Here is a 57,671-nt window from a genome sequence, read left to right on the forward strand (position 1 = left end):
CCATCGAACACCTCCGTGATCACGGGGTGTTGCGACGACCGGTTGAGTCCGCCCTGCGACCCGGCGTCGGTGTGGCACACGAGCCCGGACAGGTCGTCCACTCCTTCTCGGCTGCGGGTCCAGATCGCCTGCTCGAGCGCGTCGAGCACCAGTTCGGTCTTCATCGACCTGGCCGCCCGCCAGCCCAGGATGCGGCGGGAGTGGGCGTCGAGGACGAAGGCGACGTAGACGGTGCCCGACCAAGTGGCGACGTAGGTGAAGTCGGCAACCCAGACGGCATCGGGACGGGCCTGGGAGAAGCGGCGTTGCACCAGGTCGGCCGGGCGGGCCGCGGCCGGATCGGCGACTGTGGTGCGTCGTCGGGTGCCCCGGCGGGCGCCTTCCAGGCCGAGTTCGCGCATCAGCCGCTCCACGGTGCACCGGGCAACGCCGATGCCGTCACGGTTGAGCGCCAGCCAGACCTTGCGGGCGCCGTAGACGCCGTAGTTCGCCTGGTGCACTCGGATGATCTCGGCCTTGAGCTGCTCGTCCCGATCCGTCCTCGATGAGGGCCGGTCGCGGGCGTCGTAGTAGGTGCTGGGGGCGATCGGCGTTCCGTGCTCGGTGAGCACCCGGCAGATCGGCTCGACACCCCAGCGCAGCCGATCGTCGGTGCGCCGATCGGCGTGGGCTTCGATGAAGCTCACGAGGTCCGCTGTGGCCGGTCGAGCTCGGCCGCGAAGAAACCCGCCGCCGCCTTGAGGATCTCGTTCGCCCGGCGCAGCTCCCGGTTCTCCGCCCGCAGCCGGCGCAGTTCGGCGGACTCCTCGCTGGTCACCCCGGGGCGGACGCCGTCGTCGACCTCTGCCTTGCGGACCCACTTGCGCACCGTCTCGGTCGAGCCGATGCCCAGCTTCTGCGCCACCGAGCGCATCGCCTCCCACTCGGTGGCGTGGTCCGGCCGGGACTCGGCGACCAGGCGCACCGCCCGCTCCCGCAGCTCCTGCGGATACCGGACACTTCGATCTGCCACGACTCCATCCTCCTCAAGGACTGGAGTCTCCGGACTCGCCGGGGCGGTTCAGCGGCAGCCTCCTCGAGCAGCGCGACAGCCTTCACCGGCTCGCCTCGCGCTGCGTGCACGAGCGCCAAGTTGTGCTTCGCACGGATGGCTTCGAGGTGACCGGCCCCGAGACGCCTCTCGGCCTCGGCGATCGTGAGCTCGGACAGCCGAATGGCCTCCGCCGGAAAGGTGACCGGTTCCTGAAGTGGGGTCATGGCCGTTCGGATGCCGGTCATCCGGTCGCTCGAAGCCCACGCGAGCCTTCCACCCGAGACGGCCAGGCACTCCCACGCCCCGACGACGCACATCCTCGCCCCGATGCCCGGGCGGCCGTAGCGATCGCGGCGGTCCTATCCGCCCAGGGGGAGCCCGTCCCCGAACGGGCGGCCGCCCAATTGCTCACGGTCGTGCGCCGAGCGCCAGTTCGAGGTGTCCGGACCGGCCGGGACTGTGCCTGACGGGTTGAGTTTGCGGTGGACGACGTAGAAGTGCGTCTTGATGTGGGTGAAGTCGATCGTGTCGCCGAAGCCGGGGGTCTGGAACAGGTCGCGGGCGTAGGCCCACAGCACCGGCAGCTCGGTCAGCTTCTGCCGGTTGCACTTGAAGTGGCCGTGGTAGACGGCGTCGAAGCGGACCAGCGTGGTGAACAGCCGGACGTCGGCCTCGGTGATCGTCCCCCCCATCAGGTACCGCCGGTCGCTCAACCGCTCGGAGAGCCAGTCGAGCGCAGTGAACAGCCGCCGGTACGCCTCGTCGTAGGCGCTCTGGGTCGGTGCGAAGCCGCAGCGGTACACCCCGTTGTTGACGTCGGTGTAGACGCGCTGCATGACCTCGTCCATCTCGTCCCGGAGCTTCTCCGGGTACAGGTCGGGCGCGCCGTCGCGGTGGTGGGCGGTCCACTCGGTGGAGAAGTCGAGCGTGATCTGCGCGAAGTCGTTGGTGACCAGCGCCCGGGTCGGGACGTCGACGATGGCCGGCACCGTGATCCCCCGGGAGTACGCCGGGTCGCGGGCGAAGTAGGCCTCCTGCAGCCGCTCGTAGCCCAGCACCGGGTCCCGCCCGCCGGGGTCGAGGTCGAAGGTCCAGCTGCGCTCGTCGTGCACCGGGCCGCACGACGCCAGGGAGATGGCCTGCTCCAGGCCGAGCAGCCGGCGGACGATGACCGCCCGGTTGGCCCAGGGGCAGGCCGGGGCCACCACCAGCCGGTACCGGCCGGGCTCGACCGGCCAGCCGCCGGATCCGTCGGCAGTGATCCGGTCGGTCACGTAGTTCCGGTCCCGCTCGTACCCCTTCGGCCTCGTCACCGTGCCGAGAACAGGCGCCGCCACCGCTCCCCCTCTCCTCCGTCGCTGGCCCGCATCATGCGTACTGCCCGCGTCCCAACCGTCGGTCGTCCAGCACCCGGAAGTCGGCCCGCTGTCGGCTGACGGCGTCGAGGTCCAGCTCCACGGACAAGACCTCGTCCCCGTCGTCCATCGCCCGCGCGAGGACGTCACCCGTGGGTCCGACCACCTGGCTGCGGCCGCCCATGGCCACGCCGCTGTGGGTACCAGCGGTGTTGACCTGCACGACGACGCACTGGTTCTCGATGGCCCGCGCCTGGCCGAGGACCTGCCAGTGCTGCACTCGGGCCGCCGGCCACGCGGCCGGGATGAGGAGGACCTCGCACGACCGGTCGACGAGCCGCCGGAACAGCTCCGGGAACCTCAGGTCGTAGCAGGTGGCCAGTCCCGCGGTCGCCACCTGCCGACCGGCCAACCGCAGCGGGACGGTGACGATCTGCGTGCCGGCCTCCAGCAGGGACCGCTCCCCCTCGCCGAACCGGTGGATCTTCCGGTAGGTGCTCAGGACCGCACCGGCGGGGCCGACCACCACCGACGTGTTCCACATCCCGCCGGCTCCCCGCTCGATGAACGACCCGGCGTGCACGGTCGCGCCGGCCGCCCGGGCCGCCTCTCGCATGATCCCGACGAAGGGACCGTCCAAGGGCTCGGCGCGCTGGGTCCACCGGTCGGACGCGAATCCGCCGTGGGCCCACAGCTCCGGCAGGACGACCAGGTCGGCGTCCCGCTGCTGCGCCACCAGGCCGGCCACGCGCTGCACGCGCTGCTCGGGGGTCTCCTCGTCGCCGTACGCGACCTGCACGACCCGCAGCCGGAGGCGGCGCGCTGCGCCGCCTCCGGCCAGGGCCTCGAGCCACGTCTCGTGCATCAGGGACGCAGCGGGATGGCCAGCGGGCGCAGCGGTGCACCCGACGCCCCGCGCAGCCGGATCGGCGCGGCGATGAGGCAGAACTCGTGCACCCCGTCGCGGGCGAGCGCCTCGAGGTCGAGCAGCTCGATCATCGGCACGCCTGCCTCCGCGAGGAAGTGGCAGTGCCCCGGCAGCCAGTTGTCGTCGTGGTCCGAGGGCCCCACCTCGACGCACTCCTGGTCCGCGCCGATCGCGATGATGCCCTGGTCGGTCAGCCAGCGGCCGGCCTCCAGGCCCAGCCCGGGCGGGTCGCCCAGCACCTTGGACCCGTCCGGCCAGTACCGCATCCGTCCGGTGCGCACGACCACGACGTCCCCGGTCTGGATCTCCAGGCCGGCGCGCTCGAGGGCGTCACGGCAGTCCTCGATGGTGATGGCGTAGGAGGGCGGCAGGCACTCCACGCCCTTGAGCCCGGCGATGTCGAGCAGGACGCCGCGGGCGACGATCGGCGGGATGGTCTCGGCCCCGCCCTTCGTCCAGTGCCGGCTGCCGAGGTGCTCCTCGGGGGTGAACCCGTTGTAGATCTTCCCGTCGACGCCGAAGTGGTTCAGCGCGTCGATGTGGGTGCCGGTGTGCGTGTACATGAACACGACGTCGCCCGAGTAGCAGACGTGCCGGTTCCCCTGCGAGCCGACGCCGTTGAGGTTGTCGACGACGGTGCCGCCGGGCGTGTGGCTCATGAAGATCTGGTAGCTCGGGTCACCGGCCGCCTGGAAGCTCGGCATGCCGACGAAGTAGTCGATGCTCAGGTCGTAGACGACGGAGGCGTCGGCGCGGGCGAGAACCGCTGCCTGCGACAGCGGGCTCATCAGGTTCAGTGCACCCCGCTCGTCCTCCGGGCCGTAGGGGCTGGTCCCGACGCGGATGCCGGCGAGGGTCATGCCGTCACCTCGAAGTCGACGACCGCCCGGGCGGACACCATCGGCAGCAACTCCTCGACGACCTCCATGTGGAAGGGCGCGGTCGAGTACTGCTCCAGGTCCTCCCAGCTGCGGAAGTCGGTGATGAGGGCGCCGTCCCACGGGTCGCCGTTCTCGTTGGGCTCGCCGACGTGCTTGCCCACGCTCCACGCCGCGATGTTGAACTCGGACGAGGAGGACAGACGGTCGAGCAGCGCCAGCACCTTGTCGTTGTCGTAGCCCTCGGCCACGCGCCAGACGAAGACGTGTCGGATCACGGTGTTACTCCTTTGCTGTTGCCGCGACGTAGGTCGCGGAGGTCGGTGGGGGATGTCAGACGTCGAGGACGATGCGGTCGCAGAGCGCTCTCGAGACGCAGGGGAGGACAACGGACATCGAGGCGTGCTCGGCAGCGGTGTAGACCGAGTCCCGGTGCGCGACCTCGCCGTCGAGGACGTCGAGCTCGCAGCTGCCGCACGTGCCCTCGCGGCAGTCGTAGTTCACGTCCACACCTGCGGCGATCAGCGCGTCGAGGATCGACTCCTGCTCCGCGACCGTGACCGTGAGGTCGGAGTCGGCGCACTGCACCTGGAAGCGATCCAGCCCCAGGTCGGGTCCGACTTGCCGGGCGGTGAACCGCTCGAGGTGCAACTCGGTGCCCCGCCGACCGCAGACGGCCTCCAGGGCCGCGATGAGCGGCTCGGGGCCGCAGCAGTAGACCACCGCATCCCCGGCCTCAGCGCAGACGGCGTCGAGGTCCAGCAGGCCGAACTCGTCCTGCGGACGGAGCTGCACCCGGTCGCCGTAGGTTGCCAGCTCCGGCAGGAACGCCATCGAGGACCGGCAGCGCCCGCCGTAGACGAGGGTCCAGTCGGCTCCCCGCCCGGCCACCTCGGCGATCATGGGCAGGAGCGGGGTGATCCCGATGCCGCCGGCGACGAACACGTACCGGGGCGCCTTGACCAGCGGGAACCGGTTGCGCGGACCCCGCACCTCGACCGCGTCGCCGACCGCCAGCTGCTCGTGCACGTGCGCCGAGCCGCCGCGACTGTTCGGCTCGCGCAGCACACCCAGCCGGTAACGCTGCCGGTCGTCGGGACTCCCGCACAACGAGTACTGGCGGACCATGCCCGGCAGGACCAGGTCCACGTGTGAGCCGGGCTGCCAGGTGGGCAGCTCGCCGCCGTCCGGCAGCTCCAGCACGATCGACACCACTCCCTCCGCCTCCCGGCGGAGCTCGCGTACCACCAGCGTCAGTTGACCGTCAGGACGGTCGAGCAGCGCGGGGACTGGTTGCACCACGTCGCACCTCCTCTCCAGATCCGTTCCGGCGGCAGAGCCGGTCACCCGACGACGAAGCCGCCATCGACCGGAACCGCGGCGCCGGTGACGAAGGACGCCGCGTCGCCGCACAGCCACGCGATGACCTCGCCGACCTCGTCCGCCTGGCCGACGCGGCCCATGGGGACGCTGTCCTCGACCTCCTGGCGCATTGCCGCACCGGCCGCCCCCATCGCCGTCTCGATGCCGCTCAGCAGCGGGGTGTCGATGGGGCCCGGGCAGACGGCGTTGATCCGGATGCCGCTCTTGGCGTAGTCGAGCGCGGCGGACTTGGTGAGTCCGATGACACCGTGCTTGCTGGCGCAGTAGGCGGGGATCCGCTCCTTGCCGACGAGCCCGAAGTTGGACGCCAGGTTCACCACGGACCCGCCGTTGCCGGCCTCGAGCATCGCCCGGACCTCGGCCCGCATCGACAGGAAGGTGCCGGTGAGGTTGACGGCCAGGGTCCGCTGCCAGTTGTCGAGGCTGCACTCGTCGACCGGGGCGAGCTGCCCCTGCACGCCCGCGCTGTTCACGGCCGCGTCGAGGCGGCCGAAGGTGCGCACCGCGAAGTCGACCGCCTCGCCGACCTGCGCCTCGTCGGCGACGTCGACGAGGGTGGCGACGCCGGCGGCGCCGAGCTCCTCCACGGCCGCGACCGTTTCCTTCGCCCTGTCGAGGTCAGCGTCGGCCACCACGACGGCCAGGCCGGCCCGGGCCAGTGCGAGCGCACTGGCCCGGCCGATGCCGGACCCGCCGCCGGTGACGAAGCCGACCCGGGCCTCAGGCACGTCCACCGTCCAGCACCGAGACGAACAGGCGGAGGTTGGCGCCGTCGGGGACCTCGGGCTCGCCGTAGAGCTCCACCGCGTTGGCGATCTCGACGAAGGCGTACGCGAGGTCCGCCAGCGCCAGGTCCTCCTCAGAGGCCGAGTCCACCGGCACCTGCTTCAGGTAGCCCATGATGTCGGGGAGCTCGGGCAGGATCGCCTGGTAGAAGGCGACGGACTCCTCGTACGGCGTGGCCAGCCGCGCCTCGATCCGGGCCTTCTCGTTGGGCAGGATCCACCGGCTGAACTCGCTGAGGCTCGCGAAGGCCTCGGGGAGCTGCCGGGTCGTTGTCGGGGTCATGTTCCTCACCGGGCCAGGCAGTCGTCGAGGGTCTTGTGGAAGGCGCGGATCTGGACCTCCTGCTCACCGAGCACGAAGAGGTCGCGCGCACGGGAGGTGAGGCCGGCCTGCAGAGCCTCGTGTCCGGCCTGGTCCTCGCACAGGAGGTCGCGGAACCGACACTTGGCCTGCTCGTTGATCACCTTCTCGGCCAGGTTGGTCGGCTCGAGGTAGTGCAGCCGGATCTCCCACACGGTCTGGTCCACCGCGATGGGCCAGATGTTGTAGGTGAACATCGAGTTGTTGAAGAAGGCCAGCACCATGTTCGGGAAGACGACGTGGAAGGAGAACGGCGTCTCCAGCGGCAGCTGCAGTGCGCCGTAGTTCGGGTGCGCCGAGGTGTTGGTCTTGCCGCTGGCGGTGTCCTCGAAGTCGTCGTCGGACTCGGACGTGTAGACCGAGTGCAGGCCCAGCCGCTGGAAGTCGTGGATCCGGGTGTAGCCGTCATCGTTGGTGTGGAAGGCGCCGCCGGCGAGGAACCGGTGCACCGGGGCCAGCATCGGCACGTGGTAGATCTCGTTCTGGGCGTCCAGGGCCACCTTCCAGTTGGCCTTCTCCGGCACGTCGTACCGGTACTGGAGCTTCAGCTTCTCGAACGGGAAGTCCGCGAGCCGTTCGCCCAGCGGCCCCAGGTGCTCCTGCAGGCTGACCGGGCTCTCGCCGTCCGGGTTGATGAAGATGAACCCGTTCCAGGTCTCGGTGCGGACGGGCACGAGGCCGAGCTCGCCGGCGTCCTTCTGGAAGTAGAACTGGTCCTCGTCGGGGACGTTGGTGAGCGCTCCGTCGGTGGAGCGGTAGCCCCAGCCGTGGAACCGGCAGGCGAACAGCTTCGGGCAGGCGCCGTTCTTCTCCCAGATCAGCTTGTTGCCCCGGTGCGAGCAGACGTTGTGGTAGGCCTGCACCTTCCCCTCGGCGTCCTGCACCACCAGCAGGGAGACGCCCAGGAGCGGGATGTCTCGGACGAAGAAGGAGTTCAATCCGGAGAAGTCGTGCCGCGAGCCGATGTTCACCCAGGTCTTGCGGAACAGCTCGTTGCGCTCGCGCTCGAAGTGCTCCGGGGAGATGAACCGCTCGGTGGAGATGGCGCCGGTCCCCAACTCGGGGTGAGCCGTCGCCCAGCGGCGGGTGGTGGTGTCGTAGTCCAGGTCTTCTTCGAGGAGCGGGCGCTCCTGCAGTTCGGTCATCAGAGTTCCTCCGATCGTTCCTGGTACTGGTGGAAGGGGGTCAGCTGGCGCAGGCCTGCAGCAACGAGTCGTCCTGCTCGTCCGGCACGGGGTCTGCCAGGTACACGAAGCCGTCCTGGACGGTGCATCCGTACGTGGCGACCGGCTTCTTGGCCGGCCGGCGCGTGGCCTTGCCAGTGGTGACGTCGAAGCGGCCCTTGTGCAGGACGCACTCGATCTCGCAGCCGATCAACTGGCCCTCGGACAGGCTCGAGGCCCCATGGCTGCACAGGTCGTCAACGGCGTAGAACGTCCCATCGACGTTGCAGACGGCGATCGGGGTGCTGTTGCCACGGTCGACCGAGATGACGGTGCCAGGGGCAACCTCGTCGCTGCGGCAGAGTGGTTCCTGCACGGTTTCTCTCCTTCCGGTGGTGAGGCAACGGCCGTCGGTTCCCGGGCCGGCCGCGGTTGTCCACGGCCGGCCCGGCACCGGGTCAGGTCCGGCTGTCCGCGCGGGCGGCGCCGTAGAAGGTCGGGCTGGCCGAGGCGCAGCCGGAGCAGATCGCGGCCCCGTCGGCGGCGGGGTCGCGGTCCATCTCGACCGCGATGTAGGACTTGTGGCAGGCGTGGCACTGCACGCGGGCCTCCCACGCGTCCTCGACCTCGTCACGGGGGTCGTCACCCCGGGCGAGCAGCGCGTCGTACCGGGCGACCGCGAGGTAGCCGACCGCGCTGAGCACGAAGGTGATCGGTGCCGACCAGGTGGTGCCGAAGGTCCCGGCCCCCTCGACCAGGTAGATGCCGATTCCCGAGGCCACGACCCACACCGCCACCGCCGGCGTGAGGGCCTTCAGCCGCCCCGGTCGGAACTCCGGGACACCGGACTCCTTGCGATGGATGGCGATGTGAACCAGCGCGATGGCGACCCACGCGACCACGAACACGCCCTGCCAGGCGAGCGCGCGCAGGAGGTAGGACAGGACGTCGGTGAGCATGAGGGCGTAGACGAGGCCGCCCGCCACGACGGCCCACGCCATTCGAGGGAGCTTGATCTTCAGCGCACGCGAGACGAAGGCCTCGAGGTTGGTGGACGCGAGGTACAGGTTCGCGCTGTTGATCCGGGTCTGGCTGACGACGATGAGCACCAGGCCGGCGAACCCGAGGGTCTCGATGATCGCGACCACGATCCCGGTCTCGGTGATGCCGGCCTCGCCGATGACGCCGGGGACCGTGGCGGCCAGGAAGATCCCGACGAGCCCGGTGCCGAGGTAGGTGGCGAGGTAGAAGACCGGCCCGAAGGTGACGACACCGTGGAACGTCTCGTCCTTCTGCTTGCCGAAGCGGGCGAAGTCGACGGTGTACATCATGAGGATGTAGACGCCCATGTAGACGGTGAAGGCCCAGAGCCAGCCAGGCGCCGTGAACGGGATGTGCGGGTCCGGCAGGCTGATCGACGGCGAGTGGTTCAGGCTCGCCGCGACGACGAGCGCCACGAGGCCGACGACGTAGAAGGGGAGCAGGAAGCCGTTCAGCTTGTCGAGCCACGTGCGAACGCCGCCGAGGACGAGCGGAACGCTCCAGAGGACGACGACGAGATACCAGAGGCGGATGTTCCCGCCGCCGACGAACTCCTGGAGGGCGACCGCGATGATCGAGCCCTCGAAGACGGCGTAGTAGAGCGCGGTGGCCGCAAAGATCAGTGGTGCGAGCACCGACCCGAAGTAGCCGAAGATCCTCCGGGAAAGGAGAGCGACGGTGAGGCCGGTGCGACTGGCGTAGCGGGCGAAGACGTAGTTCATCGCGCCCTTGGTGAGGCAGGTCAGAACGATCCCGATCACCGCGTTCACCGTGCCCACCGCGGCGGCCACCGTCGCCGCGACGTACAGCCAGAACATCGCGCTGAACATGCCGCTCCATGCCATGAGCAGCGACATGCGACCGCTCCGCCAGCTGCGCGGCATGATGTGGACGGAGTAGTCCTCGGTGGCCGCGTCCTTGACCACCTTCGGGTCGTCCTGGAACGAGACCTGCAGAGGAACGAGTTGCCTACCGGGTACCGCCGGCCGGTCCTGAGGCGGGTCGTAGACGAGTTCGGCCATGCGCTTCTCCCTCATGAGGACGGCGTCGGTCCACCGTCATCTGGAAATGCGCTCCCAAGTCGGGCCGATCTCGGTCGTCGGCCGGCGGGCGCAGTGCGACAAGAGTCACAGGGCGTGGATGCCGTAACCATCCTTCAGTCGGATGATCCGATCGGAGGATGCGGTGCCCGGCCGCCGGAGGAGGGGTGTCGCTGCAACCGCGGCGTCGCCTGGCCGCGGTGGGTGCGAGCGTGCGCTGCCGCGTCACGCGTTGCGGGTGACCGTCCGGCGGAGTGGCCGCGGAGCGGGGAGCGCGCTACCGGAGGATGCCGCGCCGGTGTGCCTGGGCGACGGCGGCCGCGCGGTCGGAGACCCCGAACTTCTCGTAGATGTGCTGCAGGTGCGTCTTCACCGTGGTCACCCCGAGGAAGAGGCGCTCGGCGATCTCGGGGGCCGAGAGCCCCTCGGCGATGAGCTGAAGCACCTCCAGCTCGCGCGCGCTCAGTGCCTGGTCGCCGGTGCGGTCGCGCCGGGAGCGGATCTCCTCGGCCAGCCCCGAGTGCAGGGCCGGCGGGATGACCGTCTCACCCCGGGCCACCGCCACCACCGTGTCGCACAGGGTTGACACCGACGCCAGCTTCGTGAGGTACGCCTTGGCGCCCGCGGCCAGAGCACGGTAGACCGTGGCGCTGTCCTCGTAGGCGGACACGATGACGACCCGCGTGGGCAGCCCCTCCTGACCAACGGCCTCGATGACGGCGATGCCGTCCATGGAGGGCAGCTGCAGGTCCACCAGCGCCACCGTCGGGATCAGCCGCCGGATCTCGGCCACTGCCTCCGCACCGTCGCCGACCTCGGCGACGAGCTGCATCCCGGGGCGGTCCGAGAGCGCGCGGGCGATCCCCTCGCGGTAGAGCGGGTGATCGTCGGCGACGAGCACGCGGACGACGTCGTCCGACGGCACTCCGGAGGCCGCCTGACTGCCCTCATCCACGGACGCCATGGTCACCTCTTCCCCATGGCTCGCTGGACGGCGGGCAGGAACACGTCGATCTCGATGGGCTTGGTGACGTAGTCGGCGGCACCCTGCTCGAGCAACCGCTCCCGCTGGGACGGCGTCGCATCCGCCGACAGGACCACCACCGGGATCGCGCGGGTGCGCGGGTCGCCCTTGAGACGCCGCAGGACCTCCTCGCCGTTCATGTCCGGCAGGTGGAGGTCCAGGAGGATCACGTCCGGGACGTGGAGCTTCGCCAGCTCGACGCCGAGCTGTCCCTGGATGGCGGGCAGCAGGGCCGGCTCTCCGGCGTGGGAGAACACGCCCCGGATCACCTCGAGGTTGGCCAGGTTGTCCTCGACGCAGAGCACGGTCCGACCGGCCAGGCTGGTGGGACCGCTCCGGCCGACGGCCAGCGATACGGGAGCCACGGGCTCGACCGCCGATGGCGGATCGGTCAGCGGCAGCTCGACGTAGAAGATGCTCCCCCGGTCGACGACGCTGCGCTGGAGGCCGATCGTCCCGCCCATCGCCTCCATCAGGCTCTTCGACAGTGCGAGGCCGAGGCCGGTGCCCTCGGCCTGGAGGCGGTCGGTGTGCAGGCGCTCGAAGGGCTGGAACACCTTGGGGACGTCTTCCGGTTCGATCCCGATACCGGTGTCGGTGACCAGTACGCGCAGCTTGTCGCCGTGCACCTCGCCGGAGACGGTGACCATGCCGTCGGGGCGGTTGTACTTCACGGCGTTCATCAGCATGTTCAGCAGCACCTGCTTGAGCCGCTGGTAGTCGGCCGCGACGTAGCGGTAGAGGCAGTTGTGCAGGTCGCGGGCCAGCTCCACGCCGTGCTCGGCGGCCAGCGGGCGCACGAGCTCGCACGCCTCGCTGATCGGGTCGCAGACGTGGACCGGCTCGACCGAGATCGCCTGCGCACCCGCCTCGATCCTGGAGATGTCCAGCACCTCGTTGATCAGGGCGAGCAGGTGCCGGCCGGCGCTGAGGATGCGATCGACGCCTTCTGCGGCACTCGGCGGAAGCTCCTCGAACTGCAGCAGCTGGCCGAACCCGAGGATGGAGTTGAGCGGAGTGCGGAGCTCATGGCTCATCCTCGAGAGGAACTCGCTCTTGGCCCGGTTGGCCCTCTCGGCCTCGTCCCTGGCCTCGCGGATGGCGGCTTCCGCGCGGTTCCTCTCACTGATGTCGGTCGAGATCCCACCAACGCCGTACAGCTCGCCGCCCTCGTCGAAGAGGGGGAACTTGAGCGACAGCCACATGCCGAATCGGTCGTCTTTGGTGGGGATGGGCTCCTCGAGCTCCAGCGGCTGCCGGGCGGACACGACGGCGCGGTCGGCACTGGTGTAGGCGGCGGCGATCTCGGGCGGCCAGAGGTCGAAGTCGGTCCTGCCCACGGCGTCGTCGCGGGTGACCCCGAGCATCGTCTCGTACCGGCGGTTGATGAACAGATACCGACCGTCGGTGCGCTTGAGGTAGATGAGCGCCGTGGCGTTGTCGGCGATCTCCTGCAGGCGCTTCTCGCTCTCCCGCAGCGCCCGCTCGACGTCGCCGTGCCCCGGCTCGTGGAACTGGACGATCGCGGTCCCCGACGGGTCGTCGAGGGCCGCCCCGTCGAGCAGGATCGGGATGTGTCGGCCACGGCCGTCCACGCACCAGGTCTCGAGCCGGTGAGCGACGCTCTTGGTGACGAGCAGGTTCCGCAGATCGTCGGCGCCGACCGTGATGGCGGACAGCGAGGTGCCGACCAACTGATCGGAAGGCCGGCCGAGCAGCGCGCAGAGAGCGTCGTTGGCCGAGACGATCACCAGGGACGGGTCAGTACTGTCCAACACCGCCGTCGGGGTGGGGAGCTTCGCGAGCGCAGCACCCAAAGTCCCCATGTGGTCGCTCCGTCTCCCTCGTACCGCAGCCCGAGGGTCCACCGATGTTGATCTCCCAGACTATCGCCCGCGTCGAGCGCCGCGATGCGGCCGGGTCAGAAGTAACCCCAAGGGGCGACGCCTCCATGGGTACAGCGGCCGAGTCACCAACCGGCGATCCGGAGCAGCTGACGTCTCAGCCGCAAGGGACGCCGGTGGGTAACATGTGGGTCACGCCGACGCGTTCCGCGGACGAAACGGCCGGTTGACCAGCGCGGACGTCTTGCGGCGCCCCGCCTTGCGAGCTGGCCATGCCGGTTCGATCCCGGTCACCCGCTCCACGCACAACCGCAGGTCAACTGGGCTGTCAGCCCTACTGGAGAAGATCTGGAGAAGCCTCCGGACCGCCCCTGTGAACCCTTTCATGACCCCTGTTCTCCGATGGACAGGTCATGAAAACGTCACGGCGCGAGCCTGGATCCGGGCAGGTGGCAACCGCTGATCGGCTCCGTGGCAGGGTCCGCCGTGACCACGGATGGGTCACGTCGCCTGCTCATCGGCTGGTCGAGGCGCCCGCCGGCGCGGACAGGTGAAAGGTGATGCCGCACCGTCCCGGGACTCCTCTCCCGAGTCGGTGTTGCCGGACATCCTCCTCTCACGGGGCAGGCACTCTGGCGCCATAGCCCTACGTCGGCGCGGCCGACCTCTCCTGCGCGACTTCGAGGCGCCTCGGGTCCTCGTGGGCGGCGGCGCGAGACACCGCTCAGATATCCCGCGAGTCGGGCCATCGACGTCTCCGGGCCCGCGCCCGTGATCCTTGTTGGGGTCCAGCCCGACGCAAGCGAGCGGCCCACGGTCTGCGGGATGCCCCTACGGTGGGACCGGTGACGGGCCACGTCGCGTGGTGGTCGGTCCAGAGGCCGTCGTCCCGGTCGCTGGCGCTGGACGTCGCGTTCGCGGCCGTCTGTGCCTACGCGGGCTTCGTGCTGGCGACCGAGGCGGTCAGGCTGGTCGGGAACACCGACATGCTGCTGTCGGCAAGGCTCGTCGCGGTGCTTCACGGCGGTTCAGTGGCTTGGCGGCGGGTCAACCCGTGGGCGGCGCTGATCCAGCTGCTTCTCACCGCGGCGGTCTTCGTCGGCGTGCTGGGCCTGCCCGGGCACCTGCTCGGGCCGGCCGTGCTCTTCGTCGTCTACGGCAGCGCGGCGACGCTGAGCCGCCGCTGGGCGCTGCTGCACCTGGCCGTGGTGGTCACGGGGACCGTCGTTCTGCTTCGGTTGGAGCCGCTGTTTCCCGGCTGGCCGTCGACCGTCCTCTACCTCCTGACCATCACCGCTGCCTGGTGCCTGGGCGCCGTCGTCCGGACACTGCAGGTGCTGGCGCGCGAGAACGGGCGACGGGCTGCCGAACTCGAGCAGGCACGCCTGGAACTGGCCCGCTCCGCCGTCGCTGCCGAGCGGCTGCGCATGGCTCGCGAGCTGCACGACGTGCTCGCGCACAGCATGAGCGTCATCGCGATGCAGGCCGGCGGCGCTCGGCTGGCGGTGGGCACCAATCCGGACCGGGAACGCGCGATGCTCGCCCAGATCGAGGGGCTGACCCGGGCGGCGCTCGCAGAGATGCGACGTCTGGTCGCCATCCTGCGGGACCAGGATGAGGAGGCGGCCGTCCTCGATCCCGCGCCGAGCCTCGGGCGGCTGCACGAGCTCGTGTCGCGGGTGGTCGACGCCGGGCTGACCGTCGACGTGCGGACGGAGGGCCCGCTCGACGACATCCCTCCAGGGGTGTCGCTCACCGCCTACCGGGTGGTGCAGGAGGCGTTGACCAATGTGCTCCGGCACGCCGCGCCCACGACGGCTCGGCTGGCGGTGCGCGCCAGGGCGGGCCTGCTCACCGTCTGCGTCGAGGACGAGGGTCCCGGCGGCGGGCCGCGCCCGGCGGAGCGGGACGGCTCCGGAGGTCCGACCGGTCACGGCACGGTGGGCATGCGGGAACGCGTGGCGCTCTACGGCGGGACGGTCACCAGCGGCCCAGCTCCCGTGCATGGCTGGCGGGTGGAAGCCCGGATTCCCTACGTGGAGGTGACCCGGTGATCGCTGCCCTCATCGTCGACGACCAGCCGCTGGTCCGAGCCGGGCTACGGGCGCTCTTCGAGCACGCTCCCGACATCCATGTCGTCGGTGAGGCCGGCGACGGGCTGGCCGCGCTCGAGCAGGCGCATGCCACCCGGCCCGACGTCGTCCTGATGGACATCCGGATGCCGCGGATGGACGGCATCGAGGCGATCCGCCGACTGGCCGCCGACCCGGGCACACGTGACGTCGCCGTGCTGGTGCTCACCACCTTCGACCTCGACGAGTACCTGTATGCGGCGATCCAGGCGGGGGCGCGCGGCTTCCTGCTCAAGGACGCGCCGCCGGAGCGGGTGTTCGACGCGGTGCGGATCGTGGCCGCCGGCGACGCGCTCATCGACCCGGCCGCCACCCGCCGCCTCGTGGAGACCACCATCCGCCGGCGCGGAGCGGTACCGGCCGCCGAGGCGAGGCGGCTGGACGGTCTCACCGAGCGGGAGCGGGAGGTCCTCGGCTTGGTCGGCCAGGGCCTGTCCAACACCGAGATCGCCTCGCGGCTGCTCGTCAGCGAGGCCACGGCGAAGACGCACGTCTCGCGGCTGCTCGCCAAGCTCCAGGTGCGCGACCGCCCGCAGCTGGTCGTCACGGCCTACGAGACCGGGGTGGTCCGCCCCGGGGATACGGCGTCTCATCCCGCCGGCTGAGCCGGTTCTGGACCGCGGGCCGACGAGCGTGCAGGCCCCGCCGCCCTAGCGTCGGCAGCGCTCGAGGTTGCGCGGGAGGACGCCATGGACGCAATCGCCGTATCCGGACTCACCAAGCGCTTTCGGTCGGTCCGGGCGGTCGACGACCTGAGCTTCGTCGTCCGCGAGGGCACCATCACCGGCTTTGTGGGACCCAACGGCGCCGGGAAGACGACGACGTTGCGGGCCATCCTCGGCCTGACGCGACCGACGTCGGGCACCGCCCTGGTCGGCGGTCGGCCCTACGCCGAGCTGGACCGGCCACCGTACGTGGTGGGCGCGGCGCTGGAAGCCGACGGGTTCCACCCGCGGAGGACCGCCCGCGACCACCTGCGCGTCGTCGCACGGCCCTATCGGATACCCCCGGAACGCGTGGACGAGGTCCTCGACCAGGTGGACCTCACCGGAGCCGCGCGGCGGCGGGTGGGGGGCTTCTCCCTCGGCATGCGCCGGCGCCTGGCGCTGGCTGGGGCGCTGCTCGGGAACCCTCCGCTCCTCGTACTGGACGAGCCGGCCAATGGGCTGGACCCGGCCGGCGTCCACTGGCTCCGGGGGCTGCTCCGGGCGCGGGTCGAGCAGGGCGGCACGGTGCTGCTCTCCAGCCACCAGTTGGCCGAGCTCGCGCTATCGGCCGACCACGTCGTGATCATTCGGAACGGCCGGCTGATCACCCAGGGCAGCCTCGCCGACATCACCGGCTCGCAAGCGGCGGTCGTCCGCGTGCGCACCCCGCAGGCGTCGGCGCTGTACGAGGTACTGGCAGCCCGGGGCATCGCCGCGCAGCTGCGTGAACCGGACGAGGTCATCGCCACCGGCGCGAGCACCGAGCAGGTCGGCCAGGCCGTCGCCGCCGCCGGCCTCGTCGTCTACGAGATGCAGGCCGAACGGCCCGACCTCGAGCACGTCTTCCTCCAGCTCACCGAACAGGAGGTGCGCCGATCATGACCGGGCTCCTCGCGACCGAGACCCTCAAGCTCCGCACGCTCGTGCTGCCACTCGCCGTCTTGGTAATCGGCGCGGTCGGCTCCGCCACCATCGGCTACGCGGGCGTCCAGATCGCCGCCGGCAACGGCGAGACCCCGACGCTGGCCGAGCTCGCCGTCGCACCCAGCCAGCCGCTGTGGTTCCTCGCCGTGATCGTCGCCGTGCTGGCCACGGCCGGGGAGTTCCAGCACGGCACCGTCGTCGTCACGTTGCTGCAGGTGCCGCGGCGCGGACGCGTCCTGGTCGCCAAGGCCACCGTCGCCGCCGGCTACGGAGCCGTCCTGGCCGCACTGGGCGCCGCGGTCGCGATGCTCACGGGAGCCGTGGCGGTCCTGGTCTCGGGAGGCCAGGTCACCGCCGGGTCCGGGCTGGTCCAAGGCATCGCCGGATGCGTGGTACTGGCGGGCCTGTGGGCCGTACTGGCCGTCGGGCTGGGCGCCCTGGTGCGTAGCAGCACGGTCGCCCTGGTGGCCGTGCTGCTCTGGAAGTTCGTCGTCGAGGAGCTCATCCCGATCGTCACACGCACCCAGGAGGTGCAGCCCTGGCTGCCGAGCGGGGCTGCCAACGCGGTGCTCAAGGGCGACGAGGCGTCGGTCTTGTCCCCGGCCGCCGGTGGCCTGCTCTTCGCCGGATACACCGCGGCCATCGTGCTGGCCGGGGCAATGACGTTCATCCGTCGCGACCCCGCCTGAATCTCCGACGTGCCGCCGGCGGTGCCGACCGACCCACGGACCGGACCGACCCAGAGACCCACCCGATCAAGGAGGTCCCGACATGCGGATCGACGCCGCAGTCGCAGCCTGCGCGGTGGTGGTCACCGCGCTCACCGGAGCCTGCGCCGACTCGGAGGCATCCGGCCCGGAACAGGAAGCGGCTCGCTACTGCTCCGCCTTCGACGCCTACGAGCTGCACGGCTGCCGCCCGCAACACCGGCTGCCGGACGGCCCGCTGGGCGACCAGCTGACCTGGGTCTTCGAGCAGCTCGGCGGCGGCGCCGCCGATCTCACCGTCGAACAGGTCCGGGACCATCTCACGCCCGAGCTGCAGGCCGTGCAGCCACCGGAACAGCTCCTCGAGGCGTTCCGGACCGCGCTGTCCGACGTCGGCCCGGCCACTTTCGCCGGCTTCGCGTACCCACCCCGAGCCGACCAGGCCATGGCGCTCGGCGACGCGGAGTCGGGGCAGCGGATAGCCGTGGCGCTCGGCGTCTCGGACGGTCTGATCGACCAGATCTCGGCCAGCCCGGCACCACCCACCCTCGTACCGGAGGGCGACTACGACGGCTGGCACGAGGTCGACGGCCGGCAACTCTTCCTTCACTGCACCGGCGGCGGCAGCCCCACCGTCGTGTTCGACAACGGGCTGACCCACTTCTGGCACCCGCTCCAGCAGCAGCTGTCCGACCTCACCCGGGTCTGCAGCTACGACCCGGCCGGCCAGGCCGGGGCGGAAGGCCGCAGCGATCCGGCGCCGACGCCGCGCACGGCGGAAGACCGCATGAACGACCTGCGGGCGCTGCTCGCGGCCGCCGACGTGCCCGGGCCGTACGTGCTCGCCGGCGCGTCCAACGGCGGGCTGTTCGACCTGCTCTACGCCAGCCGCCACCCGGACGACGTCGCCGGCCTGGTACTCATCGACGGCGTCCACCCCGCTACCCACGAGCGCACGACAGAGATCGTCAAGCCATTCGTCCCGCCCGAGGAGTGGCCAGGACTGCGGGCCGCGCTCTGCCAGATGGAGCCACGAGCGGCCGATCCCGAGCAGATCGACATCTGCACCGCCGAGAACCAGACTGCGACGGCCCTCGCGGAGCGGCCGCTGCAGCCGATGCCGCTCTCGGTGCTCAGCCGGCGCCCGACCGAGTTCCCACCGGGAAGCCTCGACGAAGCGCGCGAACAGCTCTGGAGCGAGCAACAGGCAGAGCTGGCCGCGCTGGTGCCCGGCACCCACCACGTCGTCTCCCCCACCAGCGACCACGACATCGCCGGCAGCCAGCCGCAACTGGTCGTGGACGAGGTCACCGCCGTGGTGACCGCCGTCCGCGCCGGCCGCACGACGACGGACCCAACGTGACCACCTGACCTGTTCAGACAGAGGCACGCCGGAGACACGGTGTAGGGCAGACAACGCTCTGACCAGCCGAGAGGGACGCTGGGAAGCCTGGCCTTCCGAGCTGGCCATGCCGGTTCGATCCCGGTCACACGCTCCAGCCCGGGCAGCTGAACGAGTACGTGGTCACCGTTGACTCGGTCACGCTCAACGGCAACGACATCGTGGCCGAGGAGAACCAGTTCAACTCCCCACCGCCGGGCAGTACGTCCTCGTGCCGCTCACGGTGACCTACAGCGGGGCGGACGAGGCGATCCGTGGCTCGACCGCTACACCGAGATCGGCACCGACGCGCGGAAGTACGACACCGGCAGCCGCACCGCGGTGATCCCCAACGAGGCGTCCGACGTGCCCACCCTCCTCGCCGGCGGCACGGCGTCCTACCAGGTGTGCATGGACGTGCCGCCGACCGCCATCGAGAGTGATCGGGTGGAGGTGTCGGAGAGCTTCTCATTCGACGACGTCTCCGCAGTCTGGGCCATCCAGTAGTCCAGCTTGTGAAGCGGCCCGCGTCCCACCGGGGACGCGGGCCGCGAGTCATTCCGGACCAGCTCACCTGTTCGGGCTGTCGTGATCGACTGCGCCTGGACCGCTCTGCGAGCTGGAGTGAAGTGACGCCCGCGGAGCCCGTCCCGCGGTTCGGCCTGAGCTCACCGGGCGGGTAGCGGGAGCCGCAGGACTATCTCGCCGTCGTCGATCTCCCCGGTGGGCCGGAAGCCGAACCGCTGGTAGAAGGGCCACGGTTCTCCCTTGCCGGGCTCGTAGCTCGTCAGCAGTTCGGTGCCGCCATCGGCTCGCACCAGGTCGACGAGCTGCGTCAGCACCACCCGGCCGATCCCGCGCCCCTGGTGCCTCTTGTCGACGAGCAGCCGCCACAGGAAGTGGCGTCCTCGGTACGGGCCCTTCCGCGGCTTCCAGGAGAGCATCACGAAGCCGACCGGTTCGTCGCCGCAGTACACGGCCCGGGACCAGGGATTGGCCTTCGGCGCGTTGGCGGCGTCGCGGAGCGAGCGGGACACCGAGGCGACGAACCGCCGTTGGCGACCTCGAACGCGCAGCGCGCGCACTGCCTCGCGGTTGTCGTCGGTGATCTCCCGTAGATGGATGCCTGGAGACCTCTCGCTCCACCGCGTCGTGTCCCCCGCAGCCGGCTCCTGCTCCGACAGCGCACCACCCCGGGCGCGCGCAGGGCGGCCCGCCGCACACGGCAGCCGGACCACGTCGGCGAGGACACTCCCGTCGGCGATGAGCCGAGTCGGTGACGGGCTGTCATAGACGACCAGCAGGCGCGGCCGGTCAGCGGCGCCGATCACTCCGATGCCCTCGGCGTGATCGCAGCCGTCGCCGTAAGGCAGGGTGAGCTCTCGCGTGAGCAGGTCGCCGCGGACCACCTTCGGCGCGTCCGCCCGCAGTGCCCCGTGCCAGCGGAAGACGTGGACCGGCCCGTCGAGTGCCATCGTCGGCCCGGCCAGCACCAGCAGGTCCTCGCCGTGCGGGCAGAGGTCTCGGATCCCGAGGCCGCGCAGGAGCAGGACGTGCTTGCGATACGGGCGGCCGTCGTCGAACTGGGTCAGGCGGAGCCGCTCCGGCGCCTCGGGGTCGACCTCGGGTCGCAGTTCCAGCACCACGGCCCAGCCGCGCAACACCGGCCCACGCAGGCCCAGGTACACCCGCGATCCGGTGACGGCGATGCCCTCGACGTCCAGCCCGTTGTCCTTGCCCGGCAGCGGCAGGAACGGACCCACGTGCTCGTCGTCGGCCAGGACGTGCCGCAAGTCGGTGCCATGCAGACCGAACGAGGCGGCGCGATGCCGTACGCCGTCCTCCTCCAGCTCGGGCACGACGGTCGGCAGGCCGTCCACGACGCCGACCGGCAGTCGGACGAGGATCTGGCGGTTGGGCTGGCCGGAGACCTCGGCCAGCCGGCGCAGAGCCTCCTCGCCGCTGTGCCGGGACTTGATCTGCTTGCGGCGCAGGCTGTGTGACCCGACCGCCCACAGGAAACTGCCGTGCCGGGCCAGTCCCTCGATGTCGGCCTCGTCCTCTCCGTCCGACTCGTCGGCGACGGGCAGCTGCACGAAGTCGGCGAGCCGGAAGCTGGCCTGGCCCGCGAAACGGTGCGGCTTGTCCGGGGCGTCGGCGACCAACCGCTCGATGGTCGCGGTCTCGTCGCCGGCGACCCAGAGGACGACGCCGTCGCTGCGGACGGCCGAGAGGTTGCTGTGGGTGCCCGCCCTCCGCGCCGACTCCTGGAACTGCAGCTTGACCGTCCGTCCCGCAGTCATGCCATCCACCCTGACACTGGACAGCCGGCCAAGCATCGCCCTGGACGTAGGAGATCTGGGTGGCAGCCCGACGGCTCAGAGGCTCAAGAGGTCGGGTCACGATGCCCGCGTCGCCCTCCTGGCGGAGCGGTCACGCCCCCGCCTCGACTGCCGATACCGCGATCAGCGGGGTCAACTGCTGAGAGGATCTCTTGACGGCCGCTGGTGTCGTGATCGCCGCCGTCGAGATCGATCGTGCAATTGCTGAGCTGACCCCGACCGTCACCCTCCCGGGCGGCTCGACGCCCGAGTGACTTCCCAGGAAGTGGTGCAGCTGGTCGGAGGCCTCAGCCCGTCGGCGAAGCCGGCGCCGCTCGTTGCAACGCGCAGCAACGCCATGTGGGCGAGCCTCCACACCCGCGGATCGCTGGGGCAGCGCCGGTCACCGTCGGCACGTGGCGCCGGCACTGCCGGTCCGTCAGCGCCTCTTGACTGCCTGGAGGAGCGCCCCGAGACCCGACATCACGCCGCCGACCGCGGCGACCCACTGAGCGGTGTCCTCGTCTCCCTGGCCTCCTGCGCCTCGTCACAGGCACTGGCCACGAAGTCCATGCCTGCGGCGTAAGGACAGTAGGGACTGGCAGGAAGTAGGAAGAGCATCCCGAGGCCCACTACGAGCACAGCCAACCCGGTCCACAGAAGTAGCTTGCCCATGGTCGACCCTCCTTCGACGCGAGACGGAAGACGTCGGTTCTGAGGAGGGTGGGAGGGAGCGATCTGATACACGGTCAGGGCGGCCCATCATGGTTGCCGGGGCAGCCGACGGAACTCACTCGGCCGGGGACCTCCGCCCTGTAACCCTCGGCTCAGCGGGCATTCGGGTTCGCGGATTGCACGACGACCCTGACGCGTCTGATTCTGTTATTTCCGCCGGAGTCAGCAGGTAGATCACCGCCTGTCGGTGCTCCAGCGTGCCGGCTGGGTCGTCCCGCGCCGGCGGGCGCACCGGGCCGCCTCGCAAGAAGCTGCCCTGGCCGCAGGGCGAGCGCGTCGCGAGTTGTCACTCGAGCGCGGCGATACCGAGCCGGGCCGAGGCACAAACGGATCTTCACCCAGCCGTCGACTCACCGGACACGCTGCACTGCCCATGCTGCCGTCAGGAGCCACCCGAGCGGCGGCGTCTGGCTGGTCCGGCTCCGGCGTATCGGCAACCGCCGGAGGGAACCGGAAGGCGGCCATGGGACACCGGCTCGTTCGGCCCCGGCCGGCCCTGGTCATGGAACTCGGGCCGGCTGTCGCTGCTCAGGCGGCGCTGACGAGGCGGGCGAAGACGATGACGTTGTCCTCGTAGTCGCCCGTCTTCCTGTCGAAGCGACCGCCGCAGGTGATGAGCCGCAGGGCCGACCAGCCGACGTCGCCGTAGACCTCGCCGGTCGGGAAGTCGTCCTTGGCATAGCGCGCGACCCGGTCGACCCGGAAGGTGGCGGTCGTGCCGTCGGCGCGATCGACCACGACCCGGTCTCCCGGCCGCATGGCCCGCAGACCGTAGAAGGCTCCTCGGTCGCCATGCCAGTCGACGTGCCCGACGATCACGGCAGGGCCGACCTCCCCGGGCGTGGAACTGCGGTTGTACCAACCCACCGGATACGCGCCCGGAGGCAGCTCCATGGAGCCGTCCGCCTGCAGGTCGAGGTCCATGACGGACGAGGTCACGCCGAGGACGGGGATCCTCACCCGGACCGGTCTGCTCGCGGGCAGCGGCGGCGCGTCGGGCCGGTCGCCGGCGGCGGCCGGGCGCACGGGAGCCGGCGACTCGGCCGGGCTACCGGGAGGCGGCGCCTCCTCGGGACCGCCGGAGGACGGTGCCTCCGCCGGACTGCCGTCAGGCGGCGCCTCCGCCGGCGCCGGCTGCAGCACCGTCGGGGGTGGTGGGGGCACGAGAGCGAGGGGGACGTCGAGACGGACGGGCTCGCTGCTGGGTTGCTCCCGCGGGGCGAAGGCGATGATCGCGACGCCGACGAGCGCCAGCAGGACGGACACCGCGGCCCAGGCACGTCCCGCACGGGGCCGGGCAGGACGATGCCTACCGGGCGGCCGGCGCACCTGGCGGACCACCGGCAGTGTCCCCTCGGGGGCCTCGGTGGCCGAGGGACCGTTGCCTGGCTCCACGAGGGCCCTCAGGCGCGTGGACGGGAACTGCGCCGGGAGGCGACGGCGGCACCGCCGGCCCCGACCAGGAAGAGGGCGCCGATCGCGTAGGGGATCGCCATGCTCCCGCCCTCGGCCGTGCTGCCGTCACCGGCGCCCACGCCGCCGGCGGGGCGGACCACGACCTGGCTGGCCGCGGCTGCCGTGGTCGTCTGAGTGGCGGTGGCGGTGGCGGAACCCGTGGCGCTCGACGAGGTCGTCGTCGGCCTCGAGGTCGTGGTGGTGGCCGTCGTCGTCGGCCTCGACGTGGTGGTGGTGGTGGCCGTCGTCGTCGGCCGCGAGGTGGTGGCGGTGGCGGTCGTCGTCGGCCGCGAGGTGGTGGCGGTGGCGGTCGTCGTCGGCCGCGAAGTCGTGGTGGTGGCCGTCGTCGTCGGCCGCGAGGTCGTGGTGGTGGCCGTCGTCGTCGGCCGCGAGGTCGTGGTGGTGGCCGCCGTCGTCGGCCGCGAGGTCGTGGTGGTGGCCGTGGTCGTGGGAGTCGTGGTCGTGGTCGTGGAAGTCGTGGTGGTGGCCGTGGTGGTGGGGGTCGTGGTGCTGCCCGGGAGGGGCGTGTTGTCCTCGGCCAGACCGTCGGGGAGCGTCTCGCAGGCCGTGCCGTCGTCGTCCGCGTCCAGGTTGTGGGGATCGCTCGGATTCCGGACCAGCTCGGCTTGGGCGGCCGACTGGGTCACGAAGTCGGAGCAATCGAGGTCCGTGACGGGGGTAGCCGCGATGTCCACCGATGTCGAGGTGGTCGGCTCGGACGTGCTCGTCGGGTAGTCGTCGGCGGTGGCCGCCACGGGGATGGCGATGACGGCGGCGGTGACGAGGGCACCTGCACATGCGTTGATGCTTCGCATTGATCGCCACCCAGAGCGGTGAGGGACAGGATCCGGACCCGGGGAGAACCGATTCCCGACTTCCTACTCAGCCCATTCGGGCGTGGCAATACTGGAACCTGCGAAATACCAAGATCCTTGTCCGCGGACGAAGCCACGACCGGCGCGGATCACGTGCCTGGGCAGCACGAATGGCGACTCGCCACGTTCGCGACGGTGCCGTCGGGACGGCCCATTCGCGATCAAGCCGTCCCTTTCCCTTTGTGTCCCGCAGCGACGCGGACGTCGGCATCGCGTGGGACCGCCGTGGACCAGTTGCTAGCACCCGGCCGTCACGGCGGCGTCACCGCAACCCAGGCGTCCGGAGCAACGTCAGGCGTTCTCCCGGCGGAACGTGGCGGTGCCCCACCAGACCGCGGCGGCGAACAGCGCCAACGCCCACAGGGTGCCCCACAGCAGTCCGGACGAGGTGAAGTCGCCGAGGAAGGAGCTCCGGACGGCGTCGACCACGTGCCGGATCGGCATGAAGCCGCTGGCCTGCTCCAGCCACAGCGGACCGATCGTCATCGGCAGCAGGATCCCCGACAGCAGCAGCACCGGCATCATCACCATGTTGATCACCGGCGCCATGACCTCCTCGCTCTTGGTGGTCAGCGCCAGCGCGTTGGACGCCGCGGCGCAGGCGCCACCGATGAGCAGGGTGAGCAGGGTGCCCAGGACGATGCCCTGGATCGGCGCGTCCATCCCCAGCGCGTAGCCCAGGGCGATGAGGATCAGCGCCTGGACGAGCAGCTGCAGCAGGTCGCGGCCCAGCCGCCCGACCAGCAGCGCCGTCCGGCTGGCCGGGGTGACGCGTTCGGCCTCGATGACGCCCTCGCGCCACTCCCCGATGAGGCTGAACCCGGCGAAGAATGCACCGAAGATGCCGAGCTGCACCAGCATCCCGGGCACGAAGAAGGTGTAGGCGTTTGTCGCGCCGAACCGTTCGACCAGCGGCGTCAGCAGCGGACCGAACAGCAGCAGGTACAGCACCGGCTGGATCGCCCCGATGATCACCCAGGCCGGGTTGCGCAGGTTCATCCGGAGCTGGCGCCGGAAGACGATGCGGGACTCGCGCAGGAAGGTGGTCACCGCTGGGCTCCTTCGGCGGCGGCGGGCACGGTCTCGGCGCCGTCCGCGGGCGCCCCGCCGGCGTCCGCTGTGGCGGCGGTGGCTGCGGCCTCGGCGTCGCGCAGGGACCGTCCGGTCAGCGCCAGGAACACGTCGTCCAGGGTCGGCCGGTGCACCTCGATCGAGTCCAGCTCGATCGCGGAGTGGTCCAGCTCGCGCAGCAGCCCCGGCACCATGCGTCCGGCGCGGCGCACCCGCCCGCGGATGTGCCGGTCGTCCACCTCGACGTCGGCGTGCCCGTCGGTGAGGGCGGCGAGCTTGCGGACCGCCTCCGGCACGTCAGCCCGGTCCACCACCTCCAGGTCGACCAGGTCGCCGGCGACCTGTGCCTTGAGGTCGTCGGCGGTGTCGGCGGCGACGATCCGGCCACGGTCGATGATCAGGATCCGGTCGGCCAGCGCGTCGGCCTCGTCCAGGTAGTGGGTGGTGAGGAACACCGTCGCACCGCGCCGGTGCCGCAGGTCGCGGATGTGCTCCCACAGGTTCGCCCGCGCCTGGGGGTCCAGGCCGGTGGTCGGCTCGTCGAGGAACATCAGCGTCGGCTCGTGGATCAGCCCCATGACGATGTCCAGCCGGCGCTTCTGGCCGCCGGACATGTTCTTCGGCATCCGGGTCCACAGCCCCTCCAGGTGCAGCTGCTGGAACAGCTGCCGGGCCCGCTCCTCGACCACCGCCCGGGGCAACCCGTAGAGCATCCCGTGGTCCACGACCTCATCGCCGGCGCGAGCGCCGCTGAACGCCCCGCCGGCCTGTGAGACGTAGCCGATGCTGCGGCGGACCTGCACCGACTCCGTGACGACGTCGAAGCCGGCCACCGTCGCGGTGCCGGCGGTGGGCCTCAGCAGCGTCGTCAGCATCCGCAGCGTGGTGGTCTTGCCGGCCCCGTTGGGCCCGAGGAACGCGACGATCTCCCCCTCGGCGACGTCGAGGTCGACGCCGTCGACGGCCCGGACCTCGGTCCTGACCCGGCCCTGACGAGTCGTGAAGGTCTGCACCAGACCCCGTGCACGGATCACGCGCTGCCCCTCCCCTGCCCGTCGACCGCGGCACCGGTCGCGGCTCGAACCGGATCCATGCTCGGCCCCCGTCGGAAAACGGGTCAACGGCATTCCACGCATGCAGACCCCGGCGCCGGCCGGAAGTCATCGGGCCGCAGCCCGGTCCCCAGAAACGGCGCCCCACGGGTGTTCCGCCCGCGCTCCGGACCGCCGATACCGAAGGCATGCGCACCAGCCACGTCGCCACCGCCCTCGCTGCCTTCACCGCCGGACTCACCGCTGCCGCGGCCCTGCGCCGGCGGGCCGACCGTCGCCGCGCCGCGACCCCGCTCCCCGTCACCGAGGGGACCGTCACCCCGCGGACCGTCACCGCCGAGGCCGTCGCCGCTCCGGCGGTGCCGACCCGTGACGCCGTCGTCCTGCCCTTCCTCCGGCTGGCCGCGCCCGCGCCGGTCGCCCCGGCGGCCGCCCCGGCTCGCTGCGGGGACACCGGCGGCCGGACCAAGGCCGGCGCGCCGTGCGCGGCCCGGGCCTCGTCCGGCGGCCGGTGCCACCACCACCCGCTGGCGGCCTGAGCCCTGACTAGGCCCCGGAGGTCGGCGCCCCGGCGACGACCTCCGGGCGCCGGTGGGTCGGCGGCCGCCAGCCGGTCGTGTCCCGCCGTGCCATGACCGGCCCGGTGGGCGCGACGGTCTCCCGCACCGGGGCGCCGCGGCCGGGGCGCAGGTCGGCCGGGTCCACGGCGATCGACGTGAAGACGCCGTCGACGACGCCGGGCGCCAGCTCGGGCCGGACCGCGCGGATGTTCGGCCCGATGGAGTCGACGAGGCAGACGCACGGCGTGCTGGCCGGCGAGCCCAGGTAGAAGCGGGACGAGGCGCCGGCCATCGGGGCCCACGGCACACCCATCACTCGCAGCAGCCGCAGGACGCGGTCGTCGAGGATGGTGACCAGGCCCTCGGCGCCGCAGAGCTGCGAGTGGCGCAGCAGGCCGTGGCAGAGCGCGAGGGTGACCTCGGCGCCGGCCGCGCCGCTGCGGAACCGCCGGTCCACGGCCAGGCTCGCCACGTCCCAGACCGGTCGCCCGGCCAGGCCCGCCGTCCGGAGGCTGTCCGGCACGTCGAGGTGCCAGGGCTCGCCCGCGACGTCGGTCAGCGTCTTCACCTCGCCGGTGGCGTCCGGGACGATGAGCCGGGCAGCACCCAGAGCCATCCCGTCCGCGTCGTCGAGCACCACGAGGAAGCGGGACCGGTCGCGGTAGGCGCCGTACTCCTGCTCCATGACCTCCGGCGTGTTGCCGAACGCCTGCAGGAAGACCCGGGCCTCGACGTCCCGCGCGGCGGCCCGCTCGGCCGGGGAGTCCGCGACCAGCAGCCGGAGGGCCATCTCAGAAGGACTTCGCGACGATGGTGCCCGCGGACAGGAACTCGCGGGTGAAGGACACGGCGGTCTCCACGTCGAACGCCTTGCAGGTGTAGATGTCGACCGAGAAGAACAGCCGCGGCTGCTCCCACGCGTAGAAGTGGGCGCCCGACGTCTCCCAGTGGATCCAGCCGGCCCAGCCGTACAGGTCGGAGCGGTGCGTCACCGGCTCGAGCAGCTGCACCATCTCGACCTCGCGGGACAGCGCGGAGAGGTAGTGCCGGATCTGGCTGTCCGTGACGGGACGGGCCGGGACGCCCTCGATGACCAGCCGCTGACGGTGGATCTCGGGCGCGAGGTCGCGCCAGTCGTCGGGCCCACCGCGGTGGGACGGGCGGTCGGCGCCCCGGACGAGGCGCGGACGCAGGAGTTCGATGGCTGGTGAGGATGGCGTCATGACCTCAGCGTGCATGGACGACCGCGGAGAGCACGGGAGTGACGCGCGTGTCGCGTGGTGGAGATGTGACGAACCCCGGCCGGCGCTGTGGCACGACCGGCGCTCCGGCGCGGCCGTCGGCCGGTGCCTCAGTTCGCGGTGGCACCCCGGTTGAGCTGGGGAACCAGCGCCTCGTCGACGAGGCCGGAGTCGGCGGCCACCAGCCAGGCGAGGAAGTCGTCGACCGGCATGGGGTGAGCGATCGCATATCCCTGGGCGACGTCGCAGCCGAGCCGGGCGAGCACGACGCTGGTCGCGAGCGTCTCCACCCCCTCCGCCACCAGGCTCAGCCCGAGGTCGTGGGCGAGGGCGACGGTGTGCTGCACGATCGCCGCGGCGCGCGGGTCGCGGTCGACGTCGGCGGTGAGACTCCGGTCGAGCTTGAGCTCGTCGGCGGGCAGGTGCCGCACGTAGGCCAGCGAGCTGTACCCGGTGCCGAAGTCGTCGATCGACGTCCGGACGCCGAGCCGGCGCAGGTCGGCCAGGACGGCGCGGCCCCGCTCGGGATCGGCCATGAGGGTGTCCTCGACCAGCTCCAAGGTCAGCGCCTGCGCCGGCAGGTCGTGCCTGCGCAGCGCGGCGGCGACCTTGTCGGGCAGGTCGAGGTCGGTGACGTTGGCCGCGGAGAGGTTCACCGAGACGGGCACCTCGTGCTCGCGCCACCAGCGGCGGGTCGCCGCGAGGGCCAGCTCGAGCACCGTGTCGGTCAGCGGCCGCAGCAGCCCGGCCTGCTCCGCCGCGGGCAGCAGCTCGGCGGGCGACAGCAGTCCGCGGGTGGGGTGGTGCCAGCGGACCAGCGCCTCGGCGCCCACGACCCCGCCGTCGCGCAGGTCCACCTGCGGCTGCAGGAAGACCACCAGCTCGTCACCGGTCAGGGCGGTCCGCAGCTCCTCCATGGTGCGCAGCCGGTCGCCGCCGCCCGTCCCCGTCACGGGGTCGGGGACGTAGACGTGCACGCCCTCGCGGGCGCTCTTCGCGGTGTACATCGCGATGTCGGCGCAGTGCAGCAGTTCCTGCACGCTGGCCGCCGGGGCGGGGGTGGTCGCGACGCCGATGCTGACGCCGACGTGCAGCCGGACCCCCTCCACCGTGAACGGCTGCAGCAGCAGCTGGCGCAGCCGCTCGGCGAGCAGCCGGGCGGCGTCGGCGTCGGTCGCGGGCAGCAGGACGGCGAACTCGTCGCCACCGAGCCGGGCGAGGACGTCGTCGGCGCGCAGGGCGAGGCGCAGGCGGGGACCCACCTGGCGCAGCAGGTCGTCGCCGGCTCCGTGCCCGAGGCTGTCGTTGACCTCCTTGAACCCGTCGAGGTCGAGCAGCAGCAGGGCCGCGGGCCGAGCGGGCGTGGCCGTGGCGACGAACCGCTTCGCCCGCTCGAGCAGCGCGCGGCGGTTGGCCAGGCCGGTGAGCTCGTCGGTCCGGGCCTCCTGCTTGATCTGGTGGTAGCCGCGGACCTCGCGGAAGGTCACCGCGATGCGGGCGATGCCGGCCAGCACGCAGGCGACGGCCAGCCAGGCGGAGACGGCGGGCATCGGATGGGTCCAGCCGGAACTGAGGACGAACAGGCTGGCCACGATGCAGGCGAGCGGCACGGCCAGCAGCCGCCACCCGATGCGGGAGCGGCCGCCCGCGTCGACCGGCGGCGGGCGGTGACGCGCACCGGTCGCGGCCGTCGCGGCCAGGACGATGCAGGCCAGCCAGCCGAGCTCCAGCGGGCCGCCGTCGACGTACCGGTCCTGGACCTTGAGCACGAACAGGATGAAGTCCGAGGCGCACATGAAGCACAGCCCCAGGGCCACCGTGAGCAGCGTGCGGTCGAGCCGCACCCCGAGGATGGAGCCGACCGCGACGAGGACGGCGATGAGCACCACGCTCGTCATCGGGCCCACCATCTCGATGGCGGCCACCGCCTGCCGGCCGGGGCCGGGGTAGAGGTAGGGACCGAGCACGAACGCCACACCGGCGGACAGGGTGCCGAGGGCGCTGATGACGCCGTCCAGCCACATGCTGGGGTGGAAGCGGGGCACCCGGGCCCGGATCAGCCCGACGACGTGCACGTAGAGGGTCAGGTAACCGAGGAGCGAGATCGCGTTGGCCAGCGGGGAGGACGGTCCGTTGCCCTCGACCCCGGCGGCGAGCACGCGCAGGGCGTTGCCGACCGCGCTCAGCGTCAGGGCGACGCCGAGACCCATCCAGGCGACGCGCTCGATCCGCACCCGGACCCCCGCGGCGAAGCACGCTCCGGCGGCGGCCAGGTAGGGCAGGTTGAACAGGACGACGTCGTACGCCCGGTCCCACGCGACGCCGTCGGGCCGGTCTCCGACCCCGGTGGCGAACAGCAGCGCGAGGCCGATCGTCAGACACAGGGCAGGGGCGGGCCGACGCGCGGCCGGCGGTTGCCCGTGCTCTCTCATGCTTCTGGGATCGGCCACACACCACTACGACCGAACCCGAACCGCGCCCGTCCCCCCTGAACGGGTGAGACCAGGGGTGGGCAGGATTCAGCCGGTCGGCCCGGGCTCGGGCTCGGGCTCGTCGAGGAACGCGGTGAGCACGGCGCACAGCCAGTCCCAGCGGTCGAGCAGGCCGCGGCCCTCCGGCATGTAGTGCGTGGTGCCGGGAACCACCGCCAGCCGGGCGCGGGACAGGCCGGCCAGATCGCCCATGGCGCCGCCACCGCGCAGCCGGTAGAGCTCGACGGCGTGCTCGAGGCGGATCGCGTCGGCGTCCCCGACCACGATCATCGTCGGCGCGGGGATCGCCCGGATCGCCTCGGGCGGCCAGGAGAACGGCGTCATGTCCAGCGTCTTGAGCTTGTCGACCAGCATCGGGAAGCGGTCGGGGTCCGGCGCGATCTCCCGGTAGCCCGCCTCGATCGGTGTCCCGGCGAACACCTCCGGGCTGATGCTCGGGATCATGTCGAGGAGCTCGCGCTGCATCCCGTCGCTGGTGTAGGACGCCGACATCACCACCAGCCGGCGGACCACCTCCGGGGAACGGACGCCGAGCTGCAGCGCCACTCCCCCGCCCATGCTGTAGCCGACGACGTCGGCCGGCGCGAGGCCCAGGTGGCCGAGCAGCGCGGCCGCGTCGTCGGCGAGCCCCTCGTAGGTGATGGGGCGGTCGGCGTCCGTCGTCCGCCCGTGGCCCTGCAGGTCGCAGACGACGACCTGCCGGGTCTCGGCGAGAGCGGGCAGCAGTGGTCCGAACGTGCCCGTCGACATGTAGGCGCCGTGCAGGAGGAGCACCGGGACGGCATCGGGACCGGCCGCCTCGCCGTGGATCTCGTAGTACATCTCCAGCCCGTTGAGCGGGGCGTACCCGGTCGTCGGGGCGGTACCGGTCGCGGGAGGGATCACGTCGGCCTCCGATCCTCGTCGGGCACGGCGATCGTGCCGCGCCCGGCTGCGGCGGGGGAAGACCGGAACCCCGTCACCGCGGCGCGCGCCGGACTCAGCCGCCGTCGGTGCCCGGCCCGGTGGCGCTCGTCGTGCGCGCCGACGGTGACGTCCGCCTGCGGCATCAGCACCCTGTCCTCTCCGCTGCCGGACCGGTCAGTCCAGCAGGGCGGGCAGGCCCAGCCGCTCGAACAGCCCCGTCTCGAGGTCGAGGAAGCTCGAGATGTGCGCGATCCGCCCCGCCCGCACCTCGAGCACGTGCAGAGCCCACGGCTCGCGACCACCTCCCTCGCGGAGCCGGTACTGGGCGAAGGCGGGCAGGCCGTTGGCGTGCGTCGGCAGCACCCGGGAACCGCGGCACTTCGAGCCGGGGCCGAGCATCCAGGTGCCGATGTCGCCCGCCCCGCGCAGCCACATCTCGAACGGCGGCATGTGCTGCGTGGCGTCCTCGTGCAGCAGCTTGACGAACGCGTCGATGTCGTAGCGCTCGAAGGCGTCGACGTAGCGGTCGAGCAGGTCGCGGGCGTCGTCGTCCAGCGGCCGGGGGTCCAGCTCGCCGCCGACGGCGGCGAGCGTGGCCCGGGCGCGCTGCAACGCGCTGTTGACCGAGGCGACGGTCGTGTCGAGCAGCTGCGCCACCTCGTCGGCCTTCCAGCGGAGGACGTCGCGCAGCAGCAGGACCGCCCGCTGCCGCGGCGGCAGGTGCTGCAGGGCCGCGACGAAGGCCAGCCGGATCGACTCCCGCTGCACCGCCTGCTCGGCGGGGTCGGCGTTCTCGGGGACGACCTGCCGGTCGAGGATGGGCTCGACCCACGCCGTGCCCGGCCGCCGTGAGGAGAGCGAGGCCTCGACCGGCTGCCACGGCGAGCCGGAGAGGTCCATCGGCAGGGCCCGGCGCTGCCGCCCGGACAGCTGGTCGAGGCAGACGTTGGTGGCGATCCGGTACAGCCACGAGCGCAGCGCCGATCGGCCCTCGAAGTCGGCCAGCCCGCGCCAGGCCCGGACCATCGTCTCCTGCACCGCGTCGTCGGCGTCGAACGCCGACCCGAGCATGCGGTAGCAGTAGCCGGTCAGCTCACGCCGGTGCTCCAGCAGGCGGGGATCGAGCTCTGCGCTGACGGCTGTCACGGTGGGGCCTCCTCGTCTCGACGGCCGCGCCAGCTCACCACAGGGGACCGACACAACGGGAGGGGTCGCGCCCTACTGGTAGCTGATCAGCTGCGGACGCGGGCTGACCTGCACGATCGTCTCCTCCGGGGTGAGCATCGGGGCGTCCTCGTCGTAGAAGTTCTTCCACCCCCACCAGACCGCGTCCGGTGTCGTCTGGCGCAGCGTCCGCCAGGTCGTCTGCTTGTCGCCCTGCCCGCCCTGCCCGTCCGCGTGCACCATCACCGCCAGCTCGTCGCGGGAGGTGTCCAGCCGTTCGCGCTCGGGGATCATCCGCACCTGGAACTGGTGCAGCACCAGCAGCTTCTGCGGCAGCTCGTTGGCGCGGGTCAGGTCGGCCAGCCAGGCGACGACCTGGTTGACCTCGTCGATCGAGACCGACCCGATCTGACTGAGGTGCACCTGGCCGGGCGCCAGCCGCCACTCCGGGTCCAGCGCCAGGCCGACGTGCGGCAGCTCCAGCAGCGAGCGGTACTGCTCGGCCTGCGCGACGAAGTCGGTGCGCCCGGGCTGCAGGTCGATGACGACGTAGATCCCGGCCTCCCCCGCCGCCTCGACCCACGGGCGCAGCTGCTCGGCGGGGACCTCGGTGGAGTAGTTGCCGTCGGGCCCGGCGAACTCCGAGGCCACCGTGGCGATGATCTCGAACGCCGGGACGACGGTCGCGTCGGTCACCAGCGGCTCGTACGGCGCCGCGTGCGCGCGGGCCCGCTCGACCGACGCCGCCGCGTCCTGCTCGCCGAGGACGCCGAGGGCGCCGCTGCCCGGGTGCCCGTAGAGGGCGACGAGGAAGTGCCCCGGGAAGAGCAGCTGGCCACCGCCGGGCAGCTGCCGGCCGGTGGCCGCGGTGGCCAGCTTCCACTCCAGCCCGTCCACCCCGGTGTACTCCGGGCCGAGCGTGACGACGGCGTCCGGCGGCTCCTCGCCGAGCAGGCCGACCAGGTCCGCGTCACCGCGCGGGTCGGGGGTGGCGGTGACGTGCACCCGCGCCCCCGCGGCCCGGGCCGTCGCGATGCCGGCGAGGGTGGCCGCGCCGCCGGTGGCCACCACCAGGGTCCCGTCGAGCGGCTCGGCGCGCTCCACCTCGGGCAGCTGCTCGACGTCACCGGCCGGCGGCGCGTCGTCCCCGCTCAGCAGCGCGACCGGCTGCTCCGGGTCCAGCTCCGCCACGGCGGCGGGCCCGCCGCCGTCCTCCACCTGCCGGGTCTCGCCGAGGTCCAGGCCGGTGGCCGCCGCGACCGCCTCGGCCGCGGCGGGCACCGCGACCACCGCGGCCGAGGCGGTGGCGCCGGATGCCGCGGTGCCCTCGGCCTCCCCGACCGCGAGGACGGTCGTCGTCCCCAGCCGCTCCAGCTCGGCGGCCAGCGCATCGGCGTCGCCGCCCCCCGCCGGCTCCAGCAGCAACGGGACCCCGAGGCCGGCCGCGGCCGACGCGCCCAGCAGGGTGCCGGCGGTGTCCCCGTCGCGGGCGACGACGGCGACCTCGGCGGTGTCGAACAGCGCCCGGCTGGTCGAGGCGGCCGCCGCAACCGGGTCCTCGTCGGCCACGAGGGTGAGCCGGGCGTCGGGCACCGAGGTGACCGCCCCCGCCGACCCGCGCGTGGCCTCCTCGTCGGTGATCGAGGCGCACCCACCGGCCAGCAGGACCACCACCAGGGCGAACGGCACCGTCGGAGCGCGCACGGCTCCCCTCCCCCGCCGGGCACGCTGTCGCGCGGTCCGCGACGACGTCGGCGGGCCCGGTCCCCGGGACCCTAACGGGCGGGGTGCTGGACACCGGCCCCGCTGCGCCGGGAGCATCCGGGCCGAGATGAGCACCGCACGCCTGTCGGGCCAGCCCGACACCCGATCGACCGGCTGGCGGGATGGGGTCCGACCCCGCCCCCGGCCAGGCTCGACGGCATGACCGACATCGCCGTCCTGCCGACCGTGACCACGCCCCCGCCGCCGCCCGCCGGACCCCGGCGGGCGCTGCTCCGGCAGCTGGGCGTGGACACCGCCTACTCCTTCGTCTCCTTCCCGGTCGCCATCGCCGCCTTCGTGCTCGTGGTCACCGGCCTCGCGGTCGGGGCCGGGCTCCTGGTGATCTGGGTCGGCGTCGCCGTCCTCGCCGCCACGCTGCTGGCCGCCCGCGGGCCGGCCGCGGTGGAGCGGAGCTGGCTGCCCCTGGTCCTCGGCCGGCCGGTGCCGCACCCGGCCTACGCCCGCGCCGACGGCGGCCGGCTGCGCCGGCTCACCACGCCGCTGCGCGACCCGCAGTGCTGGCTCGACGCGCTGCACGCCGTGCTCCGGTTCCCGTTCGCGATCCTGTCCTTCGTCGTCGCGGTGACCTTCTGGGCCGGCGCGCTGGGTGGGCTCACCTACGGGCTGTGGGACTGGGCGCTGCCGGACGGCCGGGACAACGAGGACCTGCTCGAGCTGATGGGCTTCGACACGGGGACGGGCGCGCGGATCGCCTTCTACACCCTCATCGGGCTGGTCTTCGCGGTGCTGCTGCCCTTCGCCGTCCGCGGGACGGCGCTGCTGCAGGCCCAGCTGGGCCGGGCGCTGCTCACCTCACGGGCCGCCACGCAGGCCGAGCTCGGGCGGCTCGCGCAGGGCCGCGACGCCGCGGTCGCGGCCGAGGCGGTGGCGCTCCGGCGGCTGGAGCGCGACATCCACGACGGCCCGCAGCAGCACCTGGTGCGCCTCGGCATGGACCTCTCCCGCGTGCAGCGGCAGCTCGAGCGCGACCCCGCCGCGGCGCGGGCCACCCTCGGCGAGGCGGCCGGCCTGGCGAAGGAGGCCCTGGAGGAGCTGCGCGCGCTCTCCCGCGGCATCGCCCCGCCGGTGCTCGCCGACCGCGGGCTGGCCGCCGCCCTGGCCGCCGTCGCCGCCCGCTCGCCCGTGCCGGTCGAGCTCTCCGTCGACCTGCCTCAGCCGCGGCTGGCCCCGGCCGTGGAGAACACCGCGTACTTCGTCGTCAGCGAGGCGCTGGCCAACGTGGCCAAGCACAGCGGCGCGACGACCTGCCAGGTGGTGGTCGTGATGGCCGGCCCGGCGCTGCGGGTGGTCGTCGAGGACGACGGCACCGGCGGCGCCGTCCTGGCCCCGGGACACGGCCTGGCCGGACTGGCCGACCGGCTCCTGGCGGTGGACGGCGTCCTCACCGTCGACAGCCCGCGCGGCGGCCCGACCCGGCTCGTGGCGGAGCTGCCGTGCAGGTCGTGATCGCCGACGACTCGGTGCTGCTCCGGGAGGGTCTCGTCCGGCTGCTCGAGGACGAGGGCTGCGAGGTGGTGGCGGCCGTCGGCGACGGCCCGTCGCTGGTCCGGGCGGTGGTCGAGCACCGCCCGGACGTCGCGGTGGTCGACGTCCGGATGCCGCCCACGCACACCGACGAGGGGCTGCGGGCGGCGGTCGAGGCCCGCGCCGCCGCGCCGGGGACGGCGGTGCTCGTGCTCTCCCAGTACGTCGAGGTCGCCTACGCCGACGAGTTGCTGGCCGACGGCCGGGGCGGGGTGGGCTACCTGCTCAAGGACCGGGTCACCGACCTCGACTCGTTCCTCACTGCGCTCACCGACGTCGTGGGCGGCGGCACCGTGCTCGACCCCCAGGTGGTCGCCCAGCTGTTCGCCCGCCGCCGGGGCGACGATCCGGTCCGCCGGCTCACCCCGCGCGAGCGGGAGGTGCTCGGGTTGATCGCCGAGGGGCACTCGAACGGCGCGATCGCACGGCGGCTGGTGGTCACCGAGGGCGCCGTCGAGAAGCACACCCAGCGGATCTTCGCGAAGCTCGGCCTCACCCAGGACGAGGACCAGCACCGCCGCGTGATGGCGACCCTCGCCTACCTGCGCGGCTGAGAGAGGACCCCTGGGGCCCCGCGGGGGCCCGGCTCAGGGCTCACCCGGCGGCGGCCGTCCGGCGGCGTCGTAGGCGGCGCGCAGCCGCGCCGGCGCCCGGAGCCGCCACGCCTCGGTGAGCAGCTCGGCCAGCTCCCCCGGGTCGGCCGCGGCCAGGTCGACCACGACCATCGTGGAGTTCCGGTAGTGGTGCGGCACCGAGAAGACCCCGGGCCGCTCGGCCGCCAGGGCCCGGTTCTCGCCCTCGGCCAGCCGGACCGCCACCCAGCTCTCGTCCGGCGGCATCGACGCGAAGATCTTGTCGCGCACACGCAGGCACGCCATGTCCCAGGCCGGGCGCTCGGTGGTCTCGGGCAGGGCCAGGGCGACGGAGCGGACGTCGGCGGGCGTGGCGGTCACGGGCGGATGCTGGCACCGACCGCTGACACCCGGGAACTGGTTCGCGAACCGTCGGGGCCTGCCGGTAGACAGCTCGGGTGACCGTTCTCGCCGACAGCCTGCGCCCGGTGACCCCCGAGGAGTGGCCGGCCTTCAGCCGGGCCCTGTTCGACGCCTTCGCCGAGGAGGGGCCCAGCTCCTTCGTCGACGCCGTCCCCCCGCACGCCGAGCTGGACCGGTCGCTGGGGCTGTGGGACGGCGACCGCGTGGTCGCGACGGCGGGCATCTACAGCCGGCACCTCACCGTGCCGGGCGCCGTCGTCCCGTGCGCCGGCGTCACCTGGGTGTCGGTCTCCCCCACCCACCGGCGGCGCGGCGTCCTGACGGCGATCATGGGGCGCCAGCTCACCGAGCTGCACGAGCAGCAGCGCGAACCGGTCGCCGCGCTGTGGGCGTCCGAGGGGTCGATCTACGGGCGGTTCGGCTACGCGACCGCCACGTGGAAGGGCAACCTCGGCGGCCGGGTGCGGCGGATGGCCTTCCGGCGCGACGTCGACCTCGGCTCCGGCCGGGTCGACCTGGTGCCCGTCGAGGAGTACCGGGCCGCCGCCGCGGCGCTGCACGACCGGCTGCGCCGGTTCGTCCCGGGCAACCTCGAGCGGGACGGCCGCTGGTGGGACCGCGCGCTGCGCGACGAGGCCGATCAGCGCAACGGGGCCACCGGGCGGCGCCACGCGCTGCACACCGAGCCCGACGGCACCGTGAGCGGGTACGCCGCCTACCGGGTGAAGGGCCACTGGACCGACGACGGCGAGCCGGACGGCACGGTCGTCGTCGAGGAGGTCCGCGCCGGCAGCACCCCCGCCTACGCCGCGCTCTGGCGGTTCCTGCTCTCCATCGACCTGGTGCGCAACCTGCGGGCGTCGACCCTCTCGCCCGACGACCCGCTGCGGCACCTGCTCGCCGACCCGCGCACGCTGCACACCCGGCCGGTCGACGGGCTGTGGGTGCGGCTGGTCGACGTCGGCCGCGCGCTGGCGGCCCGCCGCTATCCCGCGCCGATCGACCTGGTGCTCGAGGTGCGGGACGCCTTCTGCCCGTGGAACGAGGGGCGCTGGTGGCTGAAGGGCCACCCCGCCGGCGCCTTCTGCGCCCCCACCGACGGCGACCCCGACCTGGTGCTGGACGTCGAGGCGCTGGGCGCGGCCTACCTCGGCGGCGTCTCGCTCTCCGACCTGCAGGCGGCCGGCCGGGTCACCGAGGTGAGCCCCGGGGCGGTCATCCACGCGGCGACGGCGTTCCGCTGGCCCGTGACGCCGTGGTGCCCCGACGAGTTCTGAGCCCTCGGCCCGGCGGACGAGCGATGGTCCGCGATCAGTCGGTACCAGACTCCATCGCCGCGCGGTCGAGCAGCTCGTCGTCGGCGGAGACCGCCCCGCGGGAGGCGATCGCCTCGGCGCCGCCGGCGGTCATCGCGCCGATGAGCCCGGTCGCGGCCGCCTGCGCGGCGCCGATCGCGACCGGGTGCGCGCCGCCGACCATGCCGAGCCGGGCGTACTGCTCGAGCTTGGCCCGGGAGTCGGCGATGTCGAGGTTGCGCATCGTCAGCTGGCCGATCCGGTCGACCGGGCCGAACGCGGAGTCCTCGGTCCGCTCCATCGACAGCTTGTCCGGGTGGTAGCTGAAGGCCGGCCCGGAGGTGTCGAGGACCGAGTAGTCCTCGCCGCGCCGCAACCGCAGGGTCACCTCGCCGGTCACCGCCATGCCGACCCAGCGCTGCAGGGACTCTCGCAGCATGAGCGCCTGCGGGTCCAGCCAGCGGCCCTCGTACATCAGCCGGCCGAGTCGCCGTCCCTCGCTGTGGTAGGTGGCGAGGGTGTCCTCGTTGTGGATCGCGTTGACCAGCCGCTCGTAGGCCGCGTGCAGCAGGGCCATCCCCGGCGCCTCGTAGATCCCCCGGCTCTTGGCCTCGATGATGCGGTTCTCGATCTGGTCGGACATCCCCAGGCCGTGCCGCCCGCCGATGGCGTTGGCCTCCAGCACCAGGTCGACGGCGGAGTCGAACTCCTTGCCGTTGATCGTCACCGGGCGGCCCTGCGCGAAGCCGATCGTGACGTCCTCGGCGGGGATCTCCACGGCGGCGTCCCAGAACCGCACGCCCATGATCGGCTCGACGACCTCGACGCCGACGCCGAGGTGCTCGAGCGCCTTGGCCTCGTGCGTCGCGCCCCAGATGTTGGCGTCGGTGGAGTAGGCCTTCTCCGTGCTGTCCCGGTAGGGCAGCCCGTGAGCGAGCAGCCACTCCGACATCTCCTTGCGGCCGCCGAGCTCGGTGACGAAGTCGGCGTCCAGCCACGGCTTGTAGATCCGCAGCGACGGGTTGGCCAGCAGGCCGTACCGGTAGAACCGCTCGATGTCGTTGCCCTTGAAGGTGGAGCCGTCGCCCCAGATCTGGACGCCGTCCTCGAGCATCGCGCGGACCAGCAGCGTGCCGGTGACCGCCCGGCCCAGCGGGGTGGTGTTGAAGTAGCTGCGGCCACCGGAGCGGATGTGGAACGCGCCGCAGGTCAGGGCGGCGAGGCCCTCCTCCACGAGGGCGGCCCGGCAGTCGACCAGCCGGGCGATCTCCGCGCCGTAGGCCGTCGCGCGACCGGGGACCGAGGCGATGTCGGGCTCGTCGTACTGGCCGATGTCCGCGGTGTAGGTGCAGGGCACCGCTCCCTTGTCGCGCATCCACGCGACCGCCACGGAGGTGTCGAGGCCGCCGGAGAAGGCGATCCCGACGCGTTCGCCGACGGGCAGGGAGGTGAGGACCTTGGACACGGGAGAAGTATGCACGCCTATGCATGATCATGCAAAGGCGGGGTCCGAGGTCAGACCGGCTCGTCCCGGGTGGGCAGACCGCCGGCCGGGCGGTGTCGGTTCTGCTCGTAGTCGGCGACCAGGCCGATCCGGCGGGCGTGCCGCTCGTCGCCGCTGAACGGCGTGTCCAGGAACAGCAGCACCAGCTCGGTGGCCTCCTCGACGCTGTGCTGCCGGGCGCCGATGGAGACCACGTTGGCGTCGTTGTGCTGGCGGGCCAGCTCGGCGGTCGACCGGTTCCACACCAGCGCGGCGCGCACCCCGGGGACCTTGTTGGCCGCGATCTGCTCGCCGTTGCCCGACCCGCCGATGACCACGCCGAGGCTCCCCGGCTCGGTGACGGTGCGCTCCCCCACCTCGAAGCAGAACGGCGGGTAGTCGTCCTCGGCGTCGTACTCGTAGGCCCCGCAGTCCACCGGCTCGTGCCCGGCCCCGGTCAGGGCCTCCTTCAGGTGCTCCTTGAACTCGAGCCCGGCATGGTCGGTGCCGACGAAGACGCGCATGCCGGCGAGTCTGTCAGGCTGCCGCGGTGGCGGTGCTCGGGGTCGACGGCTGGCGCGGGCAGTGGGTGGGGGCGCTGCTCGAGGGCCGGGCGGTGACGCTGTCGGTGCTGCCCGACGCCGCTGCGGTCCTCGCGGCGCGCGCGGCCGTCGTGGGCATCGACATGGCGATCGGGCTGTCGGACGACGGCGTCCGCGCCTGCGACGTCGCCGCCCGGAAGGCGCTGCGCGGGCGCGGAGCGGCCGGCTCGGTCTTCCCCGCCCCGGTGCGGGCCGTCCTCCGCGCCCGGGACTATGCCGATGCGCGGCGGATCTCCGTCGAGGCGACGGGCGGCCGGTCCCTGTCGGCGCAGTCGTTCCAGCTCGCCCGCTCGATCGCGGCCCTCGACGACGCGCTGGGCGAGCCCCCCGCCGACCACGTCGTGGAGGTGCACCCCGAGCTGGCCTTCCGCACCCTCGACGACCGGGTGTCCGACCCGAAGTCGAGCGCGCGCGGCCAGGCCCAGCGGATCCGCGCCCTGACGCCGGTCATGGACGTCGTGGACGCGCTCGCCGACGCGCCGGCAGGGGTCCCCGCCGTGGACGCGCTCGACGCCTGCGCCGCGGCGTGGTCGGCCAGGCGGATCGCCGACGGGGTCGCGACGTGCGTCGGGGACGGGTCCCGCGACGCCCGCGACCGGCCGATGCGGATCTGCTGGTGACCTTCACCGAGATCGCCGAGGGGGTCTTCGTCCGGCGGCACGAGTCACTGGACCTCAACTGCGGGCTGGTCGTCGGCGACGGCGCCTGCCTGGTGGTCGACACCCGCTCCGACCTCGGCGAGGCGGCGGACCTGGTGGCCGCCGTCCGCCGGGTGACGCCGGCCCCGTGGACGGTGGTGAACACCCACGCCCACTACGACCACTGCTTCGGCAACGCCGCCTTCCGCCCGGCTCCGGTCTGGGGCACCCGCGGCTGCGCGGCGGACCTGCGCGCCACGGGCGAGGCGCAGCGCGCCGCGCGGGTGGCCGAACTGCTGGCCGCCGGCGACCCGGCCGCCGCCGAGCGGGTCCGGCAGGCACCGCTCGACCCGCCGGACGCCCTCGTCGACGACGTGGCCGTGCTCGACGTGGGCGGCCGCGAGGTCGTGCTGCGCTTCCTCGGCCGCGGGCACACCGGCCACGACCTCGTGGTCGAGGTGGAGACGCCGGGCGACGGGAACGTCGTGTTCGCCGGGGACCTCGTCGAGGAGGGCGCGCCCCCGGCCTTCGAGGACGCCTTCCCCGCGGACTGGCCCGCGACCCTGGGCCGGCTGCACGCGCTGGCCCGCGGGCCCGTGGTGCCCGGTCACGGCGCCGTCGTCGACGCGGCGTTCGTCGGCGCGCAGCGGGCGGAGCTGCTGGCCGTGCTGGCCGCCGTCCGGTCCGGCCGGCTGACCGACGGGCCCTACGACGCGGCCACGATGCGCACGGCCGCCCATCGAATGGGTCATGAACCTGTGCAGGACGAGTAGGACGGCCTCCTTGCAGGGGCCCATCGCGAGCTCGCGAGCGGTGGGGGCAAGGAGGTCCTTCGTCAGGTGAGCCGGCGGACGACCGGCAGCGGCAGCACCCGCAGCAGCGCGGCGACCGGCCGCCACGGCCACTCGGGCACGTACGCGCGGGCCGGCTCCCGCTCGATCGCGGCGGTCAGGGCCGCGACGCCGGTGTCGAGGTCGACGGTGAACGGCCCGCGACGGCCCACGTTGAGGTCGGTGGCGATGTAGCCGGGCAGCACGGTGGTGACCGCGATGCCGGTGCCCAGGACGTCGGCCCGGATGCCCTCGGCCAGCGCGTTGAGCGCCGCCTTGCTCGCGCCGTAGGCCGTCCTCGTGCCGCGCATGCCCCGGATGGACGCGACCGAGGAGACGAGCACCAGGTGCCCGGAGCCCTGCGCCCGGAACAGCTCCATCGCCGCCTCGCACTGGGCGTGCGTGCCGAGCACGTTGGTGAACAGGGTGGCCCGGTTGGCCCAGGGCTTGCCGGTGCCGACCGGGGCGCCCTTGCCGATGCCGGCGTTGGCGATGAACCGGTCGATGCCGCCGAGCTCCCCGGCCAGCTCGGGCACGACCTCCTCCACCGCGGCGGCGTCGTCGACGTCCAGCTCCGCGGTGACCACCCGGATGCCGGGGTGGGCGGCGAGCAGCTGCTCGCGCAGGGCGTCGAGCCGGTCGGTGCGGCGGGCGGCGAGGGCGAGGTCGCGGCCGAGGGCGGCGAAGCGGCGGGCCATGCCCTCGCCGAGGCCGGAGCTCGCGCCGGTGATCAGGATGCGCTGGCGGACGGGGTGCGACACCCCCTCAGGATGCCGGACGGCGTCGGCGGCGGTTTCCGCGGAAACCGACGCCGACGCCGGGACATCACCGGCGGCCGGTCAGCTCCAGCGCGTCGGCGGGGACGGAGTCCATGTCGGGCCCGGACAGGCGGGTCCGCTTGAGCTCCCAGAAGTCGGGCAGGTTGGCCAGCAGGACGGCGCCGTCGAAGGCCTTGCCGGCGTCCTCCCCGGTGGGGACCTTGCTGATCACCGGGCCGAAGAAGGCCACGCCGTCGATGTGCACGACCGGCGTGCCGACGTCGTCGCCGACCGGGTCCATGCCCTCGTGGTGGCTCTTCTCCAGCGCCTCGTCGTACTCCGTCGAGCCGGCCGCCTCGGCCAGGGACGCCGGCAGGCCGACCCGCTCCAGGGCGGGGCCGATCAGCTCGTCCAGCTCGACGCCCTCGTGGTGCCGCAGGGTACCCATGGCCGTGTAGAGGTCGCCGAGGACCTCGTCGCCGTGCTGCTGCGCCGCGGCGATCGCCACCCGGACCGGGCCGATCGCCTTGGTCATCATCTCCTGGTACTGCTCCGGCAGGTCGCGGCCCCGGTTGAGCACGGCCAGGGACATCACGTGCCAGTGCAGGTCGATGTCGCGGACCTTGGCCGCCTCCAGCACCCAGCGGCTGGTCAGCCACGCCCACGGGCACAGCGGGTCGAACCAGAAGTCCACGCGTGCCTTCACGGGGGCGCTCTGCACTGCCTCGGTCATGGGTCACTCCTCGCTGACGAACGACTCTCCTGCCGTTCCCCAAGCCCTGCGGCGCGATGGTTGTTCCCTCAACCGGACGGCGGTCCGCCGTCGGCTCGCGGAGGCCGTCGGGCCCCCGTGGGAAGCTGCCCGGGTGGCCGTACCCAACCTGACCCGCGATGACGCCGCCGCCCGCGCCCAGCTGCTGGCGGTGCACAGCTACGACGTCCAGTTCGACCTCACCGACGGCGCCGGGCAGCCCGGCGAGCACACGTTCGGGTCCACGACGACGGTGCAGTTCGGCTGCCGGCAGCCGGGCGAGGACACCTTCATCGACCTGGTGGCCGAGCGGGTCCGCTCGGCCACCCTCAACGGCGTCGAGCTCGACGTGGCCACCTACACCGAGGAGGGCGGGCTGCCGCTGCCCGGGCTGGCCGCGGAGAACACCCTGGTCGTCGTCGCCGACTGCCGGTACTCCAACTCAGGCGAGGGGCTGCACCGCTTCGTCGACCCCGAGGACGGCGAGGTCTACCTCTACACGCACTTCGAGCCGGCCGAGGCCAAGCGCGTCTTCGCCTGCTTCGACCAGCCCGACCTCAAGGGCACCTACACCGTGCACGTGACCGCGCCGTCCGGCTGGCAGGTGGTCTCCAACACCGGCGGCCGCACCGTCGAGTCCGGCGCGGGCGGCGCGCAGCTGGTGCACTTCGCGCCCACCAAGCGGCTGTCGACCTACCTGCTGGCCCTGGTCGCGGGCCCGTACGCGGAGGTCACCGACGCGCACGAGGGCATCCGGCTGGGCCTGTACTGCCGCGCCTCGCTGGCGCAGTACCTGGACCCCGAGGAACTGTTCCGGGTCACCAAGCAGGGCTTCGACTTCTACCACCGGGTCTTCGACTACCCGTACCCGTTCGACAAGTACGACCAGCTCTTCGTGCCGGAGTTCAACGCCGGCGCCATGGAGAACGCCGGCGCGGTCACCATCCTCGAGGACTACGTCTTCCGGTCGAAGGCGACCCGGGCCCGGTACGAGCGGCGCGCGGAGACGGTGCTGCACGAGCTGGCCCACATGTGGTTCGGCGACCTGGTGACCATGCGCTGGTGGGACGACCTGTGGCTCAACGAGTCGTTCGCCACCTACATCTCCACCCTGTGCCAGGCCGAGGCCACCGAGTACACGACGGCCTGGACGACGTTCGCCAACAGCGAGAAGGCCTGGGCCTACGCCCAGGACCAGCTGCCCTCCACGCACCCGATCGCCGCCGACATGGTCGACGTCGCCGCGGTCGAGGTGAACTTCGACGGGATCACCTACGCCAAGGGCGCCTCGGTGCTCAAGCAGCTGGTCGCCTACGTCGGGCGCGACGAGTTCCTCCGCGGCGTGCAGCGGTACTTCCGCAAGCACGAGTACGGCAACACCACCCTCGCCGACCTGCTGGGCCCGCTGTCGGAGAGCACCGGCCGGGACCTGTCGGAGTGGTCGCGCCAGTGGCTGGAGACCAGTCAGGTCAACACGCTGCGCCCGGTGGCCACCCTGACCGACGACGGCCGCTACGCCGACTTCGCCATCGAGCAGAGCGCCGTCCCCGAGCACCCGGTGCTGCGCCGCCACCGGCTGGCCGTCGGCCTCTACGACACCGGCCCCGGCGGTCTGACCCGCACCACCCGCGTGGAGCTGGACGTCGACGGCGAGCGGACCGACGTGCCCGAGCTGGTCGGCCACCCGGCCGCCGACCTGGTGCTGGTCAACGACGACGACCTGACCTACGCCAAGCTGCGCCTGGACGAGCGGTCGCTGGCCACGCTCAAGCGGGCCATCGCCACGATCCCCGACTCGCTGCCCCGCGCGCTGTGCTGGGCGGCGGCGTGGGACATGACCCGCGACGCCGAGTGGCCGGCCCGCGACTGGGTGACGCTGGTGCTGGGCGGGGTGGACGCCGAGACCGAGATCAGCGTCGTCCAGTCGCTGCTGCTCCGCGTCCAGACGGCCCTGGCCAGCTACGCCGACCCCCGCTGGGCCGAGTCCGGCTGGCGGGCGCTGGCCGACAAGGCCCTGGGGGCCCTGGAGGCGGCCGAACCGCGCAGCGACAGCCAGCTGCAGTGGTCACGGACGTTCGCCGGCGCCGCCCGCACCGAGGAGCACGCCGCCTTCCTGCGCCGGCTGCTCGACGGCTCGCACGTCGTCGAGGGGCTGCCGGTCGACGCCGACGCCCGCTGGGCCTTCCTGCACGGGCTGGTCGCGATCGGTGCCGCCGGGGACGCCGAGATCGAGGCCGAGGAGACCCGCGACGCGACGGCCACCGGAGCACGGCGGGCGGCGACGGCGCGGGCGCTGCGGCCGACGGCGGAGTCCAAGGAGGAGACCTGGCGGCGGGCCTTCACCGACGACACCATCCCGAACGCCGTGCACGAGGCGATGCTGCAGGGCTTCTGGCACCCGGCCCAGCGGCAGCTGACCGCGGGCTACGTCGACCGGTACTTCGCCGACATCCGCCCGCTCTGGGACCGCCGTCCCGGAGAGATCGCGAAGAACGCGGTGCAGTACCTGTTCCCGCCGGTCGTCGAGCTGCGCACGGTCACCGCGGCCGACGAGTGGCTGGCCGGCGAGGACCACCCCGCGCCGCTGCGCCGGCTGGTCGCCGAGGGCCGGGACGGGATCGCGCGGGCGCTGCGGGCCCGCGAGCGGGACGCCGCCGAGAGCGACTGATGAGGGACCCCCTGCCCCCCGCCACGAGCAAGCTCGCGGCGGGACCCTGCAGGGGGCCGACCAGAGGCTCGCCGCGAGCCTGTGAGCGGTGCGGAGGACGGAGTCCTCTCAGTGCGTGCGCAGGTTCCGCGGGTGGCCGGCCTGGTCCGACAGCTGGCGCAGCCCGTTGACGATGCCGCCGACGAGGTCGCCCGAGGCGAAGGAGTTGGTCATCGACAGCACCGCGAGCGCGCAGGCCCGGTCGGGGAGCCGGCGCGAGGCCGCCGCACCGACGACGACCTCGATGACCCGCTGCCCCGGGGAGACGGCGAGCAGCACCGACTCGGGGAGGTTGCCGCCGGAGCTCTCGAACAGCTCCTCGGCGCGGACGCGGGTCTGCCGCCCCAGGTCACCGATGTAGAGGGTGAACCGCAGCCCGGTCTCCCGTGACGACATGGTCAGCGCGTCGTCGAGGCGGAGCAGCTCGCGGTAGCTGAAGACGTGGTCGTGGTGCAGGTCCTCGTCGATGACGTTGGCCTGCGTATCGACCGTCGCCGTGTCGTGCGACTCGACTTCGAACACGTGGGTCAACGCCGGCCTCCGGAGACGGTCGTGGTGGGGGTGCGGGAGGTCATCGGGTCACCACGTCCCGCGGGCGCCGCCGTAGGGGCGGCCGGAGGCCGACGTCCCGGCGGTCAGGGCGTGCGAGCCGTGTGCGCCGCCGTGCCCGGTGGCCCCGGCGTGCGGCTCGTACCAGATCGGCTCGTGCTCCCAGGCCTGACCGGGCTTGTACCGCATCTTCTTCTGTCCCTTGCCGGGCCGCATGGTCAGCAGCACCAGGAGGAGGACCACGGCCAGCGGGGCCCCCACGTAGACGAGGAGGGTCTCGACGACGGTCACGGGCGACAACCTACCGGCACCCGGTCGGTTCCTCGTGATCAGTCCCACCCGGCGGGGTGGCGGTGCGCCCACGGCCGCGCCGCCTCCAGCTGCGCCGAGAGCCCGATGAGCGTCGCCTCGTCGGCCGGACGGCCCACGAGCATGGTGCCGACGGGCAGCCCGCCCGGGGTCCAGTGCAGCGGGACGCTCACGGCCGGCTGGCCGGTGACGTTGAAGACGGCGGTGAACGCGGCGTAGCGCTTCTGCCGCTCGAAGTCCGCGGCACCGTCGCCGTCGGCGTCGAACCAGCCCAGCGGGCGCGCGGTCATCGTCGTCACCGGGGCCAGCAGGACGTCGTAGGACGCGGTGGCCTGGACGAAGCGACGGGAGAACAGCCGCAGTGCGGTGAGCGCCTCCATCGCCGCCTGCGCCGACAGCGCCAGCCCGCGGGCGCGCAGCTCCCGGGTCAGCGGCCGCAGCTCGCCCACCCGGCCCGGCGGGACCGGCAGCAGCGTCCCCGACAGCGTCCAGACCCGCTCGAACGCGGGGAGCAGGTCCGGCCCGAACAGCCCCGGCGGGAGGTCCTCGACGTCGTGGCCGAGGTCCGCCAGCAGCCGCGAGGCGTCGTCGAAGGCCGCGCGCACCTCCGGCTCCAGCGACACGTCGGGCATCGGGGACTCCAGGTGCCGGCCGATCCGCAGCCGGCCCACCGGCCGGTCGGCGTAGCCGAGGAACGTCTCGCCCGGTGGGGGCGGCGGCACCCACGCCGGATCGCCGGTCACCGGCCCGGCGATCGCGTCGAGCATGGCCGCGGCGTCCCGGACGGTGCGGGCGAGCGGCCCGTTGGTGCCGAGCCCCGTGACGTCCCCGCCCAGCGGCGCGTTGCTGACCCGGCCGCGGCTGGGCTTGATGCCGAACAGGCCGTTGATGCTGGCCGGGATGCGGATGGAGCCGCCGCCGTCGCTGCCCTGGGCGAACGGCAGCATCCCGGCGGCCACCGCCACCGCCGCTCCCCCGCTGGAGCCGCCGGCCAGGCGGGACCGGTCCCACGGGCACCGGGCGGGGCCGGCCAGGGCGTTGTCGGTGTAGCAGGGGAAGCCGAACTCGGGGGTGTTGGTCTTGCCCACGCTGATCGTCCCAGCGGCGGCCAGCTTCTCCACGACGGCGTCGTCGACGGTCGGGACGTTGTCAGCGAAGACCGTGCAGCCGAACGTCGTCCGGACCCCGGCGGTGTTGTTGAGGTCCTTGACCGCCGTCGGGACGCCGAGCAGCGGGGGCAGTTCGCCGCCGCGGGCCACCCGGTGCTCGGCCCGCCGCGCCGCGGCCAGCGCTCGGTCGGGGGTGACGGTGAGGAAGGCCCCGAGCCCCGGGTCCAGCGCCTCGATGCGGCGCAGCGCGTGCTCGACGAGCTCCAGGGGGCTCACCTCCCGCGCGCGGACGGCGGCCGCCTGCTCGAGCGCGGTGAGGTCGTGCAGCTGGGTTCCCGGCGTCACGACCGGGCACGCTAGACCCGGTAGACAGGACCGGTGGACCTCACCCGCGCGCACGCCGAGTCCCTCGACGCCGCCGACCCGCTGGCCGGCTTCCGCGACCGGTTCGCCGGCGACGACGACCTGCTCTACCTCGACGGCAACTCGCTCGGCCGGATGCCGCGGGAGACCCCGGCCGCGCTCGCCCGCGTGGTCGAGCAGGAGTGGGCGCGCGGGCTGGTCGGCTCGTGGTCCTCGTGGATCGGCGCGGCCACCCGGATCGGCGACCTGCTCGCCGAGGGCGTGCTGGGCGCGCGGCCGGGCGAGGTGCTGGTCAGCGACTCCACGTCGGTCGACCTGTACAAGCTGCTGGTCGCCGCCGCCGACGCCCGCCCCGGCCGCGACGTGCTGGTGTGCTGCGCCGACGACTTCCCCACCGACCGCTACGTCGTCGCCGGGGTGGCGCAGGCCCGCGGGATGACCGTGCGGGAGGTGCCCGCCGACGTCGACGAGGGGCTGGACCCGGCGGTGCTCGCCGCGGCCCTCGACGAGCGGGTGGCCGTCGTCGTCCTCTCCGCCGTCGCCTACCGCTCCGGGGCCCTCGCCGACGTCGCGGCGATCACCCGGACCGCGCGCGAGGCGGGCGCGCTCGTGCTGTGGGACCTCTCCCACGCCGCCGGCGCGGTGCCGGTCGACCTCACCGCGAACGGCGCCGACCTCGCCGTCGGCTGCACCTACAAGTACCTCAACGGCGGCCCCGGCTCGCCCGCCTTCCTCTACGTGCGCCGCGAGCTGCAGGACCGGCTGCGGCAGCCCATCTGGGGCTGGTTCGGGCAGCGCGACCAGTTCGCGATGGGCCCGGCCTACGACCCGGTGCCCGGGATCGAGCGGTTCGGCGTCGGGACCCCGCCGGTGGTGGCCATGACCGCGGTGGAGGTCGGCGCCCGCCTGGTGGCCGAGGCGGGCATCGGCGCGCTGGCGGCCAAGGGGCGGGCGCTCGGCGAGCTGACCGTCGCCCTCGCCGACGCCTGGCTGACCGGGTGCGGGGTGACGCTGGCCTCGCCACGCGACCCGGCGCGGCGGGGGTCGCACGTCACCCTCGCCCACCCGCAGGCGTGGCAGCTGACCCAGGCGCTGGTCGACCGCGGTGTGGTGCCGGACTTCCGGACGCCGGACCGCGTCCGGCTGGGCCCGGCGCCGCTCTACACCCGCTTCGTCGACGTGTGGGACGCCATGGACCGCGTCCACGAGGTGCTGGCGACCGGCGCCCACGAGACCTACCCGACCGAGCGCAGCCGCGTCACCTGAGGTGACCGAGGCATAGGAAGCAACACCCGCGTCCACGGGCGGGATACGCGGGTATAGCTTCCTATGCCTCCCTCAGGCGGGGTCGGGGACGCCGATCGGGTTGCGGTCGGGCCACAGCCCCGCGGCCAGGACGGCGCGGCGCACCGGCCCCAGGAGCTCGGCCAGCCGGTCGCAGCGCACGTCGCCCAGCTCCCGCCACGGCCCCAACGCCAGCCGGTCGGTGTCGGCCTCGACCGCGGCCACGATCGCCGCACCGTCGGCGGTGAGCTCCTCCCCGGCCAGCCAGCCGCGCCCGGTGAGCTCGTCGGCGGCGGCCTCCCACGCGGCGTCGTCCCACCCGCGGGCGCGCATCAGCCACTCCCGCTCGGTGCGGCCCGCGGCAGCGGCCAGCACGTGCGCGCCCACCCCCGAGATCCCGCGCTGCAGCAGCGCCGCGTTGTGCCCGTCACCGCGGTGCTCGCGCAGCGTGGTGAGCGCCTGCCACAGGGCCAGGTGCGGCTCGCCGGGGACCGGCAGCCCGGCGTTGGCCGCGGCCAGCGGCCGGCCCGGGACGTCGACCGCCGCGGCGGCGACCGCGGCCAGCTGCGCGGTCTCGGCCGCCGGCCAGTCATATCCCAGCACCCGGCGGACGGCGGCGTCGACGCCGGCCAGGCGGGCCGACAGCGCCGCCGCGGGGGTCACCGCCTCCCACACGGCCGGCACCCGACGGGCCACGAACGCCGGCGCGAAGTTGTAGAAGATCGCCGTCACCACGTCCGCACTCACCGGACCGAGCGGCGCCGCGCGCATCGCGAAGTAGGTGGACCAGAAGCCGTCCAGGCCGGCCGCCTCGGCGGCGGTGCGGCACTCGTCCGCGAAGTAGGTCAGGCCGTGGAAGGGCTCGCCCAGGGCCCACAGCCGCCGGGCGGTCGCGGGCGACGTCACGCCCTCACGCCACTTCCTCGCCGGCGCTCGTCAGCGGCGTGCGCGGCGCTGCGGTGTCCTTGGAGCTGTTCGCCCGCTCGCCCGCCTTCTCCGCCATGCCGAGCCACTCCCGCCACCGCGGGTCCACGGTGCGCGCGCCGAGCAGCCGCCAGGCCGCGCCGCTGGGCGTGCGCGGCGGGTGCGGCAACTTCCAGCCGAGCTCGGCCAGCGACCGGTCGGCCTTGGTGTGGTTGCACCGCCGGCAGGCCGCGACGACGTTGTCCCACGTGTGGGTGCCGCCGCGGCTGCGCGGGACGACGTGGTCGATGCTCGTGGCCGAGTTCCCGCAGTACACGCACACCGAGCCGTCGCGGGTGAAGACCGCCCGCCGCGACAGCGGCACCTGGGCGGGGTAGGGCACCCGCACGTAGCGGGTCAGCCGCACCACGACCGGCACCGGCAGGCTCAGCGACTCGGAGTGGACGACCTCCGCCGCCGCGTCGACCGACTCCGCCTTCTCGGCGAGCACCAGCACGATCGCCCGGCGGCTGGAGACCACGCAGAGCGGCTCGTACGTGGCGTTCAGCAAGAGGGTGGCGGCCGCGGTCACCCGCGCGGGAGCAGGCGGCACAGGATGGGTGTGGTGGTCGCGCCGCTGACCTGGCTGGCCGGCGGACGACCCGGATGGATGACGCGGCACAGAGCACCTCCGGGCGCCCGAGGCCGCGCGCCGGGTGCAGTGCGACCCGCGGGCGCCCCCATTCTGACCTCCGACAGCGCATGTGCGCTCCCGGGAACCCCGCGGTGGCACCCGGCGGCCTGGTTACCGTCGGCGGGTGCGCTATCCCGACGCTCCCCGCCTCGACCTCGTCGAGCACCTCCACGGCCACCCGGTCGCCGACCCGTACCGCTGGCTGGAGGACCCCGCCGATCCCCGAACCGTCGCCTGGACACAGGCCCAGGACGCCCTCACCACCGAGGCGTTGGCCGCGCTCCCGCTACGCGAGCGGTTCGCCGCGCGGCTGGATCAGCTGGTGCACGCCGGCGCCGTCGGCGTCCCGGTCTGGCGGGCCGGCCTGGCCTTCTCGACCCGGCGCGACCCCGGCCAGGAGCACGCCGTCCTCCGGGTCCGCGAGGCCGACGGCACGCAGCGGGTGCTGGTCGACCCGATGGCGATCGACCCGGCGGGCACCACGACCCTCGACGCGTGGTCGCCGTCCTGGGAGGGCGACCGGCTGGCCTACCAGCTGTCCACCGGCGGCGACGAGGAGTCGCGGCTGTACGTGCTCGACGTCGCCACCGGCGAGCAGCTCGACGGCCCGGTCGACCGCTGCCGCTACTCCCCCGTGGCCTGGCTGCCCGGCGGCGAGGAGCTGTTCTACGTCCGCCGGCTGGCGCCCGAGCTGGTGCCCGACGGCGAGGAGCAGTTCCACCGGCGGGTCTGGCGCCACCGCGTGGGCGCCGACCCCGACGGCGACGTCCTGGTGCACGGCGAGGGCAGCGACCCCTCGACCTACTTCGGCGTCCGGACCAGCCGCGACGGTCGGTGGCTGGTCGTCTCCGCCTCGATCGGCACCGCGCCGCGCGACGACGTCTGGCTCGCCGACCTCACCGGGGACGGCGGCCTGCGCGAGCTGCAGGTGGGCGTGGACGCGCAGACCACCGCCTGGGTGGCCCGCGACGGCCGGCTGTGGCTGATGTCCGACCGCGGCACGCCCCGCTGGCGGCTGGCGGTCGCCGACCCCGCCGACCCGGGGACGTGGGCGCCGGAGCGGTGGCGGGACGTCGTCCCCCAGCAGCAGGACGGCGTGCTCACCGACGCCGCCCTCGTGGACGGCCCGGACGGCGGGCTGCAGGTGCTCGCGGTGCACTCGGTCGACGCGACCGACCGGCTGTCGGTGTGGGCCGGGGACGGCTCCGGCCGGCTGTCCGACGTGACCGCCCTGCGCCCGGGCAGCGTCTCCGGGGTGAGTGCGCCGCCGGAGGGCGGCAGCACCGCGTGGGTGGGCTTCACCGACTACGCCACCCCGCCGTCGGTGCTCCACTGGGACGCCGCCGCCCCCGCCGGGCTGACCGACTGGGAGCAGGCCCCGGTGGCCGGCGAGGTGCCCGGGCTGCGGGTCGTGGAGACGCACGCGACCTCGGCCGACGGGACGCCGGTGCACCTGTTCGTGCTCTCCGGCACCGGCGCTCCCGACCGGCCGCGGCCGACCGTGCTCTACGGCTACGGCGGGTTCAACGTCGCGCTGACCCCGGGCTACTCGGCGCAGGCGCTGTCCTGGGTGGCCGCGGGCGGGGTGTGGGTGGTGGCCAACCTGCGCGGCGGCTCCGAGCACGGCGAGGAGTGGCACCGGGCCGGCATGCGCGAGCACAAGGAGAACGTGTTCGACGACTTCGCCGCCGCCGGGGAGCACCTGGTCGCCCAGGGCTGGACGACGCACGGGCAGCTGGCGGTGATGGGCGGGTCGAACGGCGGGCTGCTGGTCGGGGCGACCCTGACCCGGCGGCCCGACCTCGCCGCGGCCGTCGTCTGCAGCGCGCCGCTGCTGGACATGGTCCGGTACGAGCGCTTCGGGCTGGGCCGGACCTGGAACGACGAGTACGGCACCGCCGAGGACCCGACGGAGCTCGGCTGGCTGCTCGGCTACTCGCCCTACCACCGGGTGGTCGAGGGCACCGGCTACCCCGCGGTGCTGTTCACGACGTTCGAGTCCGACACCCGGGTCGATCCGCTGCACGCCCGCAAGCTGGCCGCGGCGCTGCAGCACGCGACCAGCTCGGCCGCTCCGGTGCTGCTGCGCCGGGAGACCTCCGTCGGGCACGGCGCCCGCGCGGTCAGCCGCACCGTCGGCCTGGCCGCCGACCAGCTGGCCTTCCTCGCCGCGCACACCGGGCTGACCGGCTGAACGCGTCGGGCCCCGCACCGCTCCGGGGAGGAGCGGTGCGGGGCCCGACGGCGGCCCCCTGCAGGGTCCCGCCGCGAGCTCGCGAGTGGCGGGGGGCAGGGGGTCCCCCATGGCACCTGGCCCCGTCCACAGGCTCGCCGTGAGCCTGCGAGCGGTGAGGAGGACGGGGTCCTTTCTCAGTCCTCGAGGTAGAGCTGCTCCAGGTCGACCTCACCCTCGATGATCCCGTCCTGGTTGCCCAGCTCGAGCAGCAGCTCCACCGACTCGCGGTTGATCTCGCTCTGGAAGGTCGGCAGGGTCAGCTGCTCCGCGACCTCCGGCGCGATCTGGGTGTAGCTGCCCAGCACGGCACGCACCTGGTCGGGGTTGGCCTGGGCGTACTCCTGGGCCTCGACCATCGCCTCGGCGAACCGCTGGACGACGTCGGCGTTCTCCGCCGCGTACTGGTCGGAGGTGAAGTACCCGGCCACGGTCAGGTCGTCGTCGGTCTCGACGTAGGGGAACGACACCCGGCGAAGGCCCGCGGCCTCGCCCGCGGTCGCCGTCGGCTCGACGGCGAACGCGGCGTCGACCTGGCCGGTGCTGACCGCGGCCACCATGTCGGGGAAGGGGATCTCGACGAACTCGATGCTCGCCGGGTCACCACCGGCCTGCCGGACGCTCTCGCGGACGACGGTGTCGCTGATGTTGTTGATCGAGTTGATCGCCACCCGCAGGCCGGGCAGGTCGGCCGCGCTCTGCACCGGGCTGTCGGCCGGGACGACGACGGCGGCGAAGTCGTCCTCGAGGTTGCCGGTCGCGCCCGGGCCGGGAGCCACCAGCGCCAGCGGGACGCCCCGTCCCGTGGCCTGCAGCAGGCTGGTGATGTTGGAGAAGCCGAACTGGGCCTCGCCGTTCACGACGGCCGGGACGATCGCCGCGCCGCCCTGGGCGAGGAACGGCTCCACGTCGAGGCCGGCCTCCTCGAAGATGCCCTGCTCGATCCCGAGGTAGAGCGGGGCCACGTCCACGATCGGGATCGCGCCGACCCGGATGGCCGTGAGGCCGCCGGCCTCGCCCGAGCCGCCCCCGTCGCCGGACTCCTCGTCCCCGCCTCCGCACGCGGCGAGCACGACGGTGCTCGCCAGGGTGAGGCTGATCAACGTACGACGCACTGGTCCTCCAGAGACTGCTCCGTGCCGGACGCGCGTCACCCGCGTTTCCGACGCATGGTCGGCGGCGGACGCTAGGTCGTCGCCCGGGGTGCGTCAACACGGCGGAGAGGGCCTTTACCGCATCGTGGCCGAGTGCGGAAGGTGGCCGGTGCGGAGCATCCGTCACAGGGACGGATCCGGCCGACGTGATACCCGTCGGGGCTCGAACCTGAGAGTATTTGAGTGATGACTGCTTCACCGTCCGTGCTCGCGGCCGCCGATGACGGCCTCGCCGGTTCCGTTCCCGACTGCGCCGACTACTGGCTCTGCCAGCAGGTCTACGACTGGTTCGGGCTGGACTGGCTGGCGGAGAACGCCCGCGCGCTGATCGCCACGCCCGCCAAGATCCTGCTGATCGTCGTCCTGGCCACGCTGGTGCGCGTCCTGGCCCACCGCGCCATCCGCCGGCTCACCGAGCGCACCGCCTCCGGCAGCGTGCCGACGATCCTGCGGGCCCGCCGCGGCCGCGCCGCCGCGGACACCGACCCGGCCGGGCAGGTGGCCGCCCGGCGCACCCAGCGCGCCGAGGCGATGGGCTCGGTGCTGCGCAGCTTCTCCTCGATCGTCGTGCTCGGGATCGCCGTGGTGCTGGTGCTCGGCGAGCTGGGCATCAACCTGGCCCCGATCCTCGCCAGCGCGGGCGTGGTGGGCGTGGCCCTCGGCTTCGGCGCGCAGAACCTGGTCAAGGACTTCATCGCCGGGATCGGGATCATCCTGGAGGACCAGTACGGCGTCGGCGACGTCGTCGACCTCGGGGAGGCCAGTGGGACCGTGGAGGCGGTGGGCCTGCGGATCACCCGGCTGCGCGACGTCAACGGCGTCGTCTGGTACGCCCGCAACGGCGAGATCATGCGGGTCGGCAACAAGAGCCAGGGCTTCGCCCAGGTGGTCATCGACATGCCGGTCGCCCACGACACCGACCTGGAGCGCTGCCGCGGCGTCATGCAGGAGGCGGCCGACGAGATGTACGACGAGATCGACTGGGCCGCCGTGTTGCTGGCCGCGCCGGAGTCCCTGGGCGTCGAGCAGATCACCTCCGAGGGGGTCTTCATGCGGCTGCAGGTGCGCACCACCAACGCCGACCAGTGGCGGGTCGCCCGCGAACTGCGCATGCGGCTCAAGGAGCGCTTCGTCCTCGAGGGCATCAAGACCCCGCTCCCGCTGCTCGGCACCGTCTCCGGCGCCGCGGCGGGGGTCCGCTGAGCGGCACCGCGCCGACGGGGACGACGTCCGCCGGCGCAGCGCAGAGCCGCCCGGCGACCTTCCGCGAGGTCTTCGCCGAGCGGGAGTTCCGGCCGCTGTTCGGCAGCTACCTGCTGTCGACGATCGGCGACGAGCTCGCCCGGGTCGCGCTGACGGTCCTGGTCTACCAGCGCACCTCCTCTGCCCTGCTGTCGGCGATCACCTTCGGCATCAGCTACCTGCCGTGGCTGCTCGGCGGTCCGGTGCTGTCCACCCTCGCCGACCGCTTCCCGCGGCACCGGGTGCTCATCACGACCGACGTGGCCCGGGCGCTGCTGGTGGCCGGGATGGTGATCCCGGGGACGCCGCTGCCCGTGCTGCTCGGCCTGCTGTTCGTGGTGGCCCTGTGCGCGCCGCCCTTCGAGGCGGCCCGGTCGGCGCTGATGGCCGACGTCCTGTCCGCGGACCGGTACGCGGTGGCCAGCTCGCTGACCAACGTGGGCTCCCAGATCGCCCAGGTGGTCGGCTTCGTGCTGGCCGGTGCGCTGGTCGCCGTCCTGCACCCGTCGGCGGTGCTGCTGCTGGACGCGGCCACGTTCGCCGTCTCGGCGCTGTGGCTGTGGGCGCGGCTCGAACGCCGTCCGGCCCCGGACGGCGGCGCCGCGCGCTCGATCTGGCGGGACGCCGGCGCCGGGTTGCGGCTGATCGGCCGCACTCCCCGGCTGCGCGCGATCATCGCGCTCACCTGGGTGGGCACCCTCTTCGTCAACGCCTCCGAGGGCATCGCCACCCCGCTGGTGGACCAGCTCGGCGAGGGCGCGACGCAGGTCGGCGTCCTCCTCGCGGCCAACCCGCTCGGGGTCACCCTGGGCGGGCTGCTCATCGCCCGGGCCGCGACCCAGCGCCAGCGGGAGCGGCTCGTGCCCGCCCTCGTGGCGCTGTCCCTGGTGCCGATCCTGCTGGCCGGCCTCGTCACCGTGTGGGCCGGGCCGGGCCGCGGCACCTATGTGCTCGTCGTCGCGCTGATGTTCGTCGCCGGCCTGGGGGCCTCCTGGGTGATCCCGCTGAACGTCGCCTTCGTCCAGGCGGTCCCGTCGGCCTTCCGCGGGCGGGCCTTCGGGGTCGCGGTGAGCGGGCTGTACGGCGTGCAGGGACTCGGCGTCCTCGCCGCGGGGCTCGCCGCGGAGGGGCTGTCGGCCGGCGGGGTGGTCGCGCTCATCGGCGGCATCGGGCTGGTCGCCGTCGTCCTGCCGCTGCTGTCGTTCACACGTACGCAGGGTCACGTGGCAGCGGAGGCGTCCGCTGCGGGACCATCGGAGTCGTGAGCTCGAGCCTGCCCTCGGCGCGGACCTTCCACGAGGAGGTCGGCGGCGCCCCGACGTTCGCCCGGCTCGTGGCCCGCTTCTACGCCGGCGTCCGCACCGACCCCGTGCTCGCGCCGCTGTACCCGCAGGACGACTGGGCGGGCGCTGAGGCCCGGCTGCGCGGGTTCCTCGAGCAGTACTGGGGCGGCCCCACCACCTACTCCCAGCAGCGCGGCCACCCGCGGCTGCGCATGCGGCACGCCCCGTTCGCGATCGGCGCCGCCGAGCGGGACGCCTGGCTGTCGCACATGCGCGACGCCGTCGACTCGCTCGAGCTCACCCCCGAGCAGGACGCCACGCTCTGGGGTTACATGGAGATGGCCGCCCGCAGCATGCAGAACCGCTGGCCCGACGACGCGCCCGGCGGCCTCTCCACCATCTGAACAAGGACCTCGTCCTGGAGAAGGACCCCGTCCTCCTCGCGACGGGGCCGACGCCCGCTCGACCCCGAGGAGCCCGGTGACACCGGACCCGTCCCTGACCGCTGCCCGCACCACCGGCCCCGACTGGTGGCGCGACGCCGTCTTCTACCAGGTCTACATCCGCAGCTTCGCCGACGGGAACGGCGACGGCGTGGGCGACCTGGCCGGCATCCGGGAGC

At 73.1% G+C, this 57,671-nt stretch carries 54 protein-coding genes and 1 pseudogene (1 of these 55 running past the window's edge); 20 read left to right on the forward strand and 35 right to left on the reverse strand.

From position 1 onward, the window contains the following. The 13 genes and pseudogenes from MY520_RS16445 to MY520_RS16505 all read right to left on the reverse strand — a co-directional run. Positions 1–1,012: pseudogene (locus tag MY520_RS16445) on the reverse strand (IS3 family transposase); the annotation flags it as partial. A gap of 380 nt (positions 1,013–1,392) precedes the next feature. Next, entirely contained in the window at positions 1,393–2,346 is a 954-nt protein-coding gene (locus tag MY520_RS16450) for a glutathione S-transferase family protein (RefSeq protein ID WP_436693575.1), read from the reverse strand. 55 nt (positions 2,347–2,401) lie between these two features. Next, a complete protein-coding gene (locus MY520_RS16455) occupies positions 2,402–3,253 on the reverse strand; it encodes a carbon-nitrogen family hydrolase (RefSeq protein ID WP_436693577.1) in 852 nt (283 codons plus the stop codon). Then, positions 3,253–4,176 (reverse strand): cyclase family protein, encoded by a 924-nt coding sequence (locus MY520_RS16460; protein ID WP_436693579.1) that lies wholly within the window; start codon positions 4,174–4,176, stop codon positions 3,253–3,255. The genes MY520_RS16455 and MY520_RS16460 overlap by 1 nt, the downstream gene beginning before the upstream one ends. Continuing rightward, a complete protein-coding gene (locus MY520_RS16465) occupies positions 4,173–4,472 on the reverse strand; it encodes a Dabb family protein (protein ID WP_436693581.1) in 300 nt (99 codons plus the stop codon). Before MY520_RS16465 ends, MY520_RS16460 begins: the two co-directional genes overlap by 4 nt. Before the next feature lie 55 nt (positions 4,473–4,527). Then, positions 4,528–5,496 (reverse strand): PDR/VanB family oxidoreductase, encoded by a 969-nt coding sequence (locus tag MY520_RS16470; RefSeq protein ID WP_436693583.1) that lies wholly within the window; start codon positions 5,494–5,496, stop codon positions 4,528–4,530. Positions 5,497–5,537: 41 nt separating this feature from the next. Next, positions 5,538–6,305 carry an SDR family NAD(P)-dependent oxidoreductase gene (locus MY520_RS16475; protein ID WP_436693585.1) on the reverse strand — a complete coding sequence of 256 codons (768 nt, stop codon included), beginning with the start codon at positions 6,303–6,305 and terminating at the stop codon, positions 5,538–5,540. Then, a complete protein-coding gene (locus MY520_RS16480) occupies positions 6,298–6,645 on the reverse strand; it encodes a hypothetical protein (protein WP_436693587.1) in 348 nt (115 codons plus the stop codon). The genes MY520_RS16475 and MY520_RS16480 overlap by 8 nt, the downstream gene beginning before the upstream one ends. A 5-nt stretch (positions 6,646–6,650) precedes the next feature. Further along, positions 6,651–7,868, reverse strand: a complete 1,218-nt coding sequence (locus MY520_RS16485) for an aromatic ring-hydroxylating oxygenase subunit alpha (RefSeq protein ID WP_436693589.1) — start codon at positions 7,866–7,868, stop codon at positions 6,651–6,653. A gap of 40 nt (positions 7,869–7,908) precedes the next feature. Further along, positions 7,909–8,262, reverse strand: a complete 354-nt coding sequence (locus MY520_RS16490) for a non-heme iron oxygenase ferredoxin subunit (RefSeq protein WP_436693591.1) — start codon at positions 8,260–8,262, stop codon at positions 7,909–7,911. An 82-nt stretch (positions 8,263–8,344) separates the two neighbouring features. Next, on the reverse strand, positions 8,345–9,949 hold the full coding sequence (locus MY520_RS16495; RefSeq protein WP_436693593.1) for a purine-cytosine permease family protein: 1,605 nt from the start codon (positions 9,947–9,949) through the stop codon (positions 8,345–8,347). A gap of 295 nt (positions 9,950–10,244) precedes the next feature. Further along, entirely contained in the window at positions 10,245–10,922 is a 678-nt protein-coding gene (locus tag MY520_RS16500) for a response regulator (RefSeq protein WP_436693595.1), read from the reverse strand. 11 nt (positions 10,923–10,933) lie between these two features. Next, entirely contained in the window at positions 10,934–12,769 is a 1,836-nt protein-coding gene (locus MY520_RS16505) for a PAS domain-containing hybrid sensor histidine kinase/response regulator (protein ID WP_436693597.1), read from the reverse strand. Positions 12,770–13,680: 911 nt separating this feature from the next. Here MY520_RS16505 and MY520_RS16510 point away from each other — a divergent pair. The 6 genes from MY520_RS16510 (at position 13,681) to MY520_RS16535 (ending at position 19,193) form a co-directional block, all read left to right on the forward strand. After that, positions 13,681–14,889, forward strand: a complete 1,209-nt coding sequence (locus MY520_RS16510; protein WP_436693599.1) for a sensor histidine kinase — start codon at positions 13,681–13,683, stop codon at positions 14,887–14,889. Further along, complete coding sequence (locus MY520_RS16515) at positions 14,886–15,572, forward strand: response regulator (protein ID WP_436693601.1); 687 nt, start codon at positions 14,886–14,888, stop codon at positions 15,570–15,572. The genes MY520_RS16510 and MY520_RS16515 overlap by 4 nt, the downstream gene beginning before the upstream one ends. An 84-nt stretch (positions 15,573–15,656) precedes the next feature. Then, complete coding sequence (locus MY520_RS16520) at positions 15,657–16,556, forward strand: ABC transporter ATP-binding protein (RefSeq protein ID WP_436693603.1); 900 nt, start codon at positions 15,657–15,659, stop codon at positions 16,554–16,556. After that, positions 16,553–17,287, forward strand: a complete 735-nt coding sequence (locus tag MY520_RS16525; protein WP_436693605.1) for a hypothetical protein — start codon at positions 16,553–16,555, stop codon at positions 17,285–17,287. The genes MY520_RS16520 and MY520_RS16525 overlap by 4 nt, the downstream gene beginning before the upstream one ends. 82 nt (positions 17,288–17,369) lie before the next feature. Beyond that, a complete protein-coding gene (locus MY520_RS16530; RefSeq protein ID WP_436693607.1) occupies positions 17,370–18,668 on the forward strand; it encodes an alpha/beta fold hydrolase in 1,299 nt (432 codons plus the stop codon). 384 nt (positions 18,669–19,052) lie between these two features. Further along, entirely contained in the window at positions 19,053–19,193 is a 141-nt protein-coding gene (locus MY520_RS16535) for a hypothetical protein (protein ID WP_436693609.1), read from the forward strand. Between the two features lie 161 nt (positions 19,194–19,354). On the opposite strand, the gene MY520_RS16540 is transcribed toward MY520_RS16535, so the two are convergent. The 3 genes from MY520_RS16540 to MY520_RS16550 all read right to left on the reverse strand — a co-directional run bounded on the left by MY520_RS16540 (position 19,355) and on the right by MY520_RS16550 (position 23,298). Then, positions 19,355–20,989, reverse strand: a complete 1,635-nt coding sequence (locus tag MY520_RS16540; protein WP_436693611.1) for a GNAT family N-acetyltransferase — start codon at positions 20,987–20,989, stop codon at positions 19,355–19,357. Between the two features lie 1,281 nt (positions 20,990–22,270). After that, a complete protein-coding gene (locus tag MY520_RS16545) occupies positions 22,271–23,137 on the reverse strand; it encodes a class F sortase (RefSeq protein ID WP_436693613.1) in 867 nt (288 codons plus the stop codon). 8 nt (positions 23,138–23,145) lie between these two features. Continuing rightward, entirely contained in the window at positions 23,146–23,298 is a 153-nt protein-coding gene (locus tag MY520_RS16550) for a hypothetical protein (RefSeq protein ID WP_436693615.1), read from the reverse strand. 100 nt (positions 23,299–23,398) lie between these two features. Here MY520_RS16550 and MY520_RS16555 point away from each other — a divergent pair, with 100 nt between their 5' ends. Beyond that, positions 23,399–23,932 (forward strand): hypothetical protein, encoded by a 534-nt coding sequence (locus MY520_RS16555; RefSeq protein WP_436693617.1) that lies wholly within the window; start codon positions 23,399–23,401, stop codon positions 23,930–23,932. Between the two features lie 431 nt (positions 23,933–24,363). Here the strand turns inward: MY520_RS16555 and MY520_RS16560 are convergent, their stop codons facing one another. After that, complete coding sequence (locus MY520_RS16560) at positions 24,364–25,122, reverse strand: ABC transporter permease (RefSeq protein WP_436693619.1); 759 nt, start codon at positions 25,120–25,122, stop codon at positions 24,364–24,366. Further along, positions 25,119–26,177 carry an ATP-binding cassette domain-containing protein gene (locus MY520_RS16565; RefSeq protein WP_436693621.1) on the reverse strand — a complete coding sequence of 353 codons (1,059 nt, stop codon included), beginning with the start codon at positions 26,175–26,177 and terminating at the stop codon, positions 25,119–25,121. The genes MY520_RS16560 and MY520_RS16565 overlap by 4 nt, the downstream gene beginning before the upstream one ends. A gap of 206 nt (positions 26,178–26,383) precedes the next feature. Between MY520_RS16565 and MY520_RS16570 the strand changes: the two genes are divergently transcribed. Further along, a complete protein-coding gene (locus MY520_RS16570) occupies positions 26,384–26,734 on the forward strand; it encodes a hypothetical protein (RefSeq protein ID WP_436693623.1) in 351 nt (116 codons plus the stop codon). 7 nt (positions 26,735–26,741) lie between these two features. Here the strand turns inward: MY520_RS16570 and MY520_RS16575 are convergent, their stop codons facing one another. The 6 genes from MY520_RS16575 to MY520_RS16600 all read right to left on the reverse strand — a co-directional run bounded on the left by MY520_RS16575 (position 26,742) and on the right by MY520_RS16600 (position 34,262). After that, on the reverse strand, positions 26,742–27,545 hold the full coding sequence (locus tag MY520_RS16575) for a hypothetical protein (RefSeq protein ID WP_436693625.1): 804 nt from the start codon (positions 27,543–27,545) through the stop codon (positions 26,742–26,744). A 1-nt stretch (position 27,546) separates the two neighbouring features. Continuing rightward, on the reverse strand, positions 27,547–27,978 hold the full coding sequence (locus tag MY520_RS16580; protein WP_436693627.1) for an S-adenosylmethionine decarboxylase: 432 nt from the start codon (positions 27,976–27,978) through the stop codon (positions 27,547–27,549). Positions 27,979–28,106: 128 nt separating this feature from the next. After that, on the reverse strand, positions 28,107–30,428 hold the full coding sequence (locus tag MY520_RS16585; protein ID WP_436693629.1) for a putative bifunctional diguanylate cyclase/phosphodiesterase: 2,322 nt from the start codon (positions 30,426–30,428) through the stop codon (positions 28,107–28,109). An 87-nt stretch (positions 30,429–30,515) separates the two neighbouring features. Further along, entirely contained in the window at positions 30,516–31,373 is an 858-nt protein-coding gene (locus MY520_RS16590; RefSeq protein WP_436693631.1) for an alpha/beta fold hydrolase, read from the reverse strand. A gap of 195 nt (positions 31,374–31,568) precedes the next feature. After that, positions 31,569–32,540, reverse strand: coding sequence for a sigma-70 family RNA polymerase sigma factor (locus MY520_RS16595; RefSeq protein ID WP_436693632.1), 972 nt, complete (start codon positions 32,538–32,540; stop codon positions 31,569–31,571). Positions 32,541–32,612: 72 nt separating this feature from the next. Next, positions 32,613–34,262: a hypothetical protein gene (locus MY520_RS16600; RefSeq protein ID WP_436693633.1), complete on the reverse strand. Its 1,650-nt coding sequence runs from the start codon at positions 34,260–34,262 to the stop codon at positions 32,613–32,615. 219 nt (positions 34,263–34,481) lie between these two features. Between MY520_RS16600 and MY520_RS16605 the strand changes: the two genes are divergently transcribed. Both MY520_RS16605 and MY520_RS16610 read left to right on the forward strand, forming a co-directional pair. Next, positions 34,482–35,789 (forward strand): sensor histidine kinase, encoded by a 1,308-nt coding sequence (locus tag MY520_RS16605; RefSeq protein WP_436693635.1) that lies wholly within the window; start codon positions 34,482–34,484, stop codon positions 35,787–35,789. After that, positions 35,777–36,421, forward strand: a complete 645-nt coding sequence (locus MY520_RS16610) for a response regulator (RefSeq protein WP_436693637.1) — start codon at positions 35,777–35,779, stop codon at positions 36,419–36,421. The genes MY520_RS16605 and MY520_RS16610 overlap by 13 nt, the downstream gene beginning before the upstream one ends. Before the next feature lie 33 nt (positions 36,422–36,454). On the opposite strand, the gene MY520_RS16615 is transcribed toward MY520_RS16610, so the two are convergent. Then, complete coding sequence (locus MY520_RS16615) at positions 36,455–36,820, reverse strand: MmcQ/YjbR family DNA-binding protein (RefSeq protein ID WP_436693638.1); 366 nt, start codon at positions 36,818–36,820, stop codon at positions 36,455–36,457. A gap of 77 nt (positions 36,821–36,897) precedes the next feature. On the opposite strand from MY520_RS16615, the gene MY520_RS16620 reads away from it, so the two are divergent. Then, a complete protein-coding gene (locus MY520_RS16620) occupies positions 36,898–38,139 on the forward strand; it encodes a GNAT family N-acetyltransferase (protein ID WP_436693640.1) in 1,242 nt (413 codons plus the stop codon). 34 nt (positions 38,140–38,173) lie between these two features. Here the strand turns inward: MY520_RS16620 and argG are convergent, their stop codons facing one another. Further along, complete coding sequence (argG, locus tag MY520_RS16625) at positions 38,174–39,622, reverse strand: argininosuccinate synthase (RefSeq protein WP_436693641.1); 1,449 nt, start codon at positions 39,620–39,622, stop codon at positions 38,174–38,176. Between the two features lie 50 nt (positions 39,623–39,672). After that, positions 39,673–40,164, reverse strand: a complete 492-nt coding sequence (locus tag MY520_RS16630) for a ribose-5-phosphate isomerase (RefSeq protein ID WP_436693643.1) — start codon at positions 40,162–40,164, stop codon at positions 39,673–39,675. 26 nt (positions 40,165–40,190) lie between these two features. On the opposite strand from MY520_RS16630, the gene MY520_RS16635 reads away from it, so the two are divergent. After that, positions 40,191–40,862 (forward strand): DUF429 domain-containing protein, encoded by a 672-nt coding sequence (locus MY520_RS16635; RefSeq protein WP_436693645.1) that lies wholly within the window; start codon positions 40,191–40,193, stop codon positions 40,860–40,862. Then, entirely contained in the window at positions 40,859–41,653 is a 795-nt protein-coding gene (locus MY520_RS16640) for an MBL fold metallo-hydrolase (protein WP_436693647.1), read from the forward strand. The genes MY520_RS16635 and MY520_RS16640 overlap by 4 nt, the downstream gene beginning before the upstream one ends. A gap of 62 nt (positions 41,654–41,715) precedes the next feature. Here the strand turns inward: MY520_RS16640 and MY520_RS16645 are convergent, their stop codons facing one another. Both MY520_RS16645 and MY520_RS16650 read right to left on the reverse strand, forming a co-directional pair. Further along, positions 41,716–42,471: an SDR family oxidoreductase gene (locus tag MY520_RS16645; protein ID WP_436693649.1), complete on the reverse strand. Its 756-nt coding sequence runs from the start codon at positions 42,469–42,471 to the stop codon at positions 41,716–41,718. 64 nt (positions 42,472–42,535) lie between these two features. Next, complete coding sequence (locus tag MY520_RS16650) at positions 42,536–43,201, reverse strand: mycothiol-dependent nitroreductase Rv2466c family protein (protein ID WP_436693651.1); 666 nt, start codon at positions 43,199–43,201, stop codon at positions 42,536–42,538. A 133-nt stretch (positions 43,202–43,334) separates the two neighbouring features. On the opposite strand from MY520_RS16650, the gene pepN reads away from it, so the two are divergent. After that, positions 43,335–45,887, forward strand: a complete 2,553-nt coding sequence (gene pepN / locus MY520_RS16655; RefSeq protein ID WP_436693652.1) for an aminopeptidase N — start codon at positions 43,335–43,337, stop codon at positions 45,885–45,887. Between the two features lie 108 nt (positions 45,888–45,995). On the opposite strand, the gene MY520_RS16660 is transcribed toward pepN, so the two are convergent. From MY520_RS16660 to MY520_RS16670, 3 genes are read right to left on the reverse strand one after another with little or no spacing between them, the layout of a single operon-like run. Further along, positions 45,996–46,448 carry a DUF5130 family protein gene (locus tag MY520_RS16660; RefSeq protein WP_436693701.1) on the reverse strand — a complete coding sequence of 151 codons (453 nt, stop codon included), beginning with the start codon at positions 46,446–46,448 and terminating at the stop codon, positions 45,996–45,998. Positions 46,449–46,505: 57 nt separating this feature from the next. Next, positions 46,506–46,766 (reverse strand): aa3-type cytochrome oxidase subunit CtaJ, encoded by a 261-nt coding sequence (gene ctaJ, locus MY520_RS16665; protein WP_436693654.1) that lies wholly within the window; start codon positions 46,764–46,766, stop codon positions 46,506–46,508. Positions 46,767–46,804: 38 nt separating this feature from the next. Next, a complete protein-coding gene (locus tag MY520_RS16670) occupies positions 46,805–48,238 on the reverse strand; it encodes an amidase (RefSeq protein ID WP_436693656.1) in 1,434 nt (477 codons plus the stop codon). Positions 48,239–48,271: 33 nt separating this feature from the next. Here MY520_RS16670 and kynU point away from each other — a divergent pair, with 33 nt between their 5' ends. Beyond that, entirely contained in the window at positions 48,272–49,522 is a 1,251-nt protein-coding gene (gene kynU / locus MY520_RS16675; RefSeq protein WP_436693658.1) for a kynureninase, read from the forward strand. 72 nt (positions 49,523–49,594) lie between these two features. Here kynU and MY520_RS16680 read toward each other — a convergent pair whose 3' ends face one another. Together MY520_RS16680 and MY520_RS16685 are read right to left on the reverse strand one after the other, a co-directional pair. Beyond that, a complete protein-coding gene (locus MY520_RS16680; protein WP_436693661.1) occupies positions 49,595–50,446 on the reverse strand; it encodes an SCO6745 family protein in 852 nt (283 codons plus the stop codon). A 4-nt stretch (positions 50,447–50,450) separates the two neighbouring features. Then, positions 50,451–51,056: an HNH endonuclease gene (locus tag MY520_RS16685; RefSeq protein WP_436693663.1), complete on the reverse strand. Its 606-nt coding sequence runs from the start codon at positions 51,054–51,056 to the stop codon at positions 50,451–50,453. A gap of 205 nt (positions 51,057–51,261) precedes the next feature. On the opposite strand from MY520_RS16685, the gene MY520_RS16690 reads away from it, so the two are divergent. Further along, complete coding sequence (locus tag MY520_RS16690) at positions 51,262–53,331, forward strand: prolyl oligopeptidase family serine peptidase (protein ID WP_436693665.1); 2,070 nt, start codon at positions 51,262–51,264, stop codon at positions 53,329–53,331. Positions 53,332–53,507: 176 nt separating this feature from the next. Here MY520_RS16690 and MY520_RS16695 read toward each other — a convergent pair whose 3' ends face one another. Continuing rightward, complete coding sequence (locus MY520_RS16695; RefSeq protein WP_436693667.1) at positions 53,508–54,485, reverse strand: ABC transporter substrate-binding protein; 978 nt, start codon at positions 54,483–54,485, stop codon at positions 53,508–53,510. 225 nt (positions 54,486–54,710) lie between these two features. Between MY520_RS16695 and MY520_RS16700 the strand changes: the two genes are divergently transcribed. The 4 genes from MY520_RS16700 to MY520_RS16715 all read left to right on the forward strand — a co-directional run. Beyond that, positions 54,711–55,727, forward strand: a complete 1,017-nt coding sequence (locus MY520_RS16700) for a mechanosensitive ion channel family protein (protein WP_436693669.1) — start codon at positions 54,711–54,713, stop codon at positions 55,725–55,727. Beyond that, positions 55,610–57,031, forward strand: coding sequence for an MFS transporter (locus tag MY520_RS16705; protein WP_436693671.1), 1,422 nt, complete (start codon positions 55,610–55,612; stop codon positions 57,029–57,031). Before MY520_RS16700 ends, MY520_RS16705 begins: the two co-directional genes overlap by 118 nt. After that, positions 57,028–57,453 (forward strand): globin, encoded by a 426-nt coding sequence (locus MY520_RS16710; protein WP_436693673.1) that lies wholly within the window; start codon positions 57,028–57,030, stop codon positions 57,451–57,453. The genes MY520_RS16705 and MY520_RS16710 overlap by 4 nt, the downstream gene beginning before the upstream one ends. Before the next feature lie 76 nt (positions 57,454–57,529). Continuing rightward, positions 57,530–57,671, forward strand: the 5' end (the start) of a protein-coding gene (locus tag MY520_RS16715) for a glycoside hydrolase family 13 protein (protein WP_436693675.1). 1,451 nt of this gene lie beyond the right edge of the window; 142 of the gene's 1,593 nt are visible here — the first part of the coding sequence; the start codon lies at positions 57,530–57,532; its stop codon lies beyond the right edge, outside the window.

The sequence above is a fragment of the Geodermatophilus sp. CPCC 205506 genome, from assembly GCF_051383635.1.
Lineage (GTDB): Bacteria > Actinomycetota > Actinomycetes > Mycobacteriales > Geodermatophilaceae > Geodermatophilus.

What these genes read in the sequence shown, in the direction of transcription:
- MY520_RS16700 (WP_436693669.1), top strand. Translation starts at nt 54,711, where the DNA reads ATGACTGCTTCACCGTCCGTGCTCGCGGCCGCCGATGACGGCCTCGCC.
- MY520_RS16575 (WP_436693625.1), bottom strand. Translation starts at nt 27,545, where the DNA reads ATGGCCCTCCGGCTGCTGGTCGCGGACTCCCCGGCCGAGCGGGCCGCC.
- MY520_RS16520 (WP_436693603.1), top strand. Translation starts at nt 15,657, where the DNA reads ATGGACGCAATCGCCGTATCCGGACTCACCAAGCGCTTTCGGTCGGTC.
- MY520_RS16650 (WP_436693651.1), bottom strand. Translation starts at nt 43,201, where the DNA reads ATGACCGAGGCAGTGCAGAGCGCCCCCGTGAAGGCACGCGTGGACTTC.
- MY520_RS16580 (WP_436693627.1), bottom strand. Translation starts at nt 27,978, where the DNA reads ATGACGCCATCCTCACCAGCCATCGAACTCCTGCGTCCGCGCCTCGTC.
- MY520_RS16630 (WP_436693643.1), bottom strand. Translation starts at nt 40,164, where the DNA reads ATGCGCGTCTTCGTCGGCACCGACCATGCCGGGCTCGAGTTCAAGGAG.
- MY520_RS16485 (WP_436693589.1), bottom strand. Translation starts at nt 7,868, where the DNA reads ATGACCGAACTGCAGGAGCGCCCGCTCCTCGAAGAAGACCTGGACTAC.
- MY520_RS16570 (WP_436693623.1), top strand. Translation starts at nt 26,384, where the DNA reads ATGCGCACCAGCCACGTCGCCACCGCCCTCGCTGCCTTCACCGCCGGA.
- MY520_RS16460 (WP_436693579.1), bottom strand. Translation starts at nt 4,176, where the DNA reads ATGACCCTCGCCGGCATCCGCGTCGGGACCAGCCCCTACGGCCCGGAG.
- MY520_RS16530 (WP_436693607.1), top strand. Translation starts at nt 17,370, where the DNA reads ATGCGGATCGACGCCGCAGTCGCAGCCTGCGCGGTGGTGGTCACCGCG.
- MY520_RS16585 (WP_436693629.1), bottom strand. Translation starts at nt 30,428, where the DNA reads ATGAGAGAGCACGGGCAACCGCCGGCCGCGCGTCGGCCCGCCCCTGCC.
- MY520_RS16525 (WP_436693605.1), top strand. Translation starts at nt 16,553, where the DNA reads ATGACCGGGCTCCTCGCGACCGAGACCCTCAAGCTCCGCACGCTCGTG.
- MY520_RS16540 (WP_436693611.1), bottom strand. Translation starts at nt 20,989, where the DNA reads ATGACTGCGGGACGGACGGTCAAGCTGCAGTTCCAGGAGTCGGCGCGG.
- MY520_RS16495 (WP_436693593.1), bottom strand. Translation starts at nt 9,949, where the DNA reads ATGGCCGAACTCGTCTACGACCCGCCTCAGGACCGGCCGGCGGTACCC.
- MY520_RS16605 (WP_436693635.1), top strand. Translation starts at nt 34,482, where the DNA reads ATGACCGACATCGCCGTCCTGCCGACCGTGACCACGCCCCCGCCGCCG.
- MY520_RS16455 (WP_436693577.1), bottom strand. Translation starts at nt 3,253, where the DNA reads ATGCACGAGACGTGGCTCGAGGCCCTGGCCGGAGGCGGCGCAGCGCGC.
- MY520_RS16480 (WP_436693587.1), bottom strand. Translation starts at nt 6,645, where the DNA reads ATGACCCCGACAACGACCCGGCAGCTCCCCGAGGCCTTCGCGAGCCTC.